Source organism: Caulobacter sp. GW821-FHT10F06, from assembly GCF_058809215.1.
In genome coordinates, this window is record NZ_JBXASK010000006.1 from 275302 (window position 1) to 327780 (window position 52479).

General features: G+C 68.3%; 62 protein-coding genes and 1 riboswitch (1 of these 63 only partly in view). Of the genes, 34 read left to right on the top strand and 28 right to left on the bottom strand.

The features are described 5' to 3' along the window. Nucleotides 1-453: 453 nt before the first annotated feature. Both AC1RUS_RS15395 and AC1RUS_RS15400 read right to left on the bottom strand, forming a co-directional pair. Nucleotides 454-1134 (bottom strand): AcvB/VirJ family lysyl-phosphatidylglycerol hydrolase, encoded by a 681-nt coding sequence (locus AC1RUS_RS15395; RefSeq protein ID WP_492917455.1) that lies wholly within the window; start codon nt 1132-1134, stop codon nt 454-456. Between the two features lie 51 nt (nt 1135-1185). Continuing rightward, nucleotides 1186-2028 (bottom strand): alpha/beta hydrolase, encoded by an 843-nt coding sequence (locus tag AC1RUS_RS15400; RefSeq protein WP_492917456.1) that lies wholly within the window; start codon nt 2026-2028, stop codon nt 1186-1188. A 129-nt stretch (nt 2029-2157) separates the two neighbouring features. On the opposite strand from AC1RUS_RS15400, the gene yaaA reads away from it, so the two are divergent. From yaaA to AC1RUS_RS15440, 8 genes are all read left to right on the top strand, one after another. After that, the gene (gene yaaA / locus AC1RUS_RS15405) at nt 2158-2925 is read left to right on the top strand and encodes a peroxide stress protein YaaA (RefSeq protein ID WP_492917457.1); all 768 of its coding nucleotides are present in this window, start codon (nt 2158-2160) and stop codon (nt 2923-2925) included. 100 nt (nt 2926-3025) lie between these two features. Further along, a complete protein-coding gene (locus AC1RUS_RS15410) occupies nt 3026-3823 on the top strand; it encodes a 3-hydroxybutyrate dehydrogenase (RefSeq protein ID WP_492917458.1) in 798 nt (265 codons plus the stop codon). Nucleotides 3824-3837: 14 nt separating this feature from the next. After that, complete coding sequence (locus tag AC1RUS_RS15415; RefSeq protein WP_492917459.1) at nt 3838-4896, top strand: patatin-like phospholipase family protein; 1059 nt, start codon at nt 3838-3840, stop codon at nt 4894-4896. Nucleotides 4897-4923: 27 nt separating this feature from the next. Next, nucleotides 4924-5355 carry an NUDIX hydrolase gene (locus tag AC1RUS_RS15420; RefSeq protein WP_492917460.1) on the top strand — a complete coding sequence of 144 codons (432 nt, stop codon included), beginning with the start codon at nt 4924-4926 and terminating at the stop codon, nt 5353-5355. Continuing rightward, nucleotides 5352-6113, top strand: coding sequence for a site-2 protease family protein (locus tag AC1RUS_RS15425; protein ID WP_492917461.1), 762 nt, complete (start codon nt 5352-5354; stop codon nt 6111-6113). The genes AC1RUS_RS15420 and AC1RUS_RS15425 overlap by 4 nt, the downstream gene beginning before the upstream one ends. Before the next feature lie 73 nt (nt 6114-6186). Further along, nucleotides 6187-6969 carry an SDR family NAD(P)-dependent oxidoreductase gene (locus AC1RUS_RS15430; protein WP_492917462.1) on the top strand — a complete coding sequence of 261 codons (783 nt, stop codon included), beginning with the start codon at nt 6187-6189 and terminating at the stop codon, nt 6967-6969. A 149-nt stretch (nt 6970-7118) separates the two neighbouring features. Continuing rightward, nucleotides 7119-7250, top strand: coding sequence for a hypothetical protein (locus AC1RUS_RS15435; RefSeq protein WP_492917463.1), 132 nt, complete (start codon nt 7119-7121; stop codon nt 7248-7250). A gap of 71 nt (nt 7251-7321) precedes the next feature. Further along, nucleotides 7322-8290 carry an NAD(P)H-dependent flavin oxidoreductase gene (locus tag AC1RUS_RS15440; protein ID WP_492917464.1) on the top strand — a complete coding sequence of 323 codons (969 nt, stop codon included), beginning with the start codon at nt 7322-7324 and terminating at the stop codon, nt 8288-8290. 121 nt (nt 8291-8411) lie between these two features. On the opposite strand, the gene AC1RUS_RS15445 is transcribed toward AC1RUS_RS15440, so the two are convergent. Then, the gene (locus tag AC1RUS_RS15445) at nt 8412-9176 is read right to left on the bottom strand and encodes a Crp/Fnr family transcriptional regulator (RefSeq protein WP_492917465.1); all 765 of its coding nucleotides are present in this window, start codon (nt 9174-9176) and stop codon (nt 8412-8414) included. Nucleotides 9177-9294: 118 nt separating this feature from the next. Between AC1RUS_RS15445 and AC1RUS_RS15450 the strand changes: the two genes are divergently transcribed. Beyond that, nucleotides 9295-9846 carry a hypothetical protein gene (locus tag AC1RUS_RS15450; protein ID WP_492917466.1) on the top strand — a complete coding sequence of 184 codons (552 nt, stop codon included), beginning with the start codon at nt 9295-9297 and terminating at the stop codon, nt 9844-9846. 41 nt (nt 9847-9887) lie between these two features. Here AC1RUS_RS15450 and AC1RUS_RS15455 read toward each other — a convergent pair whose 3' ends face one another. Next, the gene (locus AC1RUS_RS15455) at nt 9888-10097 is read right to left on the bottom strand and encodes a hypothetical protein (protein WP_492917467.1); all 210 of its coding nucleotides are present in this window, start codon (nt 10095-10097) and stop codon (nt 9888-9890) included. Between the two features lie 139 nt (nt 10098-10236). Here AC1RUS_RS15455 and AC1RUS_RS15460 point away from each other — a divergent pair, with 139 nt between their 5' ends. The 5 genes from AC1RUS_RS15460 (at nt 10237) to AC1RUS_RS15480 (ending at nt 13929) form a co-directional block, all read left to right on the top strand. Further along, complete coding sequence (locus AC1RUS_RS15460) at nt 10237-10650, top strand: TIGR02301 family protein (protein ID WP_492917468.1); 414 nt, start codon at nt 10237-10239, stop codon at nt 10648-10650. 70 nt (nt 10651-10720) lie between these two features. Next, nucleotides 10721-11689: an SPFH domain-containing protein gene (locus AC1RUS_RS15465; protein WP_492917580.1), complete on the top strand. Its 969-nt coding sequence runs from the start codon at nt 10721-10723 to the stop codon at nt 11687-11689. A gap of 4 nt (nt 11690-11693) precedes the next feature. Continuing rightward, nucleotides 11694-12149: an NfeD family protein gene (locus AC1RUS_RS15470; RefSeq protein ID WP_492917469.1), complete on the top strand. Its 456-nt coding sequence runs from the start codon at nt 11694-11696 to the stop codon at nt 12147-12149. A gap of 68 nt (nt 12150-12217) precedes the next feature. Next, entirely contained in the window at nt 12218-13171 is a 954-nt protein-coding gene (locus tag AC1RUS_RS15475) for an ABC transporter ATP-binding protein (protein WP_492917470.1), read from the top strand. Continuing rightward, nucleotides 13168-13929, top strand: a complete 762-nt coding sequence (locus AC1RUS_RS15480) for an ABC transporter permease (protein WP_492917471.1) — start codon at nt 13168-13170, stop codon at nt 13927-13929. The genes AC1RUS_RS15475 and AC1RUS_RS15480 overlap by 4 nt, the downstream gene beginning before the upstream one ends. Here AC1RUS_RS15480 and AC1RUS_RS15485 read toward each other — a convergent pair. From AC1RUS_RS15485 to thrB, 3 genes are all read right to left on the bottom strand, one after another. Beyond that, entirely contained in the window at nt 13926-14402 is a 477-nt protein-coding gene (locus AC1RUS_RS15485; RefSeq protein ID WP_492917472.1) for a recombinase family protein, read from the bottom strand. The genes AC1RUS_RS15480 and AC1RUS_RS15485 overlap by 4 nt on opposite strands. Before the next feature lie 83 nt (nt 14403-14485). Beyond that, the gene (gene rnhA / locus AC1RUS_RS15490; RefSeq protein WP_492917473.1) at nt 14486-14926 is read right to left on the bottom strand and encodes a ribonuclease HI; all 441 of its coding nucleotides are present in this window, start codon (nt 14924-14926) and stop codon (nt 14486-14488) included. Beyond that, entirely contained in the window at nt 14923-15885 is a 963-nt protein-coding gene (gene thrB, locus AC1RUS_RS15495; protein WP_492917474.1) for a homoserine kinase, read from the bottom strand. The genes rnhA and thrB overlap by 4 nt, the downstream gene beginning before the upstream one ends. A 96-nt stretch (nt 15886-15981) precedes the next feature. Here thrB and AC1RUS_RS15500 point away from each other — a divergent pair, with 96 nt between their 5' ends. Both AC1RUS_RS15500 and AC1RUS_RS15505 read left to right on the top strand, forming a co-directional pair. Next, nucleotides 15982-16206, top strand: a complete 225-nt coding sequence (locus AC1RUS_RS15500) for an AbrB/MazE/SpoVT family DNA-binding domain-containing protein (protein WP_492917475.1) — start codon at nt 15982-15984, stop codon at nt 16204-16206. 116 nt (nt 16207-16322) lie between these two features. Further along, complete coding sequence (locus AC1RUS_RS15505) at nt 16323-16592, top strand: type II toxin-antitoxin system death-on-curing family toxin (protein WP_492917476.1); 270 nt, start codon at nt 16323-16325, stop codon at nt 16590-16592. Here the strand turns inward: AC1RUS_RS15505 and ispH are convergent. Beyond that, nucleotides 16589-17548, bottom strand: coding sequence for a 4-hydroxy-3-methylbut-2-enyl diphosphate reductase (gene ispH / locus AC1RUS_RS15510; RefSeq protein WP_492917477.1), 960 nt, complete (start codon nt 17546-17548; stop codon nt 16589-16591). The genes AC1RUS_RS15505 and ispH overlap by 4 nt on opposite strands. Before the next feature lie 139 nt (nt 17549-17687). On the opposite strand from ispH, the gene AC1RUS_RS15515 reads away from it, so the two are divergent. The 10 genes from AC1RUS_RS15515 to AC1RUS_RS15560 all read left to right on the top strand — a co-directional run bounded on the left by AC1RUS_RS15515 (nt 17688) and on the right by AC1RUS_RS15560 (nt 26583). Beyond that, complete coding sequence (locus AC1RUS_RS15515) at nt 17688-18404, top strand: Tat pathway signal sequence domain protein (RefSeq protein WP_492917478.1); 717 nt, start codon at nt 17688-17690, stop codon at nt 18402-18404. Beyond that, nucleotides 18401-20203 (top strand): arginine--tRNA ligase, encoded by a 1803-nt coding sequence (locus AC1RUS_RS15520; RefSeq protein ID WP_492917479.1) that lies wholly within the window; start codon nt 18401-18403, stop codon nt 20201-20203. Before AC1RUS_RS15515 ends, AC1RUS_RS15520 begins: the two co-directional genes overlap by 4 nt. 43 nt (nt 20204-20246) lie before the next feature. Next, a complete protein-coding gene (locus tag AC1RUS_RS15525; RefSeq protein WP_492917480.1) occupies nt 20247-20474 on the top strand; it encodes a DUF1902 domain-containing protein in 228 nt (75 codons plus the stop codon). Nucleotides 20475-20549: 75 nt separating this feature from the next. Next, nucleotides 20550-20744, top strand: a complete 195-nt coding sequence (locus AC1RUS_RS15530; RefSeq protein ID WP_492917481.1) for a type II toxin-antitoxin system HicA family toxin — start codon at nt 20550-20552, stop codon at nt 20742-20744. Between the two features lie 62 nt (nt 20745-20806). Next, nucleotides 20807-20898: riboswitch (glycine riboswitch) on the top strand. 155 nt (nt 20899-21053) lie between these two features. Beyond that, nucleotides 21054-22166, top strand: a complete 1113-nt coding sequence (gene gcvT / locus AC1RUS_RS15535) for a glycine cleavage system aminomethyltransferase GcvT (protein WP_492917482.1) — start codon at nt 21054-21056, stop codon at nt 22164-22166. A 15-nt stretch (nt 22167-22181) separates the two neighbouring features. Further along, complete coding sequence (gcvH, locus tag AC1RUS_RS15540) at nt 22182-22547, top strand: glycine cleavage system protein GcvH (protein WP_492917483.1); 366 nt, start codon at nt 22182-22184, stop codon at nt 22545-22547. A 114-nt stretch (nt 22548-22661) separates the two neighbouring features. After that, on the top strand, nt 22662-24008 hold the full coding sequence (gene gcvPA, locus AC1RUS_RS15545; protein ID WP_492917484.1) for an aminomethyl-transferring glycine dehydrogenase subunit GcvPA: 1347 nt from the start codon (nt 22662-22664) through the stop codon (nt 24006-24008). Next, a complete protein-coding gene (gene gcvPB, locus AC1RUS_RS15550) occupies nt 24005-25588 on the top strand; it encodes an aminomethyl-transferring glycine dehydrogenase subunit GcvPB (protein WP_492917485.1) in 1584 nt (527 codons plus the stop codon). The genes gcvPA and gcvPB overlap by 4 nt, the downstream gene beginning before the upstream one ends. Nucleotides 25589-25720: 132 nt before the next feature. Beyond that, nucleotides 25721-26131 (top strand): hypothetical protein, encoded by a 411-nt coding sequence (locus tag AC1RUS_RS15555; RefSeq protein WP_492917486.1) that lies wholly within the window; start codon nt 25721-25723, stop codon nt 26129-26131. Continuing rightward, a complete protein-coding gene (locus AC1RUS_RS15560) occupies nt 26128-26583 on the top strand; it encodes a hypothetical protein (protein ID WP_492917487.1) in 456 nt (151 codons plus the stop codon). Before AC1RUS_RS15555 ends, AC1RUS_RS15560 begins: the two co-directional genes overlap by 4 nt. Before the next feature lie 172 nt (nt 26584-26755). On the opposite strand, the gene AC1RUS_RS15565 is transcribed toward AC1RUS_RS15560, so the two are convergent. Genes AC1RUS_RS15565 through AC1RUS_RS15585 form a run of 5 tightly spaced genes read right to left on the bottom strand, consistent with a single transcriptional unit; the run spans nt 26756 to nt 29263 of the window. Beyond that, complete coding sequence (locus AC1RUS_RS15565) at nt 26756-27265, bottom strand: F0F1 ATP synthase subunit B (protein WP_492917488.1); 510 nt, start codon at nt 27263-27265, stop codon at nt 26756-26758. 12 nt (nt 27266-27277) lie between these two features. Continuing rightward, nucleotides 27278-27814 (bottom strand): F0F1 ATP synthase subunit B family protein, encoded by a 537-nt coding sequence (locus tag AC1RUS_RS15570; protein ID WP_492917489.1) that lies wholly within the window; start codon nt 27812-27814, stop codon nt 27278-27280. Between the two features lie 26 nt (nt 27815-27840). After that, entirely contained in the window at nt 27841-28065 is a 225-nt protein-coding gene (locus AC1RUS_RS15575) for a F0F1 ATP synthase subunit C (RefSeq protein WP_184723368.1), read from the bottom strand. A 47-nt stretch (nt 28066-28112) separates the two neighbouring features. After that, on the bottom strand, nt 28113-28874 hold the full coding sequence (locus AC1RUS_RS15580; protein WP_492917490.1) for a F0F1 ATP synthase subunit A: 762 nt from the start codon (nt 28872-28874) through the stop codon (nt 28113-28115). A gap of 5 nt (nt 28875-28879) precedes the next feature. Beyond that, a complete protein-coding gene (locus AC1RUS_RS15585; RefSeq protein WP_492917491.1) occupies nt 28880-29263 on the bottom strand; it encodes an AtpZ/AtpI family protein in 384 nt (127 codons plus the stop codon). Between the two features lie 396 nt (nt 29264-29659). On the opposite strand from AC1RUS_RS15585, the gene AC1RUS_RS15590 reads away from it, so the two are divergent. Both AC1RUS_RS15590 and AC1RUS_RS15595 read left to right on the top strand, forming a co-directional pair. Then, a complete protein-coding gene (locus AC1RUS_RS15590) occupies nt 29660-30043 on the top strand; it encodes a DUF6481 family protein (RefSeq protein ID WP_492917492.1) in 384 nt (127 codons plus the stop codon). Between the two features lie 80 nt (nt 30044-30123). After that, nucleotides 30124-30939: a TSUP family transporter gene (locus tag AC1RUS_RS15595; RefSeq protein WP_492917493.1), complete on the top strand. Its 816-nt coding sequence runs from the start codon at nt 30124-30126 to the stop codon at nt 30937-30939. A 162-nt stretch (nt 30940-31101) separates the two neighbouring features. Here the strand turns inward: AC1RUS_RS15595 and smc are convergent, their stop codons facing one another. The 4 genes from smc to AC1RUS_RS15615 all read right to left on the bottom strand — a co-directional run bounded on the left by smc (nt 31102) and on the right by AC1RUS_RS15615 (nt 36487). Beyond that, the gene (gene smc / locus AC1RUS_RS15600) at nt 31102-34548 is read right to left on the bottom strand and encodes a chromosome segregation protein SMC (protein WP_492917494.1); all 3447 of its coding nucleotides are present in this window, start codon (nt 34546-34548) and stop codon (nt 31102-31104) included. Between the two features lie 18 nt (nt 34549-34566). Continuing rightward, nucleotides 34567-35175, bottom strand: coding sequence for a thioredoxin domain-containing protein (locus tag AC1RUS_RS15605; protein ID WP_492917495.1), 609 nt, complete (start codon nt 35173-35175; stop codon nt 34567-34569). A gap of 9 nt (nt 35176-35184) precedes the next feature. Beyond that, complete coding sequence (locus AC1RUS_RS15610; protein WP_492917496.1) at nt 35185-35808, bottom strand: thioredoxin domain-containing protein; 624 nt, start codon at nt 35806-35808, stop codon at nt 35185-35187. A gap of 133 nt (nt 35809-35941) precedes the next feature. Then, nucleotides 35942-36487 carry a DUF721 domain-containing protein gene (locus AC1RUS_RS15615; RefSeq protein ID WP_492917497.1) on the bottom strand — a complete coding sequence of 182 codons (546 nt, stop codon included), beginning with the start codon at nt 36485-36487 and terminating at the stop codon, nt 35942-35944. Nucleotides 36488-36544: 57 nt separating this feature from the next. Here AC1RUS_RS15615 and mutY point away from each other — a divergent pair, with 57 nt between their 5' ends. Then, nucleotides 36545-37594, top strand: coding sequence for an A/G-specific adenine glycosylase (gene mutY / locus AC1RUS_RS15620; protein ID WP_492917498.1), 1050 nt, complete (start codon nt 36545-36547; stop codon nt 37592-37594). On the opposite strand, the gene AC1RUS_RS15625 is transcribed toward mutY, so the two are convergent. From AC1RUS_RS15625 to rnhB, 5 genes are all read right to left on the bottom strand, one after another. Next, a complete protein-coding gene (locus AC1RUS_RS15625) occupies nt 37591-38445 on the bottom strand; it encodes an NAD(P)H-hydrate dehydratase (protein ID WP_492917499.1) in 855 nt (284 codons plus the stop codon). The two genes, mutY and AC1RUS_RS15625, sit on opposite strands and share 4 nt — an antisense overlap. A gap of 8 nt (nt 38446-38453) precedes the next feature. After that, nucleotides 38454-39218, bottom strand: a complete 765-nt coding sequence (locus tag AC1RUS_RS15630; RefSeq protein ID WP_492917500.1) for a histidine phosphatase family protein — start codon at nt 39216-39218, stop codon at nt 38454-38456. Nucleotides 39219-39248: 30 nt separating this feature from the next. Further along, the gene (locus tag AC1RUS_RS15635) at nt 39249-40301 is read right to left on the bottom strand and encodes a calcium-binding protein (RefSeq protein WP_492917501.1); all 1053 of its coding nucleotides are present in this window, start codon (nt 40299-40301) and stop codon (nt 39249-39251) included. 123 nt (nt 40302-40424) lie between these two features. Further along, nucleotides 40425-41501, bottom strand: a complete 1077-nt coding sequence (locus tag AC1RUS_RS15640; RefSeq protein WP_492917502.1) for a site-specific DNA-methyltransferase — start codon at nt 41499-41501, stop codon at nt 40425-40427. Between the two features lie 127 nt (nt 41502-41628). Beyond that, entirely contained in the window at nt 41629-42276 is a 648-nt protein-coding gene (rnhB, locus tag AC1RUS_RS15645) for a ribonuclease HII (RefSeq protein WP_492917503.1), read from the bottom strand. Nucleotides 42277-42344: 68 nt separating this feature from the next. On the opposite strand from rnhB, the gene AC1RUS_RS15650 reads away from it, so the two are divergent. The 3 genes from AC1RUS_RS15650 to AC1RUS_RS15660 all read left to right on the top strand — a co-directional run bounded on the left by AC1RUS_RS15650 (nt 42345) and on the right by AC1RUS_RS15660 (nt 45983). Continuing rightward, entirely contained in the window at nt 42345-43007 is a 663-nt protein-coding gene (locus AC1RUS_RS15650) for a DUF5060 domain-containing protein (RefSeq protein ID WP_492917504.1), read from the top strand. Further along, complete coding sequence (locus AC1RUS_RS15655; RefSeq protein WP_492917581.1) at nt 42968-43900, top strand: DUF5605 domain-containing protein; 933 nt, start codon at nt 42968-42970, stop codon at nt 43898-43900. Before AC1RUS_RS15650 ends, AC1RUS_RS15655 begins: the two co-directional genes overlap by 40 nt. 88 nt (nt 43901-43988) lie before the next feature. Then, nucleotides 43989-45983 (top strand): acyltransferase family protein, encoded by a 1995-nt coding sequence (locus AC1RUS_RS15660; protein WP_492917505.1) that lies wholly within the window; start codon nt 43989-43991, stop codon nt 45981-45983. A 133-nt stretch (nt 45984-46116) separates the two neighbouring features. Here the strand turns inward: AC1RUS_RS15660 and AC1RUS_RS15665 are convergent, their stop codons facing one another. The 6 genes from AC1RUS_RS15665 to ygfZ all read right to left on the bottom strand — a co-directional run bounded on the left by AC1RUS_RS15665 (nt 46117) and on the right by ygfZ (nt 50342). Beyond that, nucleotides 46117-46704, bottom strand: coding sequence for a DNA-3-methyladenine glycosylase I (locus AC1RUS_RS15665; RefSeq protein WP_492917506.1), 588 nt, complete (start codon nt 46702-46704; stop codon nt 46117-46119). Nucleotides 46705-46746: 42 nt separating this feature from the next. Further along, the gene (locus AC1RUS_RS15670) at nt 46747-47772 is read right to left on the bottom strand and encodes an alpha/beta fold hydrolase (protein ID WP_492917507.1); all 1026 of its coding nucleotides are present in this window, start codon (nt 47770-47772) and stop codon (nt 46747-46749) included. An 84-nt stretch (nt 47773-47856) separates the two neighbouring features. Further along, on the bottom strand, nt 47857-48066 hold the full coding sequence (locus AC1RUS_RS15675) for a helix-turn-helix transcriptional regulator (RefSeq protein ID WP_492917508.1): 210 nt from the start codon (nt 48064-48066) through the stop codon (nt 47857-47859). Next, on the bottom strand, nt 48059-48514 hold the full coding sequence (locus AC1RUS_RS15680) for a hypothetical protein (protein ID WP_492917509.1): 456 nt from the start codon (nt 48512-48514) through the stop codon (nt 48059-48061). The genes AC1RUS_RS15675 and AC1RUS_RS15680 overlap by 8 nt, the downstream gene beginning before the upstream one ends. 69 nt (nt 48515-48583) lie before the next feature. Next, nucleotides 48584-49468 carry an alpha/beta fold hydrolase gene (locus AC1RUS_RS15685; protein ID WP_492917510.1) on the bottom strand — a complete coding sequence of 295 codons (885 nt, stop codon included), beginning with the start codon at nt 49466-49468 and terminating at the stop codon, nt 48584-48586. A 64-nt stretch (nt 49469-49532) separates the two neighbouring features. Next, nucleotides 49533-50342, bottom strand: coding sequence for a CAF17-like 4Fe-4S cluster assembly/insertion protein YgfZ (ygfZ, locus tag AC1RUS_RS15690; protein ID WP_492917511.1), 810 nt, complete (start codon nt 50340-50342; stop codon nt 49533-49535). A 110-nt stretch (nt 50343-50452) separates the two neighbouring features. Here ygfZ and AC1RUS_RS15695 point away from each other — a divergent pair, with 110 nt between their 5' ends. Together AC1RUS_RS15695 and AC1RUS_RS15700 are read left to right on the top strand one after the other, a co-directional pair. Then, entirely contained in the window at nt 50453-51610 is a 1158-nt protein-coding gene (locus tag AC1RUS_RS15695) for a glycosyltransferase family 9 protein (RefSeq protein ID WP_492917512.1), read from the top strand. Nucleotides 51611-51790: 180 nt separating this feature from the next. Continuing rightward, a protein-coding gene (locus AC1RUS_RS15700) for a dihydroorotase (RefSeq protein ID WP_492917513.1) crosses the window boundary here: on the top strand, nt 51791-52479 show its 5' portion. 646 nt of this gene lie beyond the right edge of the window; only the first 689 of its 1335 coding nucleotides appear in the window; it begins with the start codon at nt 51791-51793; its stop codon lies off the right edge, out of view.

The window sequence follows — 52479 nt, forward strand, 5'->3', positions numbered from 1 at the left end:
CCCCTTTTGCGTTGAGGGCTGCCTGCCAGCGGTTTTGATGTACCTTCAGTGCGAAGCTATGGCCGCTGTGGCGGGACTTCACAGGCCCGACAGAGGACATTGCGGCGGGCTGTTCGGGGTGGATGTTGGACGGCCGGCTCAGTAGCGCCCCCTCCGTCACGTCGCCTATCGGCGCCGCGCCACCTCCCCCGTTTCACAGGGGAGGAGGAAAGCGCTTCTTCTCCTCACCCGCAAAGCGGGGGAGGTGGTGCGATGCGAATACGCATCGTGACGGAGGGGGCGTCGGGCGGGGGACGTATGAAAACTTCCGCTCAGGGTCAGGAACGGAAATCATTGCCGCGCCTATAACCGGACTCTGGATGATCTGCCGGGAGGTTGACCCTTCGAACGGTGCAAGACTGCTCAACATCATTTGCGGCATCGATGGGGCGACCGTACACGCGCCGGGCCCGTCTAACCCGCCGCCGCTAACACTGCGCGGCCCAGGCCGGCATAGTCGTGGTTGAAGTGGTGGCCGCCGGGCAGGCGCACTTGGGCGACGTCGGGCAGGGTGGGGCAGACGTCATGTCGCTCCTGGTCGCCATAGACGCAGCTCAGTTTCAGCCCCTTCAGCGCCGCGATGGCCGGGACCGTGGGATAGGCGTCCGAGCCGAAGCGGTTGAACCAGCTGGCGGGGTGGAATTTCAGGTCGCCCATCGGTCCAGTTCCGATCAGCACCACGCTCTTCACATGGTCGCGCAGTTCGGCGGGCAGGCGGGGAATGATGGCGGGCAGGGCGTCGGCGCCGAACGAATAGCCGACCAGCACGATGTCGCGCCGCTTCCATAGGGCCTCGTAGCGCCGCAGCGAGCCGGCCAGATCGTCGGCGGCTTCCTGCGGTGAGCGCTTGGTCAGGAAGTAGCGCAGGGAATCGACACCCAAGGTCGGCACGCCGTTGTCGGCCAGCTGGCGCGCCACGCCTTGGTCGAGAGGCCCCCAGCCACCGTCGCCCGAATAGAGCACGGCCAGGGCGTCGCCGGCCTTGGCGCTGGGGATCTCGATCGGCGCCGACGCCGACGGGCGCGGCGCCGCGATCGTCAGGATCAGGGCGAGCAAGGCGGCGAAAGGGGCAAGCAGGCTGGCGCGAAGGATCATCGCCAAGCCTAGCCATGGGATCGTGGCGAACGGTGGGCGTCGCGAAGGCGGCTATGGGTCCTTCGGTCGAGGCCCAGGCCACACCGTCCGGAACGCCTTCAGGGCGGCGGGATGGTAGATGGTGCTGTGGTGCTCGGTCGGCATCGGGTCATAGGTCCAGGCCAGGCCCTCGGGCGGCGCGACCTTCAGCGCGGCGACCAGCTTGTCGACGCCTTCCTGCATGGTCGAGCCCTCGTCGCCGATGGTCAGGTACAGCTTGCGCTGGCCGTCCGGCCATTTGGCGAGATCGGCCGCCGCGCCTCTGGCCAGGCTCTGGTCGTCCCACCACAGGCTGGGGCTGGCGGCGATATAGGCGTCGAACAGGGCCGGCGCCTGCAGGAAGGTTTCGATCACGAACAGGCCTGCGAGGGACTCGCCGATCAGGGCGGTCTCGCCGCTGGTGCGATATCGGGCCGCGATCCAGGGCTTGAGGTCGTCGGCCAGGAACCGGCGATAGGCCGCCGAGCCGCCGCTGGTCGGCAGGTCTTTCTGCTCCTTGGCGACGGAGGTCGGGTGGGTCAGGTCGTGCTTGCGGTCCTTGCCCTCGATCCCCACCACGATCATTTCGCGCCAGGTCCAGGAGAGCTCGCCCAACTGAGCCAGGCCGACGATGTGGGGAAAGTCCTCCTGCTCGCCGCCGTCCAGCAGATACAGCACCGGATAGCGCCGCTCGGGATGGGCGGCGTAGCTGGCCGGCAGATGCACATTGATCGGCCGATCTTCCTTCAGCGCCGCCGAGGCGACGACATAGGACTGGCCGGTGACGATCGGGCGGCCCTCGGGCAGGGGCGCGGTCTGGGCCTGGGCCGAGGTCGCGGCCAGCAGGGCCAGGGCGAGAAGGACAGGTCTGAACACGCGCGGACTCCGGCAAGGCGGCGGACGCTAGCCGTCGTTCCGCGCGCGGGGAAGTCCGATCCCGTCAATTGCGGAGAACGGCTTCAAGGGCGCTAGCGGCCGTGGCCGGGAGCCTCTATCTGCACGGCCATGCTGATGGTCATCTCCCCCGCCAAGTCGCTGGACTTCACCGCGCCCGATCAGGTCCTGCCGCTCACGACGCCTGAGTTAAAGGGCAAGATCGCCGAGTTGGCCAAGGTCACCCGCAAGCTGACGGCCGCCGACCTGCGCCGTCTGATGCACATCTCCGAGAAGTTGGCCGACCTGAACCGCGAGCGTTTCCAAAGCTTTGATCCCGAGGTCGAGGAAGGTCTCCAGGCCGTGATCGCCTTCAACGGCGACGTCTATGCCGGCCTGGCGGCGCGCGAGCTGGACCGGGCGGCGCTGGACTGGGCCCAGGACCACCTGCGGATACTGTCGGGCCTTTATGGCGTGCTGCGGCCGCTGGACGCCCTGCAGCCCTATCGCCTGGAGATGGGCACGCGGCTGAAGACCAAGCGCGGGAACAATCTGTACGACTTCTGGGGCGAGACGATCTCCAAGACCCTCAACGACGCCGCCGAGGGTCATGCCGACAAGACCTTGGTGAACTTGGCCAGCCAGGAATATTTCGGCGCCGTCGACGCCAAGGCGCTGAAGCTGCCGGTCGTCACCTGCCACTTCAAGGAAGAGAAGGCCGGCCTGCTCAAGGTGCTGGGTTTCTTCGCCAAGAAGGCTCGGGGGCGCATGGCGCGCTACGTCATCGACAACCGCGTCGAGCACGCCAAGGACCTCAAGGCCTTCAATCTGGACGGCTATCGTTTCAAGGCGGAGCTTTCCACCGACACCGACTGGGTTTTCGCTCGTCCCCAGCCCTGAATTCATTTAGTGATGAATTTATAAAAGCTCGCCCTTCGCGGGAGCGAGCTATATGCTGCACCGCAGCAAGATTAGGGCCGTCAATCAGGAGCGCGTTCGCATGGCCGTGGATTTCGGTTTGCAGGGGCAGGTCGCCATCGTCACCGGCTCGACCAGCGGCATCGGCCACGCGCTCGCCGACGCTCTCGCCGAGCAGGGCGTCAACATCGTCCTCAACGGCCTAGGCGAGATGAACGCCATCGAGCGCACCCGCGCCGAGCTGGCCGAGAAGCATGGCGTGGAGGTGCTGTACAATGGCGCCGACATGACAAAGCCCGACCAGATCGCCGACATGGTCAAGGCCGCCAAGGCCGAGTTCGGCGAGCTGGACATCCTGATCAACAACGCCGGCGTCCAGCACGTGGCCCCGATCGAGGACTTCCCCACCGAGAAGTGGGACCAGATCATCGCCATCAACCTGACCTCGGCCTTCCACGCCACCAAGGCCGCCGTGCCGATCATGAAGGCGCAGGGCCGCGGCCGGATCGTCAACATCGCCTCGGCCCACGGGCTGGTCGCCTCGCCGTTCAAGGCCGCCTATGTCGCCGCCAAGCACGGCATCCTGGGCCTGACCAAGACGGTCGGCCTCGAGGTCGCCACCTTCGGCATCACCTGCAACGCCATCTGCCCGGGCTTCGTGAAGACCCCGCTGGTCGAGGCCCAGATCGTCGATCAGGCCAAGGCGCGCGGCATCAGCGAAGAAGCGGTGATGAAGGACGTCATCCTGGCCGCCCAGCCGACCAAGCAGTTCGTCACCTTCGACCAGTTGTCGGGCATGCTGCTGTACCTCGTCTCCGACGCCGGGGCCTCGGCCAACGGCTCGGCCTTCTCCATCGACGGCGGCTGGACCGCTCAGTAGCTCAGGAGCGCGTCATGCCGGTCGGTCCCTTCAAGAAGAAGCCGTCCGGTCCGCGTGGGCTCAGCCTGGCCCTGCAAGGCGGCGGCGCGCATGGCGCGTTCGAGTGGGGCATCCTCGACCGCCTGCTGGAAGACGAGACCCTCGAGATCAAGGCGGTGACCGCCGCCTCGGCCGGAGCGATGAACGCCGTCTGCCTGGCCCATGGCCTCGCGGTGGGCGGCCGCGAAGAAGCCCGCAAGACGCTGGACGCCTTCTGGCGGGGCACGAACCGGGCCGGCGGCCAGAACGTGTTCGGCGACAGCAGCATCTGGACCAAGGCCTTCGCCGGTCCCGACTGGCTGAAGAACACCCCCGGCTGGCGGATGGCCGAGACCTTCGCGCTGAGCCTGAGCCCCTACGAGTTCAATCCGTTCAACCTCAATCCGCTGCACGACATCCTCGAGGCGGCGGTGAACTTCAAGGCGATCCGCGAGCGCTCGCCGGTCAAGCTGTACATCGCCGCCACGGCGATCCGGCAGAGCAAGGCAAAGATCTTCCGAGAGACCGAGCTGACGGCCAAGCACATCATGGCGTCGGCCTGCCTGCCCCAGGTGTTCCAGGCCGTGGAGATCGACGGCGAGCCCTATTGGGACGGCGGCTTCCTGGCCAATCCGCCGCTGTGGCCGCTGTTCTACGACGACACGCCCGACGACATCCTGGTGGTCAGCCTCAATCCCTTCGTCCGCGAGGAGACGCCCAGGTCGCCGGGCGAGATCATGGATCGGCTGAACGAGATCACTTTCAACGCCTCGCTGGCCTCGGAGCTGCGGGCCATCGGCTTCGTGCAGAAGCTGCTGGACGAGGGGCTGCTGAAGGACAACGCCAAGGGCCGCTATCGCCGCATGCTGGTCCACGCCATCACCGCCGACGGGCCGCTGGCGGATCTCTCGCTGTCCAGCAAGTTCAACACCGAGTGGAGCTTCCTGTCGGACCTGAAGGAACGCGGCCGCAAGGCCGCCGACGCCTGGCTGGCCGACTGCGGCAATTCCATCGGCGTCAAATCCACGGTCGACCTCAAGGTCGGCTTTCCCTGACCGAAACGGGGGCCTATCTGAGCGCCCATGAGTTCGCCTCCTCAACACCCCGTGCCGACCGTCGGCGTCATCTGCCTGCGCGATGACCAGGTTCTGCTCATCAAGCGCGGCACGCCGCCCCGGCTGGGCCAGTGGAGTCTGCCCGGCGGCCGCATCGAGTGGGGCGAGGCCAACGCCGTCGCCGCCCTGCGCGAGCTGAAGGAAGAGACCGGCGTCGACGCCGTGCTGCTGGGCCTGGTCGACGTGATCGACGGGGTGTTTCCCGCCAGGCCAGGCGGGGAGATCACTCGCCACTACGTGCTGATCGACTACGCCGCCCGCTGGACCGGCGGCGAGCCCGTGGCCGGCGACGACGCGGCCGAGGCCCGCTTCGTCTCGCGCGAGGAGGCCATGGCCATGGTTGAGTGGGACGAGACGCGGCGGGTGATCCACGAGACCTACGAGCGGTTCAGCGCATGACCACCCTGGAAACCCCCGCGCCGCGCTGGCCGATCAGTCCCAACGCCCTGATCCTGCTGGGCGCCTGCGTGGCGCTGGGCGCGACCCTGACCATTCCGACGACGCTGACCGGCTTCCTGACCTTCGCCTTCGTCGCGGCCACCTGGATTCTCAGCGTCGGAATCCACGAGTTCGGCCACGCCTTCGTCGCCCACAAAGCCGGCGACACCACCATCGTCGAGAAGGGCTATCTGACCCTCGATCCGGTGAAATATTCGGACCTGACCACCACCATCGTCCTCCCGCTGATCGCTCTGGCCTTGGGCGGCATCGGCTTTCCGGGCGGGGCGGTCTATCTGCGCGAGGACCTGATGCGCACGCGCGGCTGGCGGTCGCTGGCCTCGTTGGCGGGACCGCTGGGGACGCTGGCGGTGCTGATCGCTCTGTCCTTGATCCTGCCGCTGACCGACCGCTGGCCGGCCTTGTTCAACGCCCTGGCGCTGCTGGCCCTGCTGCAAGCCAGCGCCCTGATCCTAAACCTGCTGCCCGTGCCCGGCCTGGACGGCTATGGCGTCATCCGGCCGTTCCTGCCCGACAGCCTTCGCGCCAAGCTGGTCAAGGTCGAGAAGGTCGGCTTCCTGATCCTGTTTGCCCTGATCTTCTGGGTTCCTGGCGTCAGTCGCCTCATCTTCGGCGGCGCCCTGTTGATCGCTGATCTGCTGGGCGTGCCGCGTGAGGCCATCCGTGACGGCTGGAACGCCTTCCACTTTTGGAGCTGACGCACCGGAGCCCTTGACCTTCCGGTGCTGACCGCCTCTCCTTCAAACAAGCGTTCAAAAAGGGAGAAGCGCCATGGCCTATGCGCCGTTCAATCTAGCCGGCAAGGTGGCCCTGGTCACCGGCGGCAATCGCGGCATCGGCCTGGGTATGGCCACGGCCCTGGCCCAGTCGGGCGCCGACATCGTCATCTGGGGCTCCAACGCCGAGCGCAACCAGGCCGCCGAGGGCGAGCTGCTGAAACACGGCGTGCGAGTGAAGGCCCAGACCGTCGACGTCTCCAGCGAGACCCAGGTGGCGCAGGCCATGGTCGAGGCGGTCGAGGCCATGGGCCGGGTCGACTCGGTGTTCGCCAACGCCGGCGTCGGCTTTGGCTCGCCGTCGTTCGTCGACATGCAGACCGACACCTATCGCAAGACCCTGGCGGTGAATCTGGACGGGGTGTTCTTCACCCTGCGCGAGGCGTGCCGGCACATGGTCGACCGCGCCAAGCGCGGCGATCCGGGCGGTTCGCTGGTGGGCGTGGCCTCGCTGGCCGCCATCGAGGGCGCGGCCCGCAACCAAGCCTATGCCGCCACCAAGGGCGCGGTGATCTCGATGATAAAGTCGGTCGCCGTCGAGCATGCCCGCTACGGCGTGCGGGCCAACGCCATCCTGCCCGGCTGGATCGCCACCGACATGACCGCCGGCGCCCAGGGCAACGCCGCCTTCGCCGAGAAGGTCATCCCCCGCGTGCCCGCCCGACGTTGGGGCGAGCCCGCCGACTTCGGCGGCATGGCGGTCTACTTGGCTTCGGATGCCTCGACCTATCACTCGGGCGACACCCTGGTGATCGACGGCGGCTATTCGATCTTCTGACCCCGGAGGTTTCCGGTTGATTTCTGGACTCTTGAGCCCAAGAAACCCCTATTAAAAACAGGGTCTTGCGGAACCTCAAGCTTGGTGAGAAGCTTTTCCTTGAGAGCAGCCTGGACGTCAGATCCGGGCGCTTTTCGAGGAAACGAACCATGACCCCGCAAGATGTCGTCAGCCTGACTCCGCCGCGCGGCTTGCTGGCCATGATCGCCATGATGCTGATGGGCATGGCCGCCTGCTTCTGGACCTCGGAAGTCGAGCACGAGTCGGTTCGTCGGGACTGACCTCGCGGCAGGCTTGCTAGCCCGCCGACCCCTCGCCCATCCTTCCGGAAAATAACGGGAGGAACGGGCTCATGGCGTTGCATACGCCCCTTTGCGATCTTCTGGACATCGAGCATCCGATCCTGCTGGCCGGCATGGGCGGGGTCTCCTACGCGCCGTTGGCGGCGGCCGTCTCCAATGCGGGCGGCTATGGCGTGCTGGGCATGGCCGGCACGTCTCCCGACTTCATCCGCCAGCAGATGCGGCAGGTCCGCGAGCTCACCGACAAGCCATTCGGCGTCGACCTGCTGGCCGCCACGCCGGACGCCCTGACCGACAGCGTCGAGGTGATCATCGCCGAGGGCGCTTCGGCCTTCATCGCCGGCCTTGGCGTGCCGCTGCCGATCATCGAACGCCTCAAGAGCGCCGGCCTGAAGGTCATGGTGGTCTGTGGGGCCGTGAAGCACGCGGTGAAGGCCGAGCAGGCCGGCTGCGACGCGGTGATCTGCCAGGGCGGGGAAGGCGGCGGTCATACCGGCCTGGTCGGCACCCTGCCGCTGGTGGCCCAGGCGGTGGAGGCCGTAAAGATCCCGGTCGTGGCGGCCGGTGGTCTGCACGACGGCCGAGGACTGGCCGCGGCCCTGGCCCTGGGCGCCCAAGGCGTCTGGATGGGCACGCGGTTCATCGCCTCGACCGAGGCCCACGCCGGCGACCTCTATCGCCAGGCCGTGGTCGAGGCGGCCGACGAGGATACGGTTCGCACCCGCTGCTATTCCGGCAAGCCGATGCGGGTGCGCAAGAACCCCTATGTCGACGACTGGGAAGCCCGCCCCGCCGACATCCAGCCCTTCCCGCAGCAGGCCATGGTCTCGATCCAAAACGGGGCCATGGGCGGCATCGGCGGTCAGATCGACGGCTTGGACGCCGCCAAGTCGTGCTTCGCCATGGGCCAGAGCGCCGGCGGAATCCGCGAGGTGCTGCCGGCCGGCGAGATCGTGGCGCGGATCATGAGCGAGGCCGAGGCGTCGATCGGACGGATCGCGAGGCTGAGGGCGCGCTAACCTAGGGTGTCATCCGGGGCGTAGCGAAGCGAAGACCCGGGACCGCAACAAGCTCGTGCGTTTCCGGCGGTCCCGGATCGGCGCGCTGCGCGCTTGTCCGGGATGACAGAAAAGCGAGCCGCTACTCCGTCGTCTCCACCTCGGGCAGGATCCGCAGGAAGTGGGCCTCGACGGCGTCGTGGCATTCGCAGGCTCGGCGCTCCAGGCCCTGGCGGTCCAGCACGTCGATGCGGCCGCGGCCCGAGCCGATCAGGCCTTGGTCCTGCAGCACCCCGACAACGGCGGTGACCGTAGTGCGCTGGACGCCCAGCATCTGGGCGAGGGCTTCCTGGGTCAGGCGGATCGAGGACTCGTTGGCGCGATCGTGGGCCGACAGCAACCAGCGGCAGCAACGTTGCTCGACATTGTGCAGGGCGTTGCAGGCGGCCGACTGCATCATCTGGGCGAGCAGGGCGTCGGCGTAGCGCGAGAACAGGTCCGCTATGGCCGGCGACTGGTTCTTGGCCTCTTCCAGCCGCGCGGTGGGGATGCACAGGGCGTTGCCGGGCGCGCGGACGACGGCGCGGCCATAGGCGGGCTTGAAGCCGGCGCTGACGACGCCGCCGATCGCGCCTTCGCGGCCGACATTGGCGACTTCGATCTCCTGGCCGTCGCTGGTGACCACCAGCAACGAGACCATGGTCCCGCGACAGGGCAGGTAGGTTTGGACCACGTCCTGACCGACATCGAACAGCACCTGGTCGCGCGACAGCTCCAGAAGGCGCAGGTGCGGGGTCAGGCGCGCCATCTCGCGCGGATCAAGCGCCGCCACCAGCCGGTTGGCGCAATCCGACATATCCTGGTCGCGCACTTGCGGCGGCGCCATGTCTTCTGCGGTGTAGGCCATGAACGATCCTCCTCGACCGTAAAGCTTGCCCAGCGATAGCGCGCGAAGCGGTGCTTTAGTTTCCAATCGACGCGGCGCCGCTTCCAAGGCAGGCTTCGGGAGCGACGGGGGAGCGGTCATGCGCGACGGGCGGATCTTGAAAGCGCGGCTCAGCGAGTACGGCGCGCTGTGGCTGGCGTCGTTCCTGCTGGTGTTGACGGGGGCCGCGATCGCCAGCCTGGCGGTCGGGCTGGATCTGATCACGGTGGCCGACATCGTCCTGCCGATCAGCTTCATCGTCCTGGGCGGCGCCGTGGTCGTCGGCCTGGCGCTGACGGTCATCTCCGAGGCCAGCCTGGCCGCCAAGGTGCTGATCACGGCCCTGGCCCTGCTGCTGATCCTGCCCTTGCTTTGGTCGCCGGTGCTGGCGGTGCTGATCGTCGCCACGATCGGCGGGGTGGCGATCGAATATTCCAACGCCTATGCGCAGTTCCGCATCATCGTCAGCCAGTTGATCTATCCGGTGGTGTCGATGCTGGTGGAAGGACCGCTGGTCGCCGCCGTGTGGGGGGCTTTCCAGGTCGTGGCGTCGATCGTCGGCTTCGTGGCCTCGGCCCTGCAGGTCTGGCGCGTGATCAAGCCGTTCCTCGGTCGGGCGGTCTCCGAGACTTTCAGCGATGACGAGGACTGATCCAACATCCCCGGCTTTCGCCGGGGAGATCGGAAATCGGTTCAGCTCAGCAATGTCGGGCCGGGGAGGCTGAAATCCTCCTCCTGAACATGCAGGAGGACGGGCACGCCGACGCCGGTGGACTGTTCGGCCAGTCTCGAAGCCGCTTCGCTGGCCTGACGCCGCGAGGTGTAGGTTCCAAACCGCAGGTTATCGCCCACGATGGCCCAGTGGTCTCCGACGCGCACGACGCCGTAATGCACTTCAGTCATGAGGGACCTCCTTGCAGTAAGAGGAGGGTCGCGCCGATCCGTGGCGATCACAAGGCCTAATTAGCCATAAGATGGTCACGTATTCGCGCGATGGGCGCGTCGGCGTGACAATCGTCGTCCGGCCGGGAATACTATTGTCATGCTTCGTTTGTCCGTCGTCACCGTTCTGATCGCCGCTCTGGCGGGTCCTGTCCTGGCCCAGGAGCGCGAGCCGGCGGAGCGCCAGCGCCTGCTGGACCTGGCCTATACGCTGGGCGAGAGCCACGCCCTGCGCCAGGTCTGCGAAGGCGCTTCGGATCAATACTGGCGCTCGCGCATGGTGCGCCTGACCGAGGTGGAGCAGGCCGAGCAGGGCTTCGACGCCCAGCTGCGCGAACGCTTCAATGTCGGCTTCGCGGCGCGCCAAGGCGAGTTCCCGCTGTGCGACGCCTCCAGCCGCAAGGCCGAGCAGCAATCGGCCCGCAAGGGCCAGGCCCTGGCGCTGAAGCTGTCGCAGTCGATGCGCGTCGTGCATCACGGCGAGACCGATCCGGAAAGCGTGTCGCCGAATTAATGGCTAAGGTCGCCGGGCCGCGCTAACCTACGCCTATCGGTTGCGTAGGAGCGTCGTTTTGACCACCCTTCTGGTTCCCCTGGTCCTTCTGGTCCTGGCGTTCTTCCTCGTCATCTCCGTCATCAAGATCGTGCCGCAGGGCCGCGAATTCACCGTCGAGCGGTTCGGCCGCTACACCCGCACCCTGAAGCCCGGCATCAGCATCCTGACGCCGTTCATGGAGACGATCGGCCGGCGGGTGAACATGATGGAGCAGGTGCTCGACGTTCCCCAGCAGGAGGTCATCACCAAGGACAACGTGTCGGTGAAGGTCGACGCCATCGTCTTCATCCAGGTGATGGACGCCTCGCAGGCCGCCTATCGGGTCGACAACCTGATGTACGCCATCACCCAGCTGGCCCAGACCAACCTGCGCACCGTGGTCGGCTCGATGGAGCTGGACGAGGTGCTGAGCCAGCGCGACCAGATCAACACCCGCCTGCTGTCGACCATCGACCACGCGACGGGCCCGTGGGGCGTCAAGATCGCCCGCATCGAGATCAAGGACCTGACGCCGCCGGCCGACATCACCAACGCCATGGCGCGGCAGATGAAGGCCGAGCGCGAGCGCCGGGCCGTGATCACCGAGGCCGAGGGCGAGAAGCAGGCCGCCATCGCCCGCGCCGAGGGCCAGAAGCAGTCGGCCATCCTGCAGGCCGAGGGCCGCCGGGAAGCCGCCTTCCGCGACTCCGAGGCCCGCGAGCGGGAAGCTGAGGCCGAGGCCAAGGCGACGGCGTTCGTGTCGGAAGCCATCTCCAAGGGCGACGTCAACGCCATCAACTATTTCATCGCCCAGAAGTACGTCGAAGCCTTCGGCGACCTGGCCCGCTCGCCCAACGCCAAGACCGTCATCGTGCCCGCGGACTTTGCCGGCCTGACCGGCACGGTCGCGGGCGTGGCCGAGCTGATCAAGACCCTGGGCGGCTCCAACGCGGTCGCGCCGCCCCCGGCTCCGCGGCCCACCACCAATGCGCCGACCGGCGGCGCCAAGCGGGTCTGATCCGATGAGCGCCCTGGCGAGTTTCTACGCGATGCATCCGTTCTGGGTCTGGCTGGCCGTGGCGGCGCTGTTCCTGGCCGTCGAGGTCGCCACCGGCACCGGCTGGCTGCTGTGGCCGGCGGCCTCGGCCGCCCTGGTCGGCATCCTGGCCTTGGGCGTTCATCTGGGCCTGCCCGTCGAGATCGCCCTGTTCGCGATCCTGACCATCGCCACGACCTATCTGGCGCGGCGGTTCCTGCGGCCGGCGCTGGAGGGCAAGGCGCCCGATCTGAACGATCCCCTGATGCGGCTGATCGGCCGTGACGGCCAGGTGCTGTCGACCTTCGACAGCGGTCTGGGTCGGGTGTTCGTCGACGGCAAGGAGTGGCAGGCCCGGCTTGACGGCCCCGCGCCGCTCTCGGGCCAGCGCATCCAGGTGGTTGGCGTCGACGGCGCCACCCTGACGGTCCGCGCCTACTAACTCTCCGCCTGGCGGAGAATGCGCTGGCGTTTTGGCGAGCGCATCCCCATCTGGCCGTTACGCCGCGCTTGCATCGCTGCGGACGACCAGGGGGACCCGTGACGGGCATCATTTCGGTATCGGGTCTGACCAAGACCTATGCTTCGGGCCATCAGGCCCTGAAGTCGGTGGATCTCGACATCCGCCCGGGCGAGATCTTCGCCCTGCTGGGCCCCAACGGAGCGGGCAAGACCACGCTGATCAGCATCATCTGCGGCATCGTCAATCCCAGCACCGGAACGATCCTGGCCGACGGCCACGACGTCGTTCGCGACTACCGCGCGGCCCGGACGAAGATCGGGCTGGTGCCGCAGGAGCTGAACACCGACGCCTTCGAGACCGTCTGGGCCACCGTGCGCTTCTCGCGCGGCCTGTTCGGCAAGGCGCCCAACGACGCCTATATCGAGAAGATCCTTCGCGACCTGTCCCTGTGGGACAAGAAGGACAGCAAGATCATGGCGCTGTCGGGCGGCATGAAGCGTCGGGTGATGATCGCCAAGGCCTTGAGCCACGAGCCGACCATCCTGTTCCTGGACGAGCCCACCGCCGGCGTCGACGTCGAGCTGCGCCGCGACATGTGGCTGATGGTCCGGGCCCTGCGCGAGAGCGGCGTCACCATCATCCTGACCACCCACTATATCGAGGAGGCCGAGGAGATGGCCGACCGGATCGGGGTGATCAGCAAGGGCCAGATCATCCTGGTCGAGGACAAGGACGTGCTCATGCGCAAGCTGGGCAAGAAGCAGCTGACCCTGCAGCTGCAGAGCCCGCTGACCGCCGTGCCCGCCAAGCTGTCGGACTACGCGCTGGAGCTGGTCAAGGACGGGACCGAGCTGGTCTACACCTTCGACGCCCAGGCCGAGGAGACCGGCATCGCCGGTCTGCTGCGCCGCCTCGGTGAAGAAGGCGTCGACTTCAAGGACCTGCACACGACCCAGAGCTCTCTGGAAGAAATCTTCGTCAGCCTGGTGCACGCCCGATGAACGTCCATGCGATCAAAGCCATCTACCGCTTCGAGCTGGCGCGCTGGTTCCGCACCCTGGCCCAGAGCATCCTGGCGCCAGTGATCTCGACCTCGCTCTATTTCGTGGTGTTCGGCTCGGCCATCGGCTCGCGCATGCAGGCCATCGAGGGGGTCAGCTATGGGGCCTTCATCATCCCGGGCCTGGTGATGCTGTCCCTGCTCAGCGAGAGCATCTCAAACGCCGCCTTCGGCATCTACATGCCCAAGTGGGCCGGCACGATCTATGAGCTGCTGTCGGCGCCCGTGTCGTGGCTGGAGACGGTCATCGGCTATGTCGGCGCGGCGGCGACCAAGTCGGTGCTGCTGGGCCTGCTGATCCTGGCCACGGCGCGGATCTTCGTGCCGTTCGAGATCGCCCACCCGTTCGTGATGGCGCTGTTCCTGGTGCTGACGGCGGTGACCTTCAGCCTGTTCGGCTTCGTGATCGGGGTCTGGGCCGACAACTTCCAGAAGCTGCAGATCGTGCCGGCGCTGATCATCACGCCCCTGACCTTCCTGGGCGGCAGCTTCTACTCGATCAACATGCTGCCGCCGGTCTGGCAGAAGATCACCCTGTTCAACCCGGTGGTCTATCTGGTCAGCGGCTTCCGCTGGAGCTTCTACGGCGTCTCCGACGTCGGCGTCGGCGTCAGCCTGGCCATGACCTGCGTGTTCCTGGTCCTGTGCCTGACGGCCGTGTGGTGGATCTTCAAGACGGGTTATCGCCTGAAGACCTAGAGGTCGGAGCCCTCGGCCTCGGCGTCCTCGGCGTCCGGCTCCTCGACCCGAGCCTTGGCGCGGGGACGCGGAAAGCCCTTGGCGACCATCGCGGCCTCGGCGGACCGGATCATGGCGCGCTCGCCGTTGAAGGTCGCCAGGGCCGTCCAGGCGTCGAAAAGGCCGGGCTCGACGCGGGTGTCGATCGCCGGCTGGACGACGACCAGGTTCAGGCCTCGCGCCTTCAGCTTCAGGATCACGTCCAGCAGGTCGACCATCGCGCCGGCCAGGGCGTGGAAGCTGGGCACGGCCAGGGTCCCGCCATCGTCCAGCGCGGCGAGGGCCCGGTCCAGCCCCGGGCGCACCACGCCGCCGGCCAGGCAGCGGTCGCTGAACACCTCCTGGCATCCCAGAAGCAGCAGCCGCTCTTCCTGGGCCGGGCTGAAGAAGATCCCCCGCACGGGCGGCACGCGGTAATAGCCGACGAAATTCATCCCGGCACTTTGCAAACCGGCCGGCCGTTGGCGAGGAGTTTCCGGCGCGGGCGACAGGTCGCCCACAACTTCCGACGAGACGGCTAGCTCCGCGCTTCGCGAAGGCCCTGGTTGGCCAGTTCGTCGGCCCGTTCGTTCAGCGGATGGCCGGCGTGACCCTTGACCCAGCGCCAGTCGACCTCGTGGCGATTACGGGCGGCGTCGAGGCGCTTCCACAGGTCGTCGTTCTTGACCGGGCTCTTGTCGGCGGTGCGCCAGCCCCGGGCCTTCCAGCCATGGATCCACTGGGTGACGCCCTTCATCACGTACTGGCTGTCGGTGTGCAGCTCGACCTTGCAGGGTTTGGTCAGGGTCTCCAGCGCCATGATCGCGCCCATCAACTCCATGCGGTTGTTGGTGGTCGGGGATTCGCCGCCGCAGATTTCCTTCTTCTTGTCGCCGTACATCAGCAGGGCGCCCCAGCCGCCCGGGCCGGGGTTCCCCTTGCAGGCGCCGTCGGTATAGACGACCACCTTGGGCGTCATGCGCCGGCTCCGAACAGGGTCAGGCCCTCGCGGTGGACGGCCAGCTTGCGCTCGTATTCCAGCGGGTCCTTCGGCCTCACCAGCGCGCCGGCGGGCGTCGCGCCCCAGTCGGCCAGGCGGGTCAGGAAGAAGCGCATGGCCGCGCCCCGCGCCAGGATCGGCAGGGCCTGCTTCTCGGTCGGGCTCAGGGGCCGGCGGCGCTGGTAGCCGGTCAGCAGGGCCGCGGCGGCGGTGGCGTTGAAGCTGCCGTCGGCCTCAAAGCACCAGGCGTTCAGGGTCACGGCGATGTCGTAGGCGTAGCTGTCGTCGCAGGCGAAGTAGAAGTCGATCGCGGCGGCGAACTTTCCGTCCGGTTTGAAGAAGACGTTGTCGGGGAAATAGTCGGCGTGGATCACGCCCGACGGCAGGTCGCGCGGCCAGGCCAAGGCCAGCTCCGCCAGGTCCTTGTCGATGGTCGCCGACAGGCCGGGCTTGAGGCCGTCCGCGGCCTTGCGATGCTTGGAAAACAGCGGCGCCCAGTGCGGCTGGCCCAGGTCGTTGGCGCGGCGGCCGGCATAGCCTTCGCCCGCCAGGTGCAGGTGGGCCAGGCCCTCGCCGGCCTCGCGGCAGTGGGCGATGGTGGGCTTGCGCACCGAAAGGCCGGGCAGGAACTCTACCAGGGCGGCGGGCTTGCCGCGAATGGTCTTCAGCGTGCGCCCTTGGCGATCGGCGATCGGCGTGGCGCTAGGAAAGCCCTTGTCGGCCAGCCAGCGCATCAGGTTCAGGAAGTAGGGCAGGTCCTCGGGACGCGCGCGCTTTTCGTAGACCGTCAGAATGTAGCGGCCGACCTCGGTCTCCAGCAGGAAGTTGGAGTTCTCCACGCCCTCGGCGATGCCCTTGAACGCAACGGCTTGCCCCAGGTCGAAGTCGGCCAGGAAGGCGGCGAGTTCTTCGTCGGTGATGTCGGTATAGACGGCCATGACCGGGGGATGCGGGAGCGGGCGCTGGCGGTCAAGGGGGCGAGGGTGTCGCGCCACTTCCGATCATGTTATGTTCGCGTTCCAAGGAGCAGACGCATGATTGCCTTGAAGGCCGAGCAACGTGATGGCGACATGGTGTTGGTGCCTAGCGACGAGATGCTAGCGCGTCTTGAGCCGAAGCCAGGCGAGGTGTTCGTTCTTTCGCAAGATGCGGAAGGCAAGCCGACCCTCTCAAGGCAACCTTCCCAAGACGAACGGTTCGAACGGGGCAAGGCCTTTCTCGAGCGCTATCGAACCACCTTCGACGCCCTCGCCAAATAACCGATGAGCGAGCCGTTATGGATGGACGAGGAGCTGTTGATCCGGCTCCATGAAGAGGTGCTGCGCGTCACGGGCGGTGCGAGCGGCATCCGCGCGCCAATCTGTTGAACTCAGCGTTGGCGCGACCAATCAATCGTTACGGCTATGACGGCGTAACGGATCTGATCGAGTTGGCCACGACCTATGCCGTGGCGATCGCGTCGAATCATCCGTTCATCGACGGCAATAAGCGTGCGGCGTTCATGGCGCTCGGCCTTTTTCTCGACGACAACGGACTGACGCTAATCGCCGAGCCGAACGACGCGACCGATGCGATGATGGGCGTTGCTCGGGGTGAGATTGATATTCCTGAGCTCACCGACTGGCTCCGCACCCGCGTCGTCTAAGCCGTCAGCAGTCTCGGCAGTTTGAAGGTCACCGTCTCGCGGGCCTCGATCAGGTCTTCGATGGTGACGTCGAAATGCGCGGAGATGGCGTCGATGACGCCCTGCACCAGGTCTTCCGGCGCCGAGGCGCCGGCCGTCAGGCCCACGCGGGAGACGCCGTCGAACCACGACCAGTCGAGACCCGAGGCGTCGTCGATCAGCCGGGCGTCCTTGGCTCCCGCCTTCAGGCCCACCTCGGCCAGGCGCACCGAATTGGATGAGTTGCGCGACCCGACCACAAGCACCAGCTCCGTGCCCTGCGCCAGGTGCTTGACCGCGTCCTGGCGGTTGGTGGTGGCGTAGCAGATGTCTTCCTTGTGCGGCGCGGCGATGCCGGGAAAGCGGGCCTTCAAGAGGTCGACCATATCGGCGGTGTCGTCGACCGACAGGGTGGTCTGGGTCAGGAACGCCACATTGGCCGGGTCCTTGGGGATCCAGGCGCGGGCGTCCTCGATGTCCTCGATCAGGGTCACGGTGCCTTCGGGCAGCTGACCCATGGTGCCGACGACTTCCGGATGGCCGGCATGGCCGATCAGCACGATCTCGCGGCCGGAGTTGAAGTGCTTCTGGGCCTCGACGTGGACCTTGGAGACCAGCGGGCAGGTGGCGTCCAGATAGATCATCTCGCGGGCCTTGGCCTCTGCCGGCACCGACTTGGGCACGCCGTGGGCCGAGAACACGATCGGGCGATCGTCGGGGGCCTCGGACAGCTCCTCGATGAACACCGCGCCCAGCGCCTTCAGGCGGTCGACGACATGGCGGTTATGGACGATCTCGTGACGCACATAGACCGGCGCGCCGAATTTCTCGATGGCGCGCTCGACGATCTGGATGGCGCGATCGACCCCCGCGCAGAAGCCCCTAGGGCTGGCGAGCACGATGGTGAGCGGCGGACGAACCGGGGAATGCACGTTCATGGCCGGAACCTAAGCGTTCACGCGCGGATGTGCTAGCATGACCACTGCATTGCGACGTCACGCATATGCCTTTATCAGGCTGCATGACGCCGTCTGGGGCATGCGCCCCTTCAGGCTCTCAATTCTGACCGGACGTTTCATGCGCCGTAATTTCACGCTCGCGCTCAGCGCTTTCCTGGCCCTTTCGGTCGTCGCGACGGCCAGCGTCGGCCACGCCCAGGCGGGCGGCGGCCGCGGCGGCCAAGGCCCGGGCGGCGGTGGCGACGACGATCAGGCCGGCAAGAAGAAGAAGCGCGACGAGGAGTGGAACCAGCCCAAGGCTCCGCTGATGCAACTGCGCAACGCCGGCCCGTGCCCGTATGTGAAGGTGCTGTACGACGCCAGCCGCTATGTCGAGTTCAAGGACGGCAAGGAAAGCCCTTCCGCGACCGGCTATACCGGCGAGATCCAGGGGGTGTCCTCCGGCTGCGCCTATAAGAGCGACGATCCGATCAGCATCCGCGTCGAGATGCTGTTCCAGCTGGGCCGTGGCCCGCAGGCCGCCGACAATCACCACACCTATCGTTACTGGGTCGCCGTCACCGAGCGGAACCAGGCCGTGATCGCCAAGGAATATTTCGACCTGCCGATCACCTTCTCGTCCGGGCAGGACCGCGTATTCGCCACCGAGACGCTGAACACCATCACCATCCCGCGCGCCGACGCCAAGGTCAGCGGCGGCAATTTCGAAGTCCTGGTCGGCTTCGACGTGACCCCGGAAATGGCCGCCTTCAACCGCGACGGCAAGCGCTTCCGGGTCAACGCCGGCCAGACGACCGCCCAGGCGGGTCAAGCAGGGACGACCACCAAGCAATGAGCGATTTGAAGCGGTCCTTGAGCGAAGCGGCCGCGGCCGCTTTCGAGGCCGCCGGACTATCTCCCGAGTTCGGGCGTGTCACGGCGTCCGACCGGCCCGACCTTGCCGATTTCCAATGCAACGGCGCCCTCGCGGCCGCCAAGAGCGCCAAGCGCAATCCGCGCGAGATCGCGGTGCAGGTCGTCGATCACCTGAAGGGCGATCCGCGTCTGGCCTCGGTGGAGATCGCCGGCGTCGGCTTCATCAACATGCGCGTCAGCGCCGAGGCCCTGTCGGCGCGCGCCAAGGAGATCGCCGCCGATCCCCGCGCCGGCGCCGAACTGGTGGCCGAGCCGCGCCGCGTGCTGATCGACTATGCCGGCCCCAACGTCGCCAAGCCGATGCACGTGGGCCACCTGCGCGCCTCGATCATCGGCGAGTCGGTCAAGCGCCTGTACCGCTTCCGCGGCGACGACGTGGTGGGTGACGCCCACTTCGGCGACTGGGGCTTCCAGATGGGCCTGCTGATCACCGCGGTGATGGACGAGGACCCCTTCATCCGCGCCCTGATGGAAAAGCTGCCGGAAGCGCCGCGCGGCTTCACCAAGGCCGACGAGGACAAGGTGCTGGCCGAGCTGGCCCCGCGCATCAGCCTGGCGGATCTCGATCGTCTCTATCCGATGGCCTCGACGCGCCAGAAGGAAGACCTCGACTACAAGGAGCGCGCCCGCCGCGCGACCGCCGAGCTGCAGAACGGCCGCTTCGGCTACCGCCTGCTGTGGCGCCACTTCGTCAATGTCAGCCGCGTGGCCCTGGAGCGTGAGTTCCACGCCCTCGGCGTCGACTTCGACCTGTGGAAGGGCGAGAGCGATGTTCAGGAGCTGATCGGGCCGATGGTTCGCCAGCTCGAGGACAAGGGCCTGCTGGTCGAGGACCAGGGCGCGCGGATCGTTCGCGTGGCCCAAGAGGGCGATAAGCAGGACGTGCCGCCGCTGCTGGTGGTCTCATCCGAAGGCTCGGCCATGTACGGCACGACCGACCTGGCCACGATCCTGGATCGCCGCAGCTCGTTCGACCCACACCTGATCCTGTACTGCGTGGACCAACGCCAGGCCCTGCACTTCGAGACGGTGTTCCGCGCCGCCTATCTGGCCGGCTACGCCGAGCCGGGCGCGCTGGAGCACATCGGCTTTGGCACCATGAACGGCAGCGACGGCAAGCCGTTCAAGACCCGCGCCGGCGGCGTCCTGAAGCTTCACGACCTGATCGAGATGGCCCGCGAAAAGGCCCGCGAGCGCCTGCGCGAAGCCGGCCTGGGCGCCGAGCTGTCGGAAGAGGCCTTCGAGGACACCGCGCACAAGGTCGGCGTCGCGGCCCTGAAGTTCGCCGATCTGCAGAACTTCCGCGGCACCTCCTACGTCTTTGACCTCGACCGCTTCACCAGCTTCGAGGGCAAGACCGGCCCATACCTGCTGTACCAGTCGGTGCGCATCAAGAGCGTGCTGCGCCGCGCGGCGGAAGCCGGCGCGCAGGGCGGACGCATCGTCATCGGCGAACCGGCCGAGCGCGACCTGGCCATGTTGCTGGACGCCTTCGAGGGTGCCCTGTCGGAGGCCTATGACAAGAAGGCCCCCAACTTCGTGGCCGAGCACGCCTACAAGCTGGCCCAAACCTTCTCGAAGTTCTACGCGGCCTGCCCGATCATGAGCGCCGACGACGAAGCCACCCGCGCCTCGCGCCTGACCCTGGCGCAGACCACCTTGCGCCAGCTGGAGCAGGCCCTGGAGCTGCTGGGCATCGAAGCGCCGGAGCGGATGTAGGATCGACCTTGGCGAAGGAGCGCGACAAGCGCACACTCCGGACATGAGCGAAACGACCTATCACGTTGAAGCGGATTGGGACGCGGAAGCCGGTGTGTGGACGTCGTCCAGCAACATCCCAGGCCTTGTGGTCGAAGCCGCGACTTTGCCTGAGTTCATTGAACTCGTTAGCGAACTCGCGCCGGGTCTGCTCGCCGAGAACCTGGGTGTTCGGGGCAAGGTGCCGTTAGAGCTGCGCGCTAACGGCTTGATCGAACTTGCCGTCGCATAATTTCTTGGTCCTAACTTAGATTAAGGCGCTCTTCGGCGTGTCTGCGTAGTGAATGCTTTTCGCCCGTGGGAATCGATGCCGAAGGACTTTTATACTGACCTCGTGAAGCTTCTGCTCGCTGCAGGCTGCGAGCGCCTGATCGGCGGCAAGGGAAGCCACGAGAAATGGCGCAGCCCGATCTCCGGTCACACCTTCATCGTGCCGCGATCCAAAAGCCGACACACCGCCAACGAAGTGCTCAAGCAAGCGGGTTTGCCGAAGGCGTTTTGAGGGAGCAAGGCTCGCGTCGCCGGCATCGCTTGACTCGCCGCCGGCCCTCCCGCATTGAGCCCAAGACCCACGCGGGAGACATCGGGATTCGCGTCCCGAGGCCGAAGGCGCAACCGCCCCGGAAACGCTCAGGCAAAAGGACCGCGCGGGTTTAGGAACGCTGGAAAGAGGCAGTCCGGAAGGATTGCCCGCCGAAGGAGCAAGGCCCTATATTCAGGGCCGGAATCTCTCAGGTCAAAGGGACAGCGGGGGCGCGATCGCCGGGCGAAAGCCGGGCTTGCAGCGCCGTCCCCGTTTGGAGCCCTCCGCGTGTCCGACCAAGATCTCAAGAAGACGCCCCTGTACGACGCGCACGTCGCCGCCGGCGCCCGCATGGTCCCGTTCGCGGGTTATTCGATGCCGGTGCAGTACAAGGACGGAGTGCTCAAGGAGCACCTGTGGACTCGCGAGCACGCGGGTCTGTTCGACGTCTCACACATGGGCCAGGCCCGGTTGCGCGGCGAGAACCCGGCCAAGAGCTTCGAGAAGCTGGTCTCGGCCGACTATCAGGGTCTCAAGCCCGGCAAGCAGCGCTACGCCGTGTTGCTGAACGCCGAGGGCGGCGTGATCGACGACCTGATGACCGCGCGGCCCGATGACGACGGCCTGTTCGTGGTGGTCAACGGGGCTTGTAAGGACAACGACTACGCCATCATCGCCGAGGCGCTGAAGGGTGAGGCGACCGTCGAGCGCCTGGAGGACCGCGCGCTGCTGGCGTTGCAGGGACCCGAGGCCGCCGCCGTGCTGGCCGCCCACGTGCCGGAAGCGGCCGAGATGGTGTTCATGGACACCAAGGCCCTGACCGCCTTCGGTGTCGACGCCATCATCTCGCGCTCGGGCTACACCGGCGAGGACGGCTATGAAATCTCCGTGCCAGCCGCTGAGGCGACGCGGATCTGGAACGCCCTGCTGGAAGACGAGCGCGTGAAGGCCATCGGCCTGGGCGCCCGCGACAGCCTCCGCCTGGAGGCCGGCCTGCCGCTCTACGGCCACGACATGGACGAGACCGTCTCGCCGATCGAGGCCGGCATGAACTTCGCCATCGGCAAGAGCCGCCGCGAGGCTGGCGACTATCTGGGCGCCGACCGGATTTCCAGGGAGCTGGCCGGCGAGCTGAAGCGCGTTCGGGTCAATCTGCGCGTCCTGGAAGGCGCGCCGGCCCGTGAAGGCGCCGAGATCGCCGACGAGACCGGCGCAGTGGTTGGCGTTGTCACCAGCGGCGGCTTTGGTCCCAGTGTCGGCGGCGCCATCGCCATCGGTTTCGCGCCCCCGGCCTTGTCGGCGGTCGGCACGAAGCTGAAGGTCATCGTTCGCGGAAAGCCGCAGGCGGCCGAGGTCGTGGCCTCGCCGTTCGTTCCCAATCGTTACGTTCGCAAGATCTGAAAAAGGGCCCAGACAATGCGCTTCACCAAGGACCATGAATGGGTCGCCGTCGACGGCGACATCGCCACCGTCGGCATCACCGGTTACGCCGCCGAGCAACTGGGCGACGTGGTGTTCGTCGAGACGCCGGAAGTCGGCAAGACCGTGAAGCAGGGCGACGGCCTGGCCGTGGTCGAGAGCGTCAAGGCCGCCTCCGACGTCTACGCCCCGGTGTCGGGCGAGGTGGTCGAGGCCAATGGCGAGCTGTCCGACAGCCCCGAGACCGTCAACGCCGTGCCGGAAGCCGGCGGCTGGTTCGCCAAGATCAAGCTGTCGAACCCGGCCGAGGTCGACGCCCTGATGGACCGCGTCGCCTACGAAGCCTTCCTCTCGACCCTTTAAAAAGACCATTCCCCCTTGATGGGGAAGGGCAGGGTTGGGGGTGACCCCACCGCCGTAAACACCCCCATCCCCGACCCTTCCCCCATCAAGGGGGAAGGGAGAAGGACCCAGATCATGCGCTACCTCCCCCTGACTCCCGAAGATCGCGCCGAGATGCTCGGCGTCATCGGCGTGGACTCGATCGACGCCCTGTTCGTCGACGTGCCCGCCTCCGCCCAGCGTTCCGGAACCGTCGACCTGCCGCTGCATGCCGGCGAGCTGGAGGTTGAGCGCGAAATGGCGGGCCTGGCCAAGCGCAACCGCGCGGCGGGAGAGGGACCCTTCTTCTGCGGGGCTGGCGCCTATCGTCACCATGTGCCGGCCACGGTCGACCACATCATCCAGCGGTCGGAGTTCCTGACCAGCTACACGCCCTACCAGCCGGAAATCGCTCAGGGCACCCTGCAGGTGCTGTTCGAGTTCCAGACCCAGGTCGCGGCCCTGACCGGCATGGAAGTGGCCAACGCCTCGCTCTATGACGGCTCCACCGCCGCCGCCGAGGCGGTGATGATGGCCCAGCGGGTCACGCGCCGGAACAAGGCCGTGATGTCCGGCGGCGTCCACCCGCACTATGTCGAGACCATCGAGACCCTGGCTCACGCGGCCGGTGTCGCCACCGAGAAGATGGCGCCCGCCGTCGACGCCGAGGACGCGGTCATCGCCGCCATCGACGCCGACACCGCCTGCGTCGTCGTGCAGACCCCCAACGTGTTTGGCACGGTCACCGACGTCAGCAAGATCGCCGAAGCCGCCCACGCGGCCGGGGCGCTGCTGATCGTGGTCACCACCGAGGCCGTCTCTTACGGCCTGCTGAAGTCGCCGGGCGAGATGGGCGCCGACATCGCCGTGGCCGAGGGCCAGTCGATCGGCAACGGCCTGAACTTCGGCGGCCCTTATGTCGGCCTCTTTGCCTGCAAGGAAAAATACATCCGCCAAGCCCCGGGCCGGCTCTGCGGCGAGACCGTCGACGCCGACGGCCGTCGCGGTTTCGTCCTGACCCTGTCGACGCGCGAGCAGCACATCCGCCGCGACAAGGCGACCTCGAACATCTGCACCAACAGCGGCCTGTGCGCCCTGGCGTTCAGCATCCACATGAGCCTGCTGGGCGAGACGGGCCTACGCCAGCTGGCGGCGATCAATCACGAGAAGGCCCGCGCCCTGCGCGACGCCCTGGCCGCCACGCCCGGCGTCGAGATTTTGACCCCTCGCTTCTTCAACGAGTTCGCCATCCGCGTGCCCGGCAAGGCCGCCGACCTGGTCGAGACCCTGGCCGGCCATGGCATCATCGCCGGCGTGCCGTTCTCGCGCCTCGACGCCAACGCCGGCCTCGACGACGTGTTGCTCGTGGCCGCCACCGAGACCACGATGGATATCGACATCACCTTCTTCTCCAAGGTCCTGGCCAAGGTCGTCGCCCAATGAGCATGAACAGCGTTGGACGGCCGACCCGTCCCGAAACCGCTCCCGCCAATGACGCGGCCAGCGCGCACGAAACCCTGACCGGCGGCCGCGGCCTGCTGCAGGACGAGGCCCTGATCTTCGAACTGGGCGGCTGGAACAAGACCGGCGTCGACCTGCCGCCGGCCGCCGCGCCGTCGGACGATCTGGCCGGCCTGCTGCGCGACGCGCCGATCGGCCTGCCGGGCCTCTCCGAGCCCGAAGCCGTGCGCCACTACGTGCGCCTGAGCCAGAAGAACCACGCCATCGACCTGGCGCTCTATCCGCTGGGCTCGTGCACGATGAAGCACAACCCGCGCCTGAACGAGAAGATGGCGCGCTTGCCGGGCTTCTCCGACATCCACCCGCTGCAGCCGCAGTCGACCGTGCAGGGAGCCCTGCAGCTGATGGACCGCCTGGCCCACTGGCTGAAGACCCTGACCGGCATGCCCGCCGTCGCCTTGACGCCCAAGGCCGGCGCCCATGGCGAGATGTGCGGCATGCTGGCCATCCGCGCGGCTCACGAGGCCAACGGCCAGGGCCACCGCAAGACCGTCCTGGCTCCGACCAGCGCCCACGGCACCAACCCCGCCACGGCGGCCTTCGTCGGCTACACCGTGGTCGAGATCGCCCAGACCGAGGATGGCCGGGTCGACCTGGCGGATCTGGAGTCCAAGCTCGGCGACCACGTGGCCGCGATCATGGTCACCAACCCCAACACCTGCGGCCTGTTCGAGCGCGACGTCGTCGAGATCGCCCGCCTGACCCACGCGGCGGGGGCCTATTTCTACTGCGACGGCGCCAACTTCAACGCCATCGTCGGCCGGGTGCGTCCGGGCGACCTGGGCGTCGACGCCATGCACATAAACCTGCACAAGACCTTCTCGACGCCCCACGGCGGCGGCGGACCGGGTGCGGGCCCTGTGGTGCTCAGCGAAGCCCTGGCGACCTTCGCGCCCACCCCCTGGCTCGTCCACGGCGACGACGGCTTCGCCCTGATCGAGCACGCCGGCGAAGAGGGCGCGGAAACCGCTTTTGGCCGCATGAGCGCCTTCCACGGCCAGATGGGCATGTATGTCCGCGCCTATGCCTACATGCTCAGCCACGGGGCCGACGGCCTGCGTCAGGTGGCCGAGGACGCCGTCCTCAACGCCAACTACCTGAAGGCGCGTTTGTCGGACGTGATGAGCCCGGCCTTCCCGGACGGCCCCTGCATGCACGAGGCCCTGTTCGACGACGCCTGGCTGGAAGGCACCGGCGTGACCACGCTCGACTTCGCCAAGGCGATGATCGACGAAGGTTTCCACCCGATGACCATGTATTTCCCGCTGGTCGTCCACGGGGCCATGCTGATCGAGCCCACCGAGACAGAGTCTAAGCAGGAGTTGGATCGCTTCGTCGAGGCGCTGCGCCTCCTGGCGGGCGCGGCCAAGGCCGGCGACGTCGAGCGTTTCAAGGGCGCCCCGTTCCACGCCCCCATGCGCCGCCTCGACGAGACCTTGGCGGCCCGCAAGCCCCGGTTGAGGTGGAAACCTGTGGCGGAAGCGCCACTGGCGGCCGAATAGAACAACAACGTTTCAAGACGCGTCGAATGGGCGCCTTTACGGCGCCCATATCGGTCCACATATCAGGCTCGCGTGTCGGGTTGTCTGGATCTTCCAGGGAGCAAGCGGGGCGCGAAGCCCGTTAGCTCCCTTATGAACGTCTCAGTCGCCCTCGCCATGCCTCGCGCCCGCTTCTCACCGGCCGACGATCTCGCTCGCGAGATCGTGGCGCGCTTTCTGCGCGTCATCCTGGTGACGCTTGGCCTGGTGCTGATCGCGGCGGGCGCCCTGATCGCGCCGCTGCCCGGTCCGCTGGGCCTGCCGCTGACGGTGGTGGGGCTGATGCTGGTGCTGCGCAACTCGTTCAAGGCCCGCAAGCAGTTCGTGCGCTTCCAGCACGCCCATCCCAAGCTGGTCTTCCCGATCCGTCGCCTGCTGCGGCGCGAGCCCGAGGTCGTCCTCGTGGCCTGGCAGCAGGCCCTGCGCATCGAGCGCCTGATCGTGCCGCGCCGCTGGCGCGTGGCCGTTCGCTGGCGCAAGTCTCTCAAGCGCAAACAACGGTGACGGCTGCCTCCACCGCGATCGACATCAAGCACAAGGTTCGTCGCCGCGCGCGACTGGCCCTGCTTCTGCGCGAGTCCGCCGCCCGCGCCTTTCGCTGGGCCGCCATCGGCTTCGGCAGCCTGGTCATCGTCGCCGGCGCGGTCCTGACGCCCCTGCCGGGGCACCTGGGCCTGCCGTTGCTGGTCATCGGCCTGATGATCGTGCTGCGCTACTCGTTCGCGGCCCGCAAGACCTTCATCCGCTGGCAGAAACGACATCCCAAGCTGGTCTTCCCGATCCGCCGCCTGATGCGGCGCGAGCCCGAAGTGCTGCTGGTGGTCTGGCAGCAAATGCTCCGGACCGAGAAGATGATCCTGCGCCGGGCCCGCTGGCGGGTGCTGAAGCAGAGCCGCAAGCATGTGAAGCGCTACTGGCGTCGGAGGTGGCCGAAGGCCGAGGCGGCTTCAATATAGCTTGTCATCCCGGAAGCCTCGCAGAGGCTATCCGGGACCACGGCAAGCTCCGCGTTTCCGGCGGTCCCGGCTCTCCGCTTCGCTGCGGCCGGGATGACAAGTGAAGAACAAAGAAAAAGGGCGCGAACCGTGAGGTCCGCGCCCTTGTCTTTTTCGTCCGAAGAGACCGAAGCTACTGGAGCTTGGCGCCCATCTGGCCGATGGCCTGATCGACCAGCGGATCGCTCTTCAGGCCCGACAGACGCGCGGTGAGCACGGCTTCGGCGGCCTGGGCGGCGAGGTCGACGGCGGCGGCCTTGACGTCCGCAGCGGCCTGGGCCTCGGCCTGGGCGATCTTGCGTTCGGCCATCTCGGCGCGGCGCTTGATCTGCTCCTCGAGCTTTTCCTTGGCTTCCTCGGCCAGACGCTTGGCGTCGGCCTTGGCGGCCTCGATCATGCCGGCGGCCTGACGTTCGGCTTCCTCGCGCTGGGCCTTCACGTCCGCGAGCAGGGCCTGGGCCTCTTCACGCAGTTGCTGGGCTTCGTCGAGCTCGGCCTTGATCTTGGCGGCGTAGCCGTCGAGCGCCCCGAACAGGGCGCCCGGCAGGACCTTGAGCACGACCAGCAGGCCGAAGAACAGGACCAGCGCGACCAGCACCCAGAACTCGGGATTGGAGAGGCTGAACAGGGACTCGTGTTCCATCGTCGTCTCTCCTTAGGCCAGAGCCGCTTTGAGCTCGGCGGCCGTGGCCGCCTTGCCCGTCAGCTTCTCGACGATGGCGCCGGCCGTTTCCGAAGCCACGGCGGCGACATGGCTCATGGCCTGGTCGCGCGCGGCCTGGATGTCGGCCTCGGCGGCGGCCAGCTTTTCAGCCAGCACCGCTTCTTCCTTCGCCTGACGCTCGGCGGCTTCGGCCGAAGCCTTGGCCTTGGCGTCCGCCGCGGTCTTCTGGGCCGAAGCGCGAGCCTCGGCGACCTCGGTCGCGGCCGCGCGGGCCTGGACCTCGGCTTCGTCCTTCAGACGACGGGCGTCGGCGATGTCGCCGGCGATCTTGGCGCCGCGTTCCTCGATGGCGCCGCTGACGCGGGGCAGCAGCCCCTTGGACAGCACCGCGTAGAGAACGGCGAAGATGAGCAGCAGCCAGACGACCTGACCGCCCCAGTGCTCGAACTGCAGCTGCGGAAGACCGCCGCCGCCTTCGTGCCCGGGGGCTTCAGTCGACTCGACCGTGCCGTGGGGTTCCGTCGCCATGGGCGAAGTCGCCTCTTAGCTAAGGATTACGAGAACAGGATCAGGAAGGCGACGACCAGGGCGAAGATGCCCAGGGCTTCCGTCAGAGCCATGCCGAGGAACAGCATCGGGCGCTCTTGAGCGGCGGCGGTCGGGTTGCGCAGGGCGCCTTGGAAGTAGTTGCCGAACATCACGCCCAGGCCCACGCCCGCGCCGATCATGCCGAGCATGGCCAGGCCAGCGCCGATGTACTTAGCTGCAGCAGCGTCCATGATAGAGACTCCTTGAAGAGATATGTGTTGGAAAGACTAAAGGTTGATCAGTGGCTGTCGAGGTGCACGACGTCGTTCAGATAGACGCAGGTGAGCACCGCGAACACGAAGGCCTGCAGGAAGGCCACCATGAACTCTAGGGCCGTCAGGGCGACGACGGAGGTCAGAGCCAGCGCCGCGCCGGCCCAGCCGAGCACGCCAAGGCCGCCCAGGGCGATGACGAAGCCGGCGAAGATCTTCAGCACCACGTGGCCGCCGACCATGTTGCCGAACAGACGCAGGGCCAGGGTCAGCGGGCGGACCAGGAACGAGACGATCTCGATCAGCACCACCAGCGGCAGGATCCAGCCGGGGACGCCCGACGGGGCGAACAGCTTGAAGAACTTGAGGCCGTTCTTGGCGAAGCCCACGGCGACCACGGTCAGGATGACCAGCAGGCCCAGGGTCAGGGTCACGGCCAGTTGCGAGGTCGAGGTGAAGACCAGGAACATGCCCTGCAGGTTCATGAACAGCACGAACGCAAACAGGGTGAAGACGAAGGGCAGGAACTTCTTGCCCTCATGGCCGATGATGGATTCCGCCAGGCCGTCGACCAGCCCGTAAAGCATCTCGCCCACCGTCTGCAGGCGGCCCGGCACCACGGCCTGCTTGGCCGACGCCAGGGCGTAGAACACGATGACCAGGGTCGCGGCCAGCAGCATGGCGGCCACGGAATTGGTGATCGACAGGTCGATCGGGTAGCCGAACACGGTCACGGTCGGCAGTTCCACGATCTTGCTGACCTGGAACTGGTGCATCGGATCGGCCATCGGCCCTAGTCTCTCTTCTGCTTGGGGACGGTTGGCCCGTCTCCCGTGTCTTCGCCGCCGCTCTCCTGTTTGGGAGAAGTCGTCGACGCCTGCGCGCTCAGTTTCGTCGCCTTGCGGACGACGGAGAATATCGAAGCCCCCATGCCGATCAGCAGACCGCCGACCATGCCCCAGGGCGCCGTTCCGGCGTATCGGTCGAGCAGCCAGCCAAAGCCGAGCCCCACCAGGACGCCGCCGATCAAATCCGCCAGGAGACGATAGCCGTCCTGGGACGATTTCTCGTTCTCGGCGCGAACCGGCTTTTCCGCCGCCTTCTTGGCCTCAAATGCGCCGAGCCGAGCGTCGAGGCTTTCGAAGGCCTTGTCGTTCGGTTCGTCGGCCTTGGGCATGGGAGCGGTCAGGTCCGAAAACGCCCGCGGTCGCCTCCAAAAAGAGGCGAATTTCCGGCCGGCTTGATCGCGGCGGAACCTATAGGGCCTGCTGCGGTGCGTCAAGGTTGGCGGGCGCGCTTACAAGCGACTGTTTAATAAGGTGTTTTACGTAACGGCAGGCGATCGCGGGCAAAAGTTTGCCGCCGTGTGTCGACACTCGCCGCCTGTCGGAGTGAGCGGGCCGCCTTGAAGGCCGGGGCGGGCATTATTATCTCGTCGCCCGTGGCTCGCTCCGCGCGTCGAAAACGAATCCGCATGCCGCGGCGCGGTCTTTGGTCTCGCGCGGGATGACGCATTGCTTTTTGCACGATTTTGGGGTTTGAGAGCCGCGACTTTCCCTTAGCCAGAAGATTCATGTCGCATCTGAAGAACACCGGTTTCTCCGATCGTATCTCCGCCGCCGCCGAAGCCAAGAAGGCTATGCTGGCGAAACTGAAGCCCAAGCCCACCGTCACCGATCCGGATTTCGACAAGCGCGAAGAGCTTCGTGCGGCCGAACTGGAAGCCGTGCGCGCGGCGCGCGCCGAGGCCCGCGAAGCCGCCCGCCTCGAGCAAGTGGCCAAGCAGGAAGAGATCCTGGCCGCCAAGCGCGCCGAGCGTAAGGAACGCAAGGCCGACGCCGCCGCCGAGCAGAAAATGCGCAAGGAAGAGAAGGCCGCCCAGCGCGAGCAGCTTCGCGCCCTTGGCCGCACCAGCAAGAGCGCCCGCGCTCACGAATGGGGCAACCTGATCGGCTGATCAGGCGGGAAGGGGCCTTCGGGCCCCTTTTCTTTGGCCCAGCCCGGACTCGACCGCATGGTCCTGGCGCTCGCCGGTTCATGCGGGAGGGCTGGCGCGTGCATGTTCTCGATCCCCAACTGCTGGCGACGATGTTCGCCGTGGCCGCTTTGGCGGGCGCTTTCGACGCCATCGCCGGCGGCGGCGGCCTGCTGACCCTGCCTGCCCTGCTGCTGGCGGGCCTGGACCCCGTCGCGGCGCTGGCCACCAACAAGCTGCAAGGCTCCTTCGGCTCGGTCTCGTCGACGACCGCCTTCGCGCGGCGCGGCCTGATCGACTGGAAGACCGCCCTGCCTGTCGCCCTCGCCGCAGGTCTTGCCGGCCTGTGCGGCGCCCTTTGCGCCAGCCTGCTGTCGCCGCGATTCCTGAAGGCCCTGGCGCCGATCCTACTGATCGTCATCGCGCTCTATTTCGCCCTGTCCAAGGCCCTGAAGGCGGAGGACGGCGCGCCCCGGCTGGCTCTGCCGATGTTCGCCGGCTTCATCGCGCCGCTGGTCGGTTTCTACGACGGCATCTTCGGTCCGGGCGCGGGGGCCTTCTACATGGTCGCCATCGTCACCCTGCTGGGCTACGGCGCGCTGAAGGCCACCGCCCATACCAAGCTGGCCAATGCGTCGAGCAATCTGGGCAGCCTCGCGCTGTTCATCCTCAAGGGCGCGGTCGTGTGGCCCGTGGGCCTGGCCATGGCGGCAGGAGCTTTCCTCGGCGCGCAGGTGGGGTCACGGCTGGCGATGCGGTTCGGGGCCAAGCTGATCCGGCCGCTGCTGGTGACGATGTCGTGCCTGATGGCGGTGAAGCTGTTGGCCGATCCGGCCAATCCGCTGCGGCATGCGGTCGTGGGCTTGTTTGGCGGTTAGCGCCGTAGCGCCCCCTCCGTCACGTCGCCTATCGGCGCCGCGCCACCTCCCCCGTTTCACAGGTGAGGAGGAACGTCGCTGATCTCCTCCTCCCATGCGAAGCGGGGGAGGTGGCGCGATGCGAATACGCATCGTGACGGAGGGGGCGTCCGGCGCTTGCCGCTACTGCGCCGCCACCAACTGCTCGGCCGTCGACAGGTCCACGCTGACCAGCTGGCTGACGCCCCGCTCGCCCATGGTCACGCCAAACAGGCGGTCCATCCGGCTCATCGTCACCGGGTTGTGCGTGATCGCGATGAACCGCGTCTGGGTCCGGCGGCGCATCTCGTCGAGCATGTTGCAGTAGCGGTCGACATTGGCGTCATCGAGCGGCGCGTCGACTTCGTCGAGCACGCAGATCGGGGCCGGGTTGGCCAGGAAGACGCCGAAGATCAGGGCGCTGGCGGTCAGGGCCTGCTCGCCGCCGCTCATCAGGCTCATGCTGGCCATGCGCTTGCCCGGCGGGCAGGCGAAGATCTCCAGGCCGGCCTCCAGCGGATCGTCGCTCTCGATCAGGCGCAGCTCGGCCTGTCCCCCCCCGAACAGCGCCTGGAAGAGCGTCTGGAAGTGGGCGTTGATCACCTCGAAGGCGGCCAGCAGACGCTCGCGCCCTTCGGCGTTCAGCTCTTCGATGCCGGCCCGAAGCTTGGTCACCGCGCCCGACAGGTCCGAGCGCTCGGTGCGCATGGTCTCCAGGCGGCCGGCATATTCCTGGGCCTCTTCCTCGGCGCGCAGGTTCACCGGCCCGATGGCGTCGCGTTCGCGCTCGAGGGCGAAGAGGTGGGCCTCGACCCCGGCGGCGTCCTTCGGGACGGCCACGGCCTCGCCGGCGACGTGGCGGCCCAGCTCTTCGGGCTCCATGCGCACCGATTCGCGGATGTTGCCGGCGATCTCGGCGAACCGGCCGCGTGCACCGTCCAGATGAGCGACCAGCGCGGCGCGCTTCTCGCGAGCCTCGCCGGCGGCCTGATCGGCGGCGCGGGCGGCGCGGTCGGCGTGCAGGCGGGCGGTCTCGGCCTCTTCTAGGGCGTCGCTGGCCTTGGCGCGGCGGGCCTCGGCCGCGCCGAACTCGTCCAGCAGGACCAGCAGCTTTTCCTTCAGCGCGGCGGGCGCCTCGCGGGCGGCCTCCAGGGCGGCGGCGGCCTTGATGCGGTCGGCGTCCAGAGCGGCGGTGCGCTTGCCGGCGGCCTCGGCCCGTCGGGCCCAGTCGCCGCGATCGCGCTCCAGGTTCTCCAACCGGCGCTGGCGGCCCGAGCGCTCGCGGGTCTCGACATCCAGGGCGGTGCGAGCGGCGGCGGCGGCTTCGCGGGCTGCGGCGGAGGCCTGGCGGGCTTCGGCGAGCTTGGGGGCGAGATCGGCCGCTCCGGTCGCCCCGGCATGCTCGGCGCGGACGGCGGTCAGCGCGGTCTCGGCCTCGGCGTGTTCGGCCTGGAAGCGGGCGATGGTCTCGTCCAGCGATTGGGCCCTTGCGGCGCGAAGCGCGGCCTGACGCTCGAACTGGGCGACGGCGTCGCGCGCCCCGGCCAGCAGGCGCTCGGCGTCCGGCGGGCCCCGGCGTTTGTCGCGCAAGGCGTCCTCGGCGGCGCGCAGGGCGTCCGAGGCGGTCTTCAGCGCGGCGGCTGTGGCTTCGGCGCGGGGAGCCTGGACATCGATCTCGGCCTCGACCTCGGCCAGGCGGGTGCGCTGCTCCAGCCGCACGGCGGCGGGCTTGGGCGCGTCGGCGCGGGCGACGAAGCCGTCCCAGCGCCACAGGTCGCCCTCCTTGGAGACCAAGCGCATGCCGGGCTGCAGGGTCCTTTGCAGGCGGTCGCCATCGGCGCGCTCGACCACGGCGGTCAGGGCCAGTCGCGCGGCCAGTTCGGCCGGCGCCTTGACCAGCGGCGCCAAGGCCTGGGCGCCCTCGGGCCAGATCGGGCTCGGCGCCTCGGCCCCGCCCCAATAGGACGGCGCGCGGGCGTCCAGCGCCGCGTCGAGATCATCGCCCAGAGCCGCGGCCAAGGCCGCGCCATAACCCTTGTCGGGCGAGACGGCGTCGAGGGCGGGGGCGTGGCCGCTCTTGCTGCGCGGGGCGGTAAGCTGAGCCAGGCCGCGCGCCTCGGTGCGCAGACGACCCAGCTGGTCTTCCAGGCTGCGGGCCAGCTGGCGGGCCATGGCTTCCTGCTCGGCGGCCTTGGCGCGCTCGGCCTCGGCGGTCTCCAGGGCGGCGCGGGCGGCGGTCAGGGCGGCTTGGGCGTTGTCGAAGCGCTGGCGGGCGTCGGCGGCGGCCGGATCGGTCTCCGGCCCCAACGCCCCACGCTCGGCCTTGGCCTGGTCCAAGGCGCGGACGGTGCGCGCCATCCGGCCCTCGGCGTCGGCCAGACGGGCGGCGGCGGCGCGGGCCCTGGCGTCCTCTGCGGCGGCGCGAGCGGCCAGCTGCTCGACCACGGCCTCGGCGTCGGCGCGGGCCTCCTCTGCCGCCTTTGCGGCGGCGGCCAGTTCGGGACCTCGTTCCGGTGCGGCGGCGACCTCGGCGCGCACCTCGGCCAGTTCGGCGTCGAGGCGAGCCAGAGCAGTGGCGGCGTCCTGCCGGGTCTGGGCTTCGCGGGCGGCGTCATCGTCGATCCGGGAGAGATCCGACGACAGGCGCTCGAACTCGGCGGCGGCCGCTTCGGCCTCGCGCTCGGCGCGGTCCTTCTGGATCGCCAGCTGGCCCAGCACCGCCTGGGCGATCGTCGCCTCCTCGCGCAGGGGCGGCATGGCGGCCTCGGCGCGAGTGATCTCCACCTGGGCCGAGGCGGCGGCGCGGGCGGTGTCCTCGACGGCGCGGGCCGCGTCGGTGGCCTCGGCCTGGACGCGGTGCAGGGTGTCTCGGGCTTCGGACCAGCGGGCGAACAGCACCGCGCCCTGCACGGCCCGGATCTCGGACGACAGGCGCTTGTACTTCTCGGCCTGACGGGCTTCGCGGCGCAGGCGGTTCAGGGCCGTCTCGAGCTCGCGGGCCACATCCTCGAGCCGCGAGAGATTGGTCTCGGCCGCCCGCAGCCGCAGCTCGGCCTCGTGGCGGCGGGTGTGCAGACCCGAGACGCCGGCGGCCTCTTCCAGGATGCGGCGGCGGTTCTGCGGCTTGGCGCCGATCAGCTCGCTGATCTGGCCCTGACGCACCAGGGCCGGCGAGTTGGCCCCCGTCGAGGCGTCGGCGAAGAGCAGCTGCACATCGCGGGCCCGCACCTCGCGGCCGTTGATGCGATAGGTCGAGCCCTCGCCGCGGTCGATGCGGCGCACCACTTCCAGCACCGGGTCGTCGTTGAACTGGGCCGGCGCCGTGCGGTCGGCGTTGTCGATGGTCAGGGTGACGTCGGCGTGGTTGCGGGCCGGGCGCGCGCCGCTGCCGGCGAAGATCACGTCGTCCATGCCGCCGGCCCGCATGGCCTTGGCCGAATTGGCGCCCATCACCCAGCGCAGGGCTTCCAGCAGGTTGGACTTGCCGCAGCCATTGGGCCCGACAATGCCCGTCAGCCCGGGCTCGATCCGAAATTCGGTCGGTTCGACGAAGGACTTGAAGCCCGAAAGGCGCAGGCGCTGGAACTGCACGGGGCGGTCCCTCCGGCTCTAGCCCTTGGCCGCGGCGGCGAGGGCGGCGGTCAGCTGCTCGGTCGAGGTCTCGTCGGGCATGTGCCGGCCGGCCACGAAGAAGGTCGGCGTCACATCGACCCGGTCGCGGGCGGCCGCCTTCTCAACGCGGGCGTTGAGCGCGGCGAGGTTGGCCTTGTCCGACAGGGCGGCGGCAAACTGGGCGTCGGTCAGGCCGTAGCTCTTGCCGATGGCCAGCAGGCCTTCATAGAGCTGCCCGCTTGCGTAGATCTCGGCCTGCTTGGCGAACACCGTCCCCAGCACGTCGAAATACTTGCCTGGAATGCGGCGCGACAGCAGGAAGCCGGCGGCGGCGAATTCGGGCGGCTGTGTCAGGAATTCGCGGAACACCAGGCGGACCTTGCCGGGGTCGATGAAGGTCTTCTTCAGGCCGGGCAGCACCGTCGTCCACCAGTGGGCGCAGTGCGGACAGCTGGCGGAGGCGTAGACCACCAGCTGCACCGGAGCCTTGGGCGAGCCCATCACCATGTCGCCGTCGGCCGGCGGCAGGGCGCCGGCGCGCGCCATCGCGGGACTGGCCGCCAGGACGGCGCCGGAAGCGATCAGCGCGCGACGGTCGAGGGTCATGGCGGAGCCTTACTTGGACGCTTCGGCGATGGCGGCGTCCAGTTGGGCCAGGCTGACCTCGCCGCCTTCGGGACCGCCCACCTTCTTGCCGTTGACGACGAAGGTCGGGGTGCCCTGGATGTCCTGTTCCTTGCTGTACTTTTCGACGCGGGCGTTCAGGGCCTTCAGGGCCTTCTCGTCCGAGACGCAGGCGTTGAACTTGGCTTCGTCCATGCCGGCCGACTGGGCGATGCGCACCAGCACTTCGCGGAACTGGCCGGTGGTGAACATCTCTTCCTGCGAGCGGTAGACCGAGTCCACGACCTGGAAATACTTGTCCTTGCCGGCGCAGCGGGCCATCAGGAACGAGGCGGCCGCTACTTCGGCCGGGGCCGTCAGGATCTCGCGGTAGACGTAGTTGACCTTCTTGGTGTCGACATACTTGGCCTTGAAGGCCGGATAGACGTCCTTGTTCCAGCGGCCGCAGTGCGAGCAGGTGGCCGAGGCGTATTCGACGACCGTGATCTTCGAATTGGGATCACCCAGGCTCATGTCGTCGGCGGTGACGGCGTCCTTCTTGCCGCAGGCGGCGAGCGCGGCCAGCGAGGCGGTGAGGGCGACGGCGGTCAGAAGCCGGCGGGTCAGCGGACGCATGATCGATCTTCCTTGAGGCAAGAACAGTAGAGTTAAGCGCGATTCTTAAGCCGGGCGAAAAGGGCGCGGATAAGGCCTTGGCATGAGCGCAATCGCGGCGGGGTTGTCAATCCGCCAGGGGAGCCTCGCGCGTCTAGGACGGCTCGTTCCGCAGCACGCCGCGACCCAGTTTCATCAAAGCGTCCTTCAGGCCGCCGTCGGGCTGGTCGGCCAGGCTGTCGGCCAGCTGGCGTTCGAGCGCGGCGTCCAGGGGCGGCTTGCGGCGCGGCTTGGCGACCACGGGCGCGGGGGCGGCCTTCAGCGGGCCCTGGACGATGCGCAGGCGGGTGACGGTTCCCTTGCCCAGCAGCATGTCGAGGCGGGCGGTGATCTGCGGGGCCTGGTGCTGGATCAGGGAGGCCACGGGACCGTCGACGCGCAGCTCCAGCGCCCCGCCGGCGCCGTTGCGGCCCTTGATGATGCGGACGGGCTCGGTGCGGCGCGCCAGGGTCTCGCCGACGATCTCCTTCCAGCGGGTCTGGAGGGCGGCCGGGCCCTGGCCGTATTTCTCCTCCAGCGCCTTGAGCAGCGGCGCCAGGTTTTTGCCGGCCGGCGGCGGGGTGCGCAGGGGCGGGCGCGTGCGGCGCTGGCGCAGGATCGCGAGGGCTTCTTCGGCGGTGGGCAGGGGGCGGCGGGCCATGCGGTCAGGCTAGCACGAGGCCTTCGCTCCGGGCGAGGTTTGCGCTAGCCAGAATGCATGAAACATCGCGACGCCATCCGCTCGGCCCTGCTGTCCTGGTACGACCGCCAGGCGCGGGACCTGGCTTGGCGCGTGGGGCCGGCCGACCGGCGCGATGGGGTGCGGTCAGATCCCTATCGGATCTGGCTGTCGGAGGTGATGCTGCAGCAGACCACCGTGCCGCACGCGACGCCCTATTTCCTGAGCTTCACCCAGCGCTGGCCGACGGTGCTGGACCTGGCGGCGGTGGAAGACGGCGACTTGATGGCCGCCTGGGCGGGGTTGGGCTACTACGCCCGGGCCCGCAACCTGCTGGCCTGCGCGCGAGCGGTGGCGAAGGATCATGGCGGCGTCTTCCCCGACACCGAGGAGGGCTTGCGGGCCCTGCCGGGCGTCGGCGCCTACACCGCCGCCGCCGTGGCCGCGATCGCCTTCGACCGCGAGGCCAACGTCGTAGACGGCAATGTCGAGCGGGTGATGGCCCGGCTGTTCGCGGTCGAGACCCCCGTGCCCGACGCCAAGCCGGAGCTGAAAGACCTCGCCGCGTCCCTGGTCACCGCCGAGCGTCCCGGCGACTGGGCCCAGGCGCTGATGGACCTGGGCGCGACGGTCTGCCGGCCCAAGAGCCCGCTGTGCGATATCTGCCCGATCTCGACCTGGTGCGACGGCCTCAGGACCGGCGCGCCGGAGACCTATCCGCGCAAGACCAAGAAGGCCGACCGACCGCGCCGCCACGGCGTGGCCTATCTGCTGACGCGCGGCGACCAGGTGGCCTTGGTCCGCCGTCCGCCCAAGGGCCTGCTGGGCGGCATGCTGGGCCTGCCGACCTCGGACTGGCGGAGCGCGCCGTGGTCCGACGCCGAGGCGATCGCCGCCGCCCCCGTGGCCGCCGCTTGGCGCGACCGGGGCGCGGTCGAGCACGTCTTCACGCACTTCTCCCTGACCCTGCGGGTGTTCGCCGCCGACGGCGCCAACGACGGCGACTTCGTCTGGACCTCGCGCGAAGGCCTGGGCGCTCTGCCCAGCGTGTTCCTGAAGGCGGCGCTGGCCGGCGAGCGGCTGATCTAGGCCAGTTCGCCCATCAGGGCCGGGACCTCGCCGGCGATCTCGCGGGCCAGGAAGCCCAGCGGCCCCACCTTGCCGCTCAGTCGGCGGCCGGCCTCGCCGTGCAGCCAGACGCCCCAGGCGGCCGCCGTGAAGGGCTCGGCGCCGCGCGCCAGAAGGCCGGCGATGATCCCGGCCAGCACGTCGCCGGAGCCCGACGTCCCCAGGCCCACGCCGCCGCCGGAATAGAGGGCGGCGCGGCCGTCCGGCACGGCGACGTGGGTGCGCGCGCCCTTCATCAGCACGACGGCGGAGAAACGCTCGGCGGCCTCGCGGGCGGCGGCCAGGGGATGGGTCTCGACATCGGCCTTGTCGCGCTCCAGCAGCCGCGCCATCTCGCCGGCGTGGGGCGTCAGCACGCGGCCGGCGCGTGACGGACCCGCCGTCGACAGGGCCGCCATGGCGCCGGCGTCCAGCACCATCGGTTGGCGATCGACCAGGCCAAGAACCTCGGCGGCCAGGCCTTCCTCGTCGCGCATCATGCCCGGACCGATCAGGATGGCGTCGCAACCCTCCAGATGCTGGGCCAGGATCCTGGCGGCGTCAGGCGTCGGCCGGCCGTCGGCGGTTTCCGGAAGGGCGAAGACCCTGGCCTCGGGCACGGCCACGGTCAGGGCCGGGACCACGCTGGCGGCGGTGGCCAGCTGCAGCTTGCCGGCTCCCGCCCGCAAGGCCGCAACCCCCGCCAGCAGCACCGCGCCAGCCAGCTCCAGCCCGCCGCCGATCACCAGCACCCGCCCGCGCTCGTCCTTGCCGCCGTCGCCCACCACCGGCAGGGGCATGGCTTTCAGCAGGTCGACGTCGAGCGGCGTCATGGCGTGCGTCATCGGGCGGCGACGTTGGCGTCGGGCGCTGCGGTCACCGGCGCGGCCTGTTGTTCCAGCGGGGCGGTGAAGTTGTAGCGCGTCAGCACCAGCCCGCCGTCCTGGCCGGCCTTGGGGTCGAAGCGGTACTCGGTGACCCCGCAATTGGCGATGTCGGCCTCGCGGTCGATGGCCAGGATCTGGGCCTCGGTCAGGCTCTCCAGCAGATAGCGCAGGCACAGCACCACGACCTGGTGGGCGACGATCATCACCCGCTCGCCGCCATGGTGCAGGCTGATGGTGTCGAGCAGGCTGCGCAGCCGCAGGATCACGTCGCACCAGCTCTCGCCGCCCGGCGGCCGGTGATAGAACTTCCCCAGCAGGCGGCGGAACTCGGCCTGTTCGGGAAACTGCTGCTCGATGCCGACCCGGGTCAGGCGGTCGAGGACGCCGAACTCCTTCTCGCGCAGACGCTCGTCGATGCAGAACTTCTGGTTCGGCGCGGCCATGCCGCCGTGGTCGCGGATCAGCTGGCTGGTCTGGATGGCCCGGCGATAGGGCGAGGCCATCAGGGTGCAGGGGCGCTCGCCGTGGGGCTGGTCGGCGAACCACTTGCCTAGCGCCGTGGCCTGTTCCTGGCCCAAAGGGCTGAGCGCCACGTCCATGTCGCGGTCGGCGATGTCGATGCGGCCCCGCCCCGCCGCGTCGGCCGCGTCACGCGCGACATTGCCGGCGCTTTGGCCGTGGCGGACGATCCAGAGGCGATCTGGCCAGCGCTGTTCCATGGCGGTTTAACCCGCCAGCAGCGCTTGGGTTCAGGCGAAGAACAACCAGTCGCCGGTCAGGCTGCTGGCCTGGACATTGGCCAGGACGATCTTGTCGCCGTCGCCCAGGTCGATCACCGCGTCGGCTCCGTCCTGGCGCAGGGTGTAGGCCGTGCCTGGCGCCAGCTGGATGCGGTCGCCCTGAGCGCGTGAGAAGTCGGTCACATAGTCCAGCGCTATGCCCTTGAAGCCGTAGAAGACGTCGGCTCCAGCGCCGCCGGTGACGGTGTCGTTCCCACGGTCACCGGCCATCCAATCGTTGCCGTCCTCGCCGTACAGCACGTCGTTATCCTGCCCGCCACGCACCCAGTCCGCGCCGGCGCCGCCGTAGCAGGTGTCGTTGCCGAGGTTGCCGTAGACGATGTCGGCGCCGCCATTGATCGGAGGGACACCATTGTCCCGATCGCCATAGAGGAGGTCGTTGCCCTGACCGCCGACGACCCAGTCGGAGCCGTCGCCGCCGACGCAAACGTCGTCGCCCTTGTTGCCGTTGATGTCGTCGAAACCGAACCCGCCGCGGACAGTGTCGTTGCCGTCATCGCCGCGCAGGTAGGTCGTGGTGTTGGCATAGGCCGTGCCGTCACGGGCGGTGATAAGGTCGTTGCCCGAGCCGCCATAGATAGTGTCGTGGCCGCCGCCCGCGCTAATTGTGTCATTGCCGCCGAAGCCCTCGATCACGGCGCTCGACGTGCTGTTGGTGATGCGGTCATTTCCTGCGAGCGCCTGCTGATAGAGCGCCAGGGCACCCTGGGTCGCCAGCGTGTTCGTGAAGTCGAGGACCGGCAGGTTCAAGCCCGTGAACGTCAGGGAGATCCCCTGCGAATGGCTCAAGCCGAAGGTGGCGATCGAACCGCCGGAGAGGTCGTCATTCTTGTCGAACAGGAACGTGCCGGTCAGATAGCCAGTGAAGGCGCCGGACGAGTAGGACATCGACGTCGGCGCTGTGAGCACCAACGTCATCGCGGGGACGCTGAAGCTCAAGAGCAGGTTGCTGTTGAAGGCAGCATTGCTCGCGCCCAGAGGCGAAATAGACAGATCAGCCACGAAACCCCACCCCAAGCGCGTACGCCCGCTCTAAGGGGGTATCGCAAGGGCTGTCCAGCAATTCATTGCGCGTAAATCGCGAATTATCGCGCGAGCGCAATATGCGCCGTGGTGTCCAGGCCCTCAGTTCATTCCCGCCCGGACCTGGGCCCGCAGGACGTCGATTGGCGCGAGGCCGGCGTCGGTCTTGAAGTGCCAGTAGGTCCAGCCGTTGCAGGCGGGGGCCGACTGCACCAGGGCGCCGATCTTGTGGATCGAGCCCGATAGGTCGCCGACCGTGATCGAGCCGTCGGCCCGCACCTTGGCGACGTGGTTCCCCTTCGAGCAGAACAGGGCGTCGCCCGGAGACAGCAGGCCGGCCTCGACGATCGTGCCGAACGGCACGCGCGGCTCGGCGCGCTTGGAGCCCATCACGTCGAGGTCTTCCGGGGCGATCGGCACGACCTTGGCGATGCGGGCCTTGGCGTGGGCGACATAGTCGGCCTCGCGCTCGATGCCGATGAACTTGCGGCCCAGGCGCTTGGCGGCCGCGCCGGTGGTGCCGACGCCGAAGAACGGATCCAGGATTACGTCGCCCGGCTTGGTCGTCGACATGATCACCCGATAGAGCAGGGCTTCGGGCTTCTGAGTCGGGTGGGCCTTGGCGCCGTCGGCGCCCTTGATGCGCTCCTCGCCAGTGCACAGCGGGATGGTCCAGTCCGAGCGCATCTGCACCTCGTCATTGGCCATCTTCAGGGCGTCGTAGTTGAAGGTGTAGCGCTTGGCCGCCTGGCTCTTGGAGGCCCAGATCAGGGTCTCGTGGGCATTCGCGAAGCGGGTGCCCTTGAAGTTGGGCATCGGGTTGGACTTGCGCCAGATGACGTCGTTGAGGATCCAGAAGCCCAGGTCCTGCACGGCCACGCCGACGCGGAAGATGTTGTGATAGCTGCCGATCACCCAGATCGCGCCGTCGTCCTTCAGGACGCGGCGGGCGGCCTTCAGCCACTCGCGGGTGAACTTGTCATAGGCCGCGAAGCTTTCGAACTGGTCCCAGTGGTCGTCGACCGCGTCGACCTTGGAATTGTCCGGACGCAGCAGGTCGCCGCCCAGCTGAAGGTTATAGGGCGGGTCGGCGAAGATCAGGTCGACCGACTTCTCGGGCAAGGCGTTCATCGCCTCGATGCAGTCGCCTTGAATTATGGTCTCTGGCCCGAAGGTCATGTCCGCGTCCTGTAAAACAGCCAGCGGAATCATGAGTCTTGCTGGTAAACGGGACGTGTCGAAGCGTGGTTAGCGGGCCGTTAACCGGCCGATTTGAGTCTGATTGGACTCATAATCTTGTGCGCGATCAGGCTTCGAGGTCTTCGCCCATAAGGTCTTGCGCCAAGTCGCCCGCCAGGGCCGCCTTGACCGGGGCCCAGCTCATCCGGTGGATCGGCGAGGGGCCGAGCTTGCGCAGGCCTTCGACATGGATCGGGGCGTGATAGCCCTTGTGGCCGGCGAAGCCGTAGCCGGGATAGACGGCGTCCATCTCGACCATGATGCGGTCGCGGGCTTCCTTGGCCAGGATCGAGGCCGCAGCGATCGAGCACGACAGGCTGTCGCCCTTGATCACCGTCTTGATCGGGCAGGGCAGCTTGAAGGCGTAGTTGCCGTCCACCAGGGCGAAGGCCGGGGTCACCGACAGCGCCTCGATGGCGCGGCACATGGCCAGGCCGGCGGCGTGCAGGATGTTGAGCTCTTCGATCTCTTCGATCGTGGCCAGGCCGACGCCCCAGGCGATGGCCGTTTCCTTGATCTCGATCTCCAGGGCCGCGCGGGCCTTGGCGGTGAGTTTCTTGGAGTCGTTGAGGCCCTTGGGGATGCGGTCGGGGTGCAGGATCACCGCGCCGGCGCTGACCGGTCCGGCCCAGGGGCCGCGCCCAGCCTCGTCCACCCCGCAGACCGGGCCGGGTCCGCAGGCCAGTTCCAGCATCATGTCGGGACCGGGAGGCATGGCGGCTGTTTAAGGCGGTTCGCCGGGGTTGTCAGCACGCTCCGGTTCGCCTTTCGTGGGTCATGACTTTGCCTCCGCCTCGCCCCACCCGCCGCGCCGTGACCGCCCTGGGACTGGCCGCGCTCGCCACGCCGGCCCTGGCCGCCGTTCCGACCGTCAACCGCTGGGGCGTGCACGAGGTGACGCTGAACGGGCCGGGTACGGGCAATCCGTTCGATGTCTTGCTGTGGGGCGACTTCACAGACGGCAGGGCGACCCTTCGCGTTCCGGGCTTCTATGATGGCGACGGGGTCTGGCGCCTGCGCTTCAGCCCGCCGACCGAGGGCGTCTGGCGCTGGCGGACGCAAAGCAAGGTCGCGGCCCTGGCCGGCAAGAGCGGCTCGGTGCTGGCGACGGCGCCGAAGGCGGGCGACCACGGACCTTTGAAGGTGGCGGGCGGCTATCACTTCACCCATGCCGACGGCGCGCCGTTTCGGCAGGTGGGCACGACCGCCTATGCCTGGGCCCAGCAGAGCGACGCCCTGTGCGCCGAGACCCTGGCCACCCTGGCCGCCTCGCCGTTCAACAAGATCCGCATGTGCGTGTTCCCCAACGTCTCGGCCGAGCCGATTTGGCCCTTCGAGAAGACCGCCGGCGGCGCCTGGACTATGACCGCCCCAACCCGGTGTTCTTCCGCCGCTTCGAGGACCGCGTGCGACGACTGGGCGACCTGGGCATCCAGGCCGACGTGATCCTGTTCCACCCCTACGACAAGGATAGCGGCTTCCACGCCATGAGCCCGGCGCGGGACGATCGCTATGTGCGCTATCTCGTCGCGCGGCTGGCGGCCTATTCGAACGTCTGGTGGTCGCTGGCCAACGAGTGGGACCTGGTCAAGGCCAAGTCGGTCGCCGACTTCGAGCGCATCGCCGGCGTGATCCAGGCCCACGATCCCTATTGCCGCCTGCGCTCGATCCACAACTGGCGCGAGCTCTACGACAACAACCGGCCGTGGATCACCCATGCCAGCGTCCAGAACGGCTCGGCGGTGCTGGACGACGCCCGGGCCGAGATCTTCCGCGCCGTGTGGAAGAAGCCGGTGATCTTCGACGAGGTCCGCTACGAGGGCGACCTCGACAAGCGCTGGGGCGATCTCGAGCCGCAGGGCCTGGTCGAGCGATTCTGGCACGGGCTGGTCGCCGGGACCTATGTCGGCCACGGCGAGACCTACGGCAAAGGTGACGACCTGTGGACCGCGCGGGGTGGTCGCCTGAAGGGCCAGAGCGAACCGCGCCTGGCCTTCCTGCGGGCGGTGATGGAGGCGGGGCCCGCGCCCGGTCTCGACCCCATCGACGCCACTTGGGACCAGCACCTGGGCGGCAAGACCGGAACCTTCTACCTGCGCTATTTCGGACGGACCGCGCCGGCCGAATGGGCCCTGGCCCTGCCGAAGGATGGCTTGAAGGGCGGCGAGCGCTTCAAGGTCGACGTGCTCGACACCTGGGCCATGACCGTCACGCCGGTCGAGGGCGAGTTCGTGATGGCCAGCCGCGACGCCTATTATTTCCAGGATCCCAAACGGCCGACGGTCGCTCTGCCGGCCCGACCCTGGATGGCGGTGCGGGTGACGCGCCTCGACGCCTGACGTGAGATTACGTTCGTAATAATCTGCTTGACGGCCCGCATCCTCTACGCTCGACTGAGATTTACAAATGTAAGTATCGGGGCGGGAAATGGAAAGCGGGCAAGCCTATCGGCGCGACATCGACGGGCTGCGCGCCGTCGCGGTGCTGGCGATCTTGGTCTGCCACGTCTTTCCCGACTGGCTGCCCGGCGGCTTCGTCGGGGTAGACGTGTTCTTCGTGATCTCCGGCTTCCTGATCACCCGAATCATCGCCGACCAGCGGGACGCCGGAGTGTTTTCGTGGGGCGGGTTCTGGCTGCGGCGGGCATGGCGGATCGCGCCGGCCTATGTCGTGGTCGCCCTGGTCACGGCCAGTCTGGCGGCCTGGATCGAGATGCCGCGCCAGCTGACCCAGACCGGCGCGGCCTTGGCCGCCTCGGGCCTGTTCGTCGCCAATATCCTGTTAGCCCAGACCGCTGGCTACTTCTCGCCCGGCGCCCAGGAGAACCCGCTGCTGCACCTGTGGTCGCTGAGCATCGAGGAACAGTTCTACCTGGTCTGGCCGCTGCTGATCGCGGGGCTTTCGCTGAAGTGGCTCAGGCCCGCCCGGCCGTGGCTGGCGCTCGTGTTGCTGGCCGTCTCGCTGGTCGGCGCGCAGATGCTGGTGTCGGGCGGGCAGAGCGTCTGGGCGTTCTTCGGGCCGCCGTTGCGGGCTTGGGAGTTCCTGGCCGGGGCGGTGGTGGCGCTCGGTCTCGTCCGGCCGCCGACCGGGCGCGGCGTGGCCAACGCGGCGGCTGTCGCGGGCCTGGCGCTGATCGGGGGCAGCCTGATCCTGCTGAAGGAGACGACGCCGTTCCCCGGCCTCTTCGCCGCGCCCGCCTGCCTGGGGGCGGCGCTGATCCTGTGGAGCGGTCAGTCTGGCGAGGTCGCGGGCGCAGCGATCCTGCGGACGCCGCCGATGGTCGCCGTCGGCCGGATTTCGTACTCGCTCTATCTGTGGCACTGGCCGCTGCTGGTGCTGGCCGCCGACGTCGCCCAGCGTCCGCTGACCCTTCCACAGCGCGCCGGCCTGCTGGCTCTGGCGGTCGTCCTGGCCGCGGCGACCTGGCTCCTGGTCGAGCAGCCGTTCCGCAAGGGTTCGCTGGAGCGGCCTTGGCGGCGTCTGGGTCTGGCCTTGTCGCCGCTGCTGCTGGTGATCGGCGCGGGCGCGGTGCTGTTCTTCACCCACGGCCTGCCGCAACGCCTGTCGCCATCGGCCAAGGCGGCCGCGGCGCTGGAGGAGGGCGACGTCAATCCGCTGCGCGCGACCTGCTTCGAGCATCGCGGCGGCATCCCCGTGACCGGTTGCCGGATCGGCGCCGCGCCCGACGCCACGGACTATGACGTGCTGGTCTGGGGCGACTCCCACGCCGACGCGGTGACCCCCGGTGTGGCCGCCTGGGCCAGGGCGCGCGGCTGGAGCGTGCGCGAGGCCACGCAAGGCGGTTGCCCGCCGGTGATCGGCGTGCGCGTGCGTCTGCCCAATGGCTTCGAGCTGAAATGTCCGCAGGCCGCCAGCCAGGCCATGGCCGAGATCAAGGCCAATCCGAAGCTGAAGCTGGTGGTGCTGTCGGCCCGCTGGCCGATGTATCGCGACGCCCCGCCGTTCTACGACGCCAACTCGCCGCGCACCGTGATGGTCTCGGCGACCGCGCCTGGAACACGCCCCGCGCTCTCGAAGGTCCTGGTTGAAACGATCGACGCCATCGCCGTCGCCAATCCGGGCGCCGAGGTGCTGATCATGGGCCCGACGCCGGAACTGACCTTCACTCCGCCCGAATGCCTGGCCCAGGCGCGCCATCTGGGCCTGAGCGAGCAGGGGTGCTTCAACGCTCCGTCCGGCCTGACGCTGGCCCGCCTGCGTCCGGCGCAGGCCGAGATCCGCCGGGCCCTGGTCCAGCGCCCCGCTGTCCGCGCCGTGTTCCCAGGCGACAGCCTGTGCCGTGGCGAGACCTGCGTCAGCGCCATCGACAGCAAGCTGATCTATTTCGACGACGACCACCTCAGCGCCTCGGGCGCGGAGCGGCTGGTTCCGGGCTGGATGGACCGGGCGCTAGGCCGGTAAACGGGAAGCGCCTTGCGTCCTTCGAGGCCCGCTGCGCGGGCGCCTCAGGATGAGGGGGTGCAAAGCTATGAGCTCCTCATCCTGAGGTGCGCGCTCCTGAGCGCGCCTCGAAGGTCGCAGAGCGATAGTCCGCCTACCGCGCCAGGGCCTTGCATTCCTCGTGACGGAAGCAGTGGGTCATGTGGTCGTTGACCAGGCCGGTGGCCTCCATGAAGGCGTAGACGATCACCGGGCCGCAGAACTTGAAGCCCTTGGCCTTCAGCGCCTTGGCCACCTCGTCGCCCAGGGGTGTGCGGGGCGGGACGCCGGTCTCGCGGGTGAAGTTGCTCTGCACCGGCGATCCGCCGACCATGTCCCACAGGAACTGGCTGAAGTCCTCGCCGCGCTCGCGCATGTCCAGATAGATCCGCGCGCCGCTGATGGCCGCGTCGATCTTGCTGTTGGAGCGGATGATGCCGGCGTCGGCCATCAGCCGGGCGCGGTCCTCGTCGCCGAAGCGCGCGACCTTTTCCGGGTCGAAGTCGGCGAAGGCGGCGCGGAAGGCCTCACGCTTGCGCAGGATGGTGATCCACGACAGCCCGGCCTGGAAGCCGTCCAGCACCAGCTTCTCCCACAGGGCGCGGGAGTCGTATTCCGGCACGCCCCATTCAGTGTCGTGATAGGCCTCGTAGAACGGGTCGCCGTTCATGCCTCTCCAGGTGCAGCGATGAATCTCCGTCATCCGCAAAGCTTGACGGAATCGATCACGAATTTCCAGAACTTTTCATGAACGCGACCGGGCAGCGCGAACGACGTCGAGGACGGCGTCGATCACGGTTTGCGGACGGTCCAGCTGGACCAGGTGCCTGGAACCCTCGGCCACGCGGCGCTCGCCCCGTCGGGACAGGCGCGCCAGCCCCAGATGGCTGTCGGTCCAGTCAGCCATCAGTGCCGCATGCTCGGCCTTGGCCTCGTCTGACCACAGGCTGGCCGTTCCGGCGCTGATCACGATCAGCGGCAGGTCGCCATAATCCCGGTCGTCCTTGACCACCCGCTCGCCGTTCGGCTCGTACTCCTCGAAGAGCGACGCCTGGGTGCGCAGCCGAGCCGGATCGGCGTCGCGCTGCGCCAGGACCGTGCGCACCTTGGCCGGGAATTCCGGATAGTAGTCGAAACAGGGCGGCGCCGGCGCGCCGGTCTTCACGGTTCCGGCCTCGACGCCGGCCGCGCAATCGCGCAACCGGCGCGCCTCGCCGGCGAGGTAGGCCCGATCCAGTGCGGCGGCCTTGGGACCGGCTGCGGCCTCCCGCGCCATGTCGTGCGGCCTGACCGGATCGACCAGAACCACGCCCGCGACGTCCCGGCGATGGCGATCGGTGAAGGTCAGGACCTCGTGGGCGCCGGCCGAATGACCGACCATCACGTAGGGACCGCTGACGCCTGCGCCCTTCAAGGCGCGCTCCAGGTCGTCCGTGGTGCGTCCCACGGTCTGGGCCGCCCTAGCGTCGCCGTCACTGAGACCAAAGCCCGCACGGTCCCAGGCGCAGGCTCGGGTCGTCTTGGCGACCTCCGGCTGGACCTTGGCCCAGGTCGCCGACCAGGCGCCGAGGCCGGCGGTGAACACCACCGTCGGCGAACCGCTTCCCAGGCAGCGGATATGGAGATGTCGCCCGCCGTCCGCCTGTACGTCGCCGCCCGGCTCGACATAGTCGGCCATCGCCTCGACGACGGGGACATTCTCGATGACCTGCGCCTGGACGACGCCGGCCCACAACGCCAAGGCCAAGCCCGCTGCAGCCGCCTGTTTCACGTCTTGGCCCCCGCCCCGCTCGCCTTGCCAAGCTGAGGTTAACCTTGGGGTTGAGGGACGCAACCCCCGACCCGACGCCCAGGCCTAGTCCGGCAGCTGGAAAAGACCCTCGACCGTGGTCGACAGGGCCCTGGCCAGCTTCAGCGCCAGCACGGTGGAGGGGATGAAGACGCCGTTCTCGACGGTGTTGATGGTCTTGCGGGTCACGCCCACCCGCTCGGCCAGGTCGGCCTGCGTCAGGCCGGCCTCGGTGCGTAGGGTCTTCAGATGACTCAGCAGCGGCGCATCAGTCACGGTCGGCGCGGCGCTCCAGCATCACGAAGCGCAGGGCCGGGACCGCCACGGCGACCGACAGCAGGATGTGGGCGATGTCGCCGGTCTGCAGCCGCATGAACGGCGCGGCGGCGTAGAGGCCCAGGGCGCAGGCGGCCAGGGCCCAGAACCCCGCGGCATAGGCCTGGGCGCGATGGGCGCGGGTGGCTTCGTCGTCGAGCAGGGCCCGCACCACCTTGCCGTGCCGCCAGCCGCCGCCGGTGGCCAGCAGGAACAGCAGCACGGCCGCCAGAAACAGGTGCGAGCCCAGCGACACCAGTTCCACCGTCCGCAGCGGCGCGTGCGGCCGGGCGTAGCTGGCGAAGAACGCGCCCTGCCAGACGAAGAACAGCATCGGGGCCAGCCACAGCATGCGGTTGCGGCGACGCTGGGCGCGTTCGGCGATCTGGCTGGGCGAGGCGGTTGGCATGGCGGGTCCTCAGGTGTGTAACCTACGGGTTACTAGTAACCTTGAGGTGACACGAGAGTCAAGCGACCGCTAGCCGGCCAGGAAGGTCTCCACCTCGGCCTGGAACCGGGCCGGCTGGTCGATCATGATGAAGTGCGCGCTGTCCTGCACCTGGACGATCCTGACCCCCTTCAGCGGCGCGTAGGCCGCCCGGTACCAGCCGTCGAACGCGGCGGCGGGGACGGGCAGGGCCTTGTTGACGGCGTAGACCACGGTGGTCGGCGCGGTGATCTTGCCCAGTTCGGGGCTAAGGTCGGTGGTCAGGAGCTCTTCCATCGACCGGCCGGCGACGTCGCGGTCGCTGGCCAGCGACTGGTCGACCAGGCCCCTGCGCGCCGATTCCGTCAGCACCATCGAGGTGATCACCTGGTTCTGCTGGGCGGTGAACTGATCGAGGGGCGCGCTGGCGATCTGTTCGCGGATGGCGGCGGCCCGTTTGGCGACGACCTCGGATGTCGCGGTCGGGCCGAAATAGGCCACAGCGAGCTTGGGGAACATGTCGACCACCATCAGCTTGCCGACCAGATCGGGATGACGCGCCGCCAGCTCCATGCCGATCGTGCCGCCCATCGAGTGGCCGATGACGGCCGGCGTCTTCAGGCCCTTGGCCTGGATGTAGCCGGCGAGGCCCTCGGCGACGCCGGCCACGACCTGCCCTTGGGCGTTGCCGGCCGTCGGCGCGCCGGCGAAGCCCGCCACCTGCACCACGTGGACGCGATAACGGCCCTCCAGCGCCTTGGCGGTCGGCTCCCAGATCGAGGCCGAGGACGACAGGCCCGGGACCAGGATCACGTCGGGACCCTTGCCGCGCACCTGCACGGTGAAGCGGTCGGCGGCGACGGCGGCCAGCGTCGGGCCGGCAGCCAGGAAGGCGGCGGCCATCAGGCCCGCGCCCAGGATTTCACGACGGTTCATTGCGATAGATCCCCACATAGACTTTGAATATCAAAGTACTTGATGCGAACTGATCTGGCAATCGCTAGTTCGGGTCGATCCAGTCGGGCCGCTCGACCCTCACCGGCCGTCCATCGACGCTGAGATCGCCGCCCTCGATCCGATCGAGGCGTAGCAGGGCCATGGCGCGGCCGTCGCGGCCGGACAGCACCTCGCCGGCCCGCAGGTCGCCGACCAGCACCTCGGCGCCGAAGGCCGGGGCGGGGCCATCGAAGCTGATCGGCAGCATGCGATTCTTGATCGTGCCGCGCCGCTTCATGCGGCTGGTGGTCTCCTGGCCGACGAAGCAGCCCTTCTTGAAGTCGATGCCGTGCAGCAGGTCGAAGTCGGCCTCGATCGGATAGGCCGTGTCGCTGAGCCAGTCGGCCGGGCCCGGCGCGCCCAGGGCCAGGCGATGGGCTTCATAGGTGTCCTCGTCGACGGTGGGGGCGGCGGCCAGGCCGTAGGCGCGTGCGCCCAGAGCCGGCAGGCGCGGATCGCGGAAGAAGCCCTCGCCGGCCTGAACGCCGTCGTCGGCCGGAAACACGGCGCTGACCGTCAGGTCGCTGGCGGCGATCTCGACCTTGGCCCGCAGGCGATACATCGTCAGGCGCTGGATGATCGCCTCGCGGTGCTGCGCCTGCACGTCCAGCAGGGCGCCGTCCTCGATCCCGGCGATAAACAGGTCGTACAGCAGCCGGCCCTGCGGCGTCAGGATCGCGCCCAGCCGCAGCTCGCCCAACGCCAGGGTGTCGACATCCTGGGTGATCAGCCCCTGCAGAAAGGACCGCCAGTCAGGTCCCCCGAGGGCGATGACGGCGCGGGTTTCGAGTCGGGCGATGGCGGGGCTGGTCATGGGTCCTCATGTGGCGTGCGACAGCGTGTCGCGCCAGAGGGCAAGTTTACGGAAAGCTTAGCCGTTATAGCGGGATGCGCCGACTCGCCGCCTGCCCTATACAAGGACGGATGACACAGCGGGCCTTCCCGATTCTTTTCATCACCGCCACGCGGATCGGCGACGCCGTGCTGTCGTCCGGCCTAATCAAGATGCTCGCCGATCAGATCCCCAACGCCCGCTTCACCATCGTCGCCGGGCCTTTGGCCGCGCCGCTGTTCGCCCATGTCCCCGGTCTGGATCGGGTGATCGTCATGGAGAAGGGCAAGGGCAAGGGCCACTGGTTCAAGTTGTGGAACCAGGTGCGCCACAAGAAGTGGAGCCTGATCGTCGACCTGCGCGGCAGCGCCACCGCGCTCTTCCTGCGCCGCGACAAGCGGGCGATCTGGAAGAAGTCGCTGGGCGGCGAGCCGATCCACAAGGTGATCGACGCGGCCCGCGTGCTGAAGCTGGAAGGTGATCCGCCGCCGCCGCACCTCTACATCACCCCCGAGGTCCAGGCCCTGGCCGACCAGATGCTGGCCGGCAAGCCGGGCGAGGAGCCCGGTCCCCTGCTGGCCATGGGTCCCGCCTCCAACTGGGTCGGCAAGGTCTGGCCGATCGAGCGCTTCGCCCAGACCTCGCAGCAGCTTCTGGGTCCGGACGGTCCGCTGGCCGGCGGCCGGCTGCTGATCCTGGGCGGACCGGAAGACGGCCGCATGGTCGAGGAGCTGCGCATGGCCTCGGCGCGCGGCCGCTGCATCGACCTGACCGGCAAGGTCGATCTCTTGACCGCCTATGCCTGCCTGAAACGCGCCGACCTCTTCATCGGCAACGACAGCGGCTTGATGCACATCGCCGCCGCCGCCGGCGCGCCGACCATCGGCCTGTTCGGACCATCGGACGAGCGCCGTTACGCCCCGTGGGGACCGTTCGCCCGGTCGGTTCGCGGACCGCGCTCGCTGGACCAGTTCCTGGCCGTCGATCCCGATCTCTCGCAAGCCATCCGCCACATGAGCGACCTGCCCGTGGCCACGGTGGTCAAGGCGGCCAAGGCGCTGCTGGCCGACGTGAAGGCGGCCCGCGAGGCGGCGGTGGTCGAGGCTGTCGAGCCTGAGGTCGCGCCGGAGCCCGAGGTCTTCGAGCCGGAAATCATCCTGCCAGCGGCGCGCCTTTCGGCTGAGGCGGACATCGAGCCTGTTGCCGAGCCTGAGCTCGCCGAGCCGAAGATCGAGGCCGACCCCACCTAAATATCCGTCATCCCCCGCTTCATGCGGGGGACCCAAGCGGACTTGGCCGACGCGGCTTGGGCCCCCCGAACACGTCGGGGGATGACGAAGGTTTGTGATGGTCGGGCGACGACGACCATGTTTGGTCTTGCGAAGGTCTCGGTCGAGACCTAGACCGCCCAAAACCTCAGGAGCCGTTCCATGTCCCAGACCTTCGACCTGATCGTGCGCGGCGGCGAGGTGGTCAACCACGCGGGGCGCGGCTTTACCGACATCGGAGTCCGCAACGGCAAGATCGTCGCTATCGGCGACCTGTCCCAGGCCAGCGCGGGCGAGGTGTTCGACGCCACCGGCCTGACGGTGCTGCCGGGCGTGATCGACAGCCAAGTCCACTTCCGCGAGCCCGGCCTGGAGTGGAAGGAAGATCTGGAAAGCGGCTCGCGCGGCGCGGCCCTGGGCGGCGTGGTCGCCGTGTTCGAGATGCCCAACACCGAGCCGACCACCACCGACCCGGACGCCCTGGCCGACAAGCTGGCTCGCGCCAAGAACCGCATGCACACCGACCATGCCTTCTACGTGGGCGGCACCCATGAGAACGCGACCTTCCTGGGCGAACTGGAACGGCTCCCGGGCTGCTGCGGCATCAAGGTGTTCATGGGCGCCTCGACGGGCAGCCTGCTGGTGCAGGACGACGAGGGCGTCGAGAACGTGCTGCGGCATGTGAACCGCCGCGCCGCCTTCCACTCCGAGGACGAGTACCGTCTGGCCGAGCGCCGCTCGCTGGCCCGTCCCGGCGACTGGACCAGCCATCCGGAGGTGCGCGACGCCCAGGCCGCCCTGCAGTCGACCCACCGCCTGGTGCGCATCGCCAAGAACCTCGGCAAGCGCAT

What these genes read in the sequence shown, in the direction of transcription:
- AC1RUS_RS15395 (WP_492917455.1), bottom strand. Translation starts at nt 1,134, where the DNA reads ATGATCCTTCGCGCCAGCCTGCTTGCCCCTTTCGCCGCCTTGCTCGCC.
- yaaA (WP_492917457.1), top strand. Translation starts at nt 2,158, where the DNA reads ATGCTGATGGTCATCTCCCCCGCCAAGTCGCTGGACTTCACCGCGCCC.
- AC1RUS_RS15410 (WP_492917458.1), top strand. Translation starts at nt 3,026, where the DNA reads ATGGCCGTGGATTTCGGTTTGCAGGGGCAGGTCGCCATCGTCACCGGC.
- AC1RUS_RS15415 (WP_492917459.1), top strand. Translation starts at nt 3,838, where the DNA reads ATGCCGGTCGGTCCCTTCAAGAAGAAGCCGTCCGGTCCGCGTGGGCTC.
- AC1RUS_RS15420 (WP_492917460.1), top strand. Translation starts at nt 4,924, where the DNA reads ATGAGTTCGCCTCCTCAACACCCCGTGCCGACCGTCGGCGTCATCTGC.
- AC1RUS_RS15425 (WP_492917461.1), top strand. Translation starts at nt 5,352, where the DNA reads ATGACCACCCTGGAAACCCCCGCGCCGCGCTGGCCGATCAGTCCCAAC.
- AC1RUS_RS15430 (WP_492917462.1), top strand. Translation starts at nt 6,187, where the DNA reads ATGGCCTATGCGCCGTTCAATCTAGCCGGCAAGGTGGCCCTGGTCACC.
- AC1RUS_RS15435 (WP_492917463.1), top strand. Translation starts at nt 7,119, where the DNA reads ATGACCCCGCAAGATGTCGTCAGCCTGACTCCGCCGCGCGGCTTGCTG.
- AC1RUS_RS15440 (WP_492917464.1), top strand. Translation starts at nt 7,322, where the DNA reads ATGGCGTTGCATACGCCCCTTTGCGATCTTCTGGACATCGAGCATCCG.
- AC1RUS_RS15445 (WP_492917465.1), bottom strand. Translation starts at nt 9,176, where the DNA reads ATGGCCTACACCGCAGAAGACATGGCGCCGCCGCAAGTGCGCGACCAG.
- AC1RUS_RS15450 (WP_492917466.1), top strand. Translation starts at nt 9,295, where the DNA reads ATGCGCGACGGGCGGATCTTGAAAGCGCGGCTCAGCGAGTACGGCGCG.
- AC1RUS_RS15455 (WP_492917467.1), bottom strand. Translation starts at nt 10,097, where the DNA reads ATGACTGAAGTGCATTACGGCGTCGTGCGCGTCGGAGACCACTGGGCC.
- AC1RUS_RS15460 (WP_492917468.1), top strand. Translation starts at nt 10,237, where the DNA reads ATGCTTCGTTTGTCCGTCGTCACCGTTCTGATCGCCGCTCTGGCGGGT.
- AC1RUS_RS15470 (WP_492917469.1), top strand. Translation starts at nt 11,694, where the DNA reads ATGAGCGCCCTGGCGAGTTTCTACGCGATGCATCCGTTCTGGGTCTGG.
- AC1RUS_RS15480 (WP_492917471.1), top strand. Translation starts at nt 13,168, where the DNA reads ATGAACGTCCATGCGATCAAAGCCATCTACCGCTTCGAGCTGGCGCGC.
- AC1RUS_RS15485 (WP_492917472.1), bottom strand. Translation starts at nt 14,402, where the DNA reads ATGAATTTCGTCGGCTATTACCGCGTGCCGCCCGTGCGGGGGATCTTC.
- rnhA (WP_492917473.1), bottom strand. Translation starts at nt 14,926, where the DNA reads ATGACGCCCAAGGTGGTCGTCTATACCGACGGCGCCTGCAAGGGGAAC.
- thrB (WP_492917474.1), bottom strand. Translation starts at nt 15,885, where the DNA reads ATGGCCGTCTATACCGACATCACCGACGAAGAACTCGCCGCCTTCCTG.
- AC1RUS_RS15500 (WP_492917475.1), top strand. Translation starts at nt 15,982, where the DNA reads ATGATTGCCTTGAAGGCCGAGCAACGTGATGGCGACATGGTGTTGGTG.
- ispH (WP_492917477.1), bottom strand. Translation starts at nt 17,548, where the DNA reads ATGAACGTGCATTCCCCGGTTCGTCCGCCGCTCACCATCGTGCTCGCC.
- AC1RUS_RS15515 (WP_492917478.1), top strand. Translation starts at nt 17,688, where the DNA reads ATGCGCCGTAATTTCACGCTCGCGCTCAGCGCTTTCCTGGCCCTTTCG.
- AC1RUS_RS15520 (WP_492917479.1), top strand. Translation starts at nt 18,401, where the DNA reads ATGAGCGATTTGAAGCGGTCCTTGAGCGAAGCGGCCGCGGCCGCTTTC.
- AC1RUS_RS15525 (WP_492917480.1), top strand. Translation starts at nt 20,247, where the DNA reads ATGAGCGAAACGACCTATCACGTTGAAGCGGATTGGGACGCGGAAGCC.
- AC1RUS_RS15530 (WP_492917481.1), top strand. Translation starts at nt 20,550, where the DNA reads ATGCCGAAGGACTTTTATACTGACCTCGTGAAGCTTCTGCTCGCTGCA.
- gcvH (WP_492917483.1), top strand. Translation starts at nt 22,182, where the DNA reads ATGCGCTTCACCAAGGACCATGAATGGGTCGCCGTCGACGGCGACATC.
- gcvPA (WP_492917484.1), top strand. Translation starts at nt 22,662, where the DNA reads ATGCGCTACCTCCCCCTGACTCCCGAAGATCGCGCCGAGATGCTCGGC.
- gcvPB (WP_492917485.1), top strand. Translation starts at nt 24,005, where the DNA reads ATGAGCATGAACAGCGTTGGACGGCCGACCCGTCCCGAAACCGCTCCC.
- AC1RUS_RS15555 (WP_492917486.1), top strand. Translation starts at nt 25,721, where the DNA reads ATGAACGTCTCAGTCGCCCTCGCCATGCCTCGCGCCCGCTTCTCACCG.
- AC1RUS_RS15565 (WP_492917488.1), bottom strand. Translation starts at nt 27,265, where the DNA reads ATGGAACACGAGTCCCTGTTCAGCCTCTCCAATCCCGAGTTCTGGGTG.
- AC1RUS_RS15570 (WP_492917489.1), bottom strand. Translation starts at nt 27,814, where the DNA reads ATGGCGACGGAACCCCACGGCACGGTCGAGTCGACTGAAGCCCCCGGG.
- AC1RUS_RS15575 (WP_184723368.1), bottom strand. Translation starts at nt 28,065, where the DNA reads ATGGACGCTGCTGCAGCTAAGTACATCGGCGCTGGCCTGGCCATGCTC.
- AC1RUS_RS15580 (WP_492917490.1), bottom strand. Translation starts at nt 28,874, where the DNA reads ATGGCCGATCCGATGCACCAGTTCCAGGTCAGCAAGATCGTGGAACTG.
- AC1RUS_RS15585 (WP_492917491.1), bottom strand. Translation starts at nt 29,263, where the DNA reads ATGCCCAAGGCCGACGAACCGAACGACAAGGCCTTCGAAAGCCTCGAC.
- AC1RUS_RS15590 (WP_492917492.1), top strand. Translation starts at nt 29,660, where the DNA reads ATGTCGCATCTGAAGAACACCGGTTTCTCCGATCGTATCTCCGCCGCC.
- AC1RUS_RS15595 (WP_492917493.1), top strand. Translation starts at nt 30,124, where the DNA reads ATGCGGGAGGGCTGGCGCGTGCATGTTCTCGATCCCCAACTGCTGGCG.
- AC1RUS_RS15605 (WP_492917495.1), bottom strand. Translation starts at nt 35,175, where the DNA reads ATGACCCTCGACCGTCGCGCGCTGATCGCTTCCGGCGCCGTCCTGGCG.
- AC1RUS_RS15610 (WP_492917496.1), bottom strand. Translation starts at nt 35,808, where the DNA reads ATGCGTCCGCTGACCCGCCGGCTTCTGACCGCCGTCGCCCTCACCGCC.
- AC1RUS_RS15615 (WP_492917497.1), bottom strand. Translation starts at nt 36,487, where the DNA reads ATGGCCCGCCGCCCCCTGCCCACCGCCGAAGAAGCCCTCGCGATCCTG.
- mutY (WP_492917498.1), top strand. Translation starts at nt 36,545, where the DNA reads ATGAAACATCGCGACGCCATCCGCTCGGCCCTGCTGTCCTGGTACGAC.
- AC1RUS_RS15625 (WP_492917499.1), bottom strand. Translation starts at nt 38,445, where the DNA reads ATGACGCCGCTCGACGTCGACCTGCTGAAAGCCATGCCCCTGCCGGTG.
- AC1RUS_RS15630 (WP_492917500.1), bottom strand. Translation starts at nt 39,218, where the DNA reads ATGGAACAGCGCTGGCCAGATCGCCTCTGGATCGTCCGCCACGGCCAA.
- AC1RUS_RS15640 (WP_492917502.1), bottom strand. Translation starts at nt 41,501, where the DNA reads ATGACCTTCGGGCCAGAGACCATAATTCAAGGCGACTGCATCGAGGCG.
- rnhB (WP_492917503.1), bottom strand. Translation starts at nt 42,276, where the DNA reads ATGCCTCCCGGTCCCGACATGATGCTGGAACTGGCCTGCGGACCCGGC.
- AC1RUS_RS15660 (WP_492917505.1), top strand. Translation starts at nt 43,989, where the DNA reads ATGGAAAGCGGGCAAGCCTATCGGCGCGACATCGACGGGCTGCGCGCC.
- AC1RUS_RS15665 (WP_492917506.1), bottom strand. Translation starts at nt 46,704, where the DNA reads ATGACGGAGATTCATCGCTGCACCTGGAGAGGCATGAACGGCGACCCG.
- AC1RUS_RS15680 (WP_492917509.1), bottom strand. Translation starts at nt 48,514, where the DNA reads ATGCCAACCGCCTCGCCCAGCCAGATCGCCGAACGCGCCCAGCGTCGC.
- AC1RUS_RS15685 (WP_492917510.1), bottom strand. Translation starts at nt 49,468, where the DNA reads ATGAACCGTCGTGAAATCCTGGGCGCGGGCCTGATGGCCGCCGCCTTC.
- ygfZ (WP_492917511.1), bottom strand. Translation starts at nt 50,342, where the DNA reads ATGACCAGCCCCGCCATCGCCCGACTCGAAACCCGCGCCGTCATCGCC.
- AC1RUS_RS15695 (WP_492917512.1), top strand. Translation starts at nt 50,453, where the DNA reads ATGACACAGCGGGCCTTCCCGATTCTTTTCATCACCGCCACGCGGATC.